This window comes from Porphyrobacter sp. THAI-01a (assembly GCF_056868655.1).
In genome coordinates this window covers 3261057-3315959 of record NZ_CP180579.1, presented here as the reverse complement: position 1 = coordinate 3315959, position 54903 = coordinate 3261057, and the positions used below count along the sequence as shown (strand labels likewise).

General features: G+C 68.5%; 51 protein-coding genes, 1 tRNA gene and 2 pseudogenes (2 of these 54 running past the window's edge). 25 read left to right on the top strand and 29 right to left on the bottom strand.

Annotated elements, in window-relative coordinates; all coding sequences use genetic code 11:
* The 3 genes in view from ACMX37_RS16075 to ACMX37_RS16065 are tightly spaced (at most 44 nt apart) and all read left to right on the top strand, a layout consistent with a single transcriptional unit that may run on beyond the window.
* A protein-coding gene (locus tag ACMX37_RS16075; RefSeq protein ID WP_483146884.1) for a M28 family metallopeptidase crosses the window boundary here: on the top strand, window positions 1-1187 show its 3' portion. The gene continues 517 nt to the left of window position 1, outside the view; 1187 of the gene's 1704 nt are visible here — the last part of the coding sequence; its start codon lies beyond the left edge, outside the window; it ends in the stop codon at window positions 1185-1187.
* A gap of 7 nt (window positions 1188-1194) precedes the next feature.
* Window positions 1195-2178 carry an agmatine deiminase family protein gene (locus ACMX37_RS16070; protein WP_483146883.1) on the top strand — a complete coding sequence of 328 codons (984 nt, stop codon included), beginning with the start codon at window positions 1195-1197 and terminating at the stop codon, window positions 2176-2178.
* A gap of 44 nt (window positions 2179-2222) precedes the next feature.
* Complete coding sequence (locus tag ACMX37_RS16065) at window positions 2223-2357, top strand: hypothetical protein (RefSeq protein ID WP_483146882.1); 135 nt, start codon at window positions 2223-2225, stop codon at window positions 2355-2357.
* Window positions 2358-2505: 148 nt separating this feature from the next.
* Here ACMX37_RS16065 and ACMX37_RS16060 read toward each other — a convergent pair whose 3' ends face one another.
* The 4 genes from ACMX37_RS16060 to ACMX37_RS16045 all read right to left on the bottom strand — a co-directional run bounded on the left by ACMX37_RS16060 (window position 2506) and on the right by ACMX37_RS16045 (window position 8022).
* Window positions 2506-3261: a TSUP family transporter gene (locus ACMX37_RS16060; protein WP_483146881.1), complete on the bottom strand. Its 756-nt coding sequence runs from the start codon at window positions 3259-3261 to the stop codon at window positions 2506-2508.
* 67 nt (window positions 3262-3328) lie between these two features.
* Window positions 3329-5323 (bottom strand): threonine--tRNA ligase, encoded by a 1995-nt coding sequence (gene thrS / locus ACMX37_RS16055; RefSeq protein WP_483146880.1) that lies wholly within the window; start codon window positions 5321-5323, stop codon window positions 3329-3331.
* Window positions 5324-5616: 293 nt separating this feature from the next.
* Window positions 5617-6273: a hypothetical protein gene (locus ACMX37_RS16050; protein WP_483146879.1), complete on the bottom strand. Its 657-nt coding sequence runs from the start codon at window positions 6271-6273 to the stop codon at window positions 5617-5619.
* A gap of 75 nt (window positions 6274-6348) precedes the next feature.
* Window positions 6349-8022, bottom strand: coding sequence for an alkaline phosphatase D family protein (locus ACMX37_RS16045; RefSeq protein WP_483146878.1), 1674 nt, complete (start codon window positions 8020-8022; stop codon window positions 6349-6351).
* Between the two features lie 80 nt (window positions 8023-8102).
* On the opposite strand from ACMX37_RS16045, the gene ACMX37_RS16040 reads away from it, so the two are divergent.
* The 5 genes from ACMX37_RS16040 to ACMX37_RS16020 all read left to right on the top strand — a co-directional run bounded on the left by ACMX37_RS16040 (window position 8103) and on the right by ACMX37_RS16020 (window position 16897).
* Window positions 8103-8837, top strand: a complete 735-nt coding sequence (locus tag ACMX37_RS16040) for an alpha/beta hydrolase family protein (protein ID WP_483146877.1) — start codon at window positions 8103-8105, stop codon at window positions 8835-8837.
* Window positions 8838-8843: 6 nt separating this feature from the next.
* Entirely contained in the window at window positions 8844-9722 is an 879-nt protein-coding gene (locus ACMX37_RS16035; protein ID WP_483146876.1) for a tetratricopeptide repeat protein, read from the top strand.
* Window positions 9719-10714: an LLM class flavin-dependent oxidoreductase gene (locus ACMX37_RS16030; protein WP_483146875.1), complete on the top strand. Its 996-nt coding sequence runs from the start codon at window positions 9719-9721 to the stop codon at window positions 10712-10714. The genes ACMX37_RS16035 and ACMX37_RS16030 overlap by 4 nt, the downstream gene beginning before the upstream one ends.
* 125 nt (window positions 10715-10839) lie before the next feature.
* Window positions 10840-15537 carry an NAD-glutamate dehydrogenase gene (locus tag ACMX37_RS16025; protein WP_483146874.1) on the top strand — a complete coding sequence of 1566 codons (4698 nt, stop codon included), beginning with the start codon at window positions 10840-10842 and terminating at the stop codon, window positions 15535-15537.
* A 121-nt stretch (window positions 15538-15658) separates the two neighbouring features.
* Window positions 15659-16897 carry an NAD(P)/FAD-dependent oxidoreductase gene (locus ACMX37_RS16020; protein ID WP_483146873.1) on the top strand — a complete coding sequence of 413 codons (1239 nt, stop codon included), beginning with the start codon at window positions 15659-15661 and terminating at the stop codon, window positions 16895-16897.
* Here ACMX37_RS16020 and queG read toward each other — a convergent pair.
* The gene (gene queG / locus ACMX37_RS16015; RefSeq protein ID WP_483146872.1) at window positions 16890-17936 is read right to left on the bottom strand and encodes a tRNA epoxyqueuosine(34) reductase QueG; all 1047 of its coding nucleotides are present in this window, start codon (window positions 17934-17936) and stop codon (window positions 16890-16892) included. The two genes, ACMX37_RS16020 and queG, sit on opposite strands and share 8 nt — an antisense overlap.
* A 46-nt stretch (window positions 17937-17982) precedes the next feature.
* On the opposite strand from queG, the gene ACMX37_RS16010 reads away from it, so the two are divergent.
* The 4 genes from ACMX37_RS16010 (at window position 17983) to msrB (ending at window position 22273) form a co-directional block, all read left to right on the top strand.
* A complete protein-coding gene (locus ACMX37_RS16010; protein WP_483146871.1) occupies window positions 17983-18993 on the top strand; it encodes an ABC transporter ATP-binding protein in 1011 nt (336 codons plus the stop codon).
* On the top strand, window positions 18990-20240 hold the full coding sequence (locus ACMX37_RS16005) for an ABC transporter permease (protein ID WP_483146870.1): 1251 nt from the start codon (window positions 18990-18992) through the stop codon (window positions 20238-20240). Before ACMX37_RS16010 ends, ACMX37_RS16005 begins: the two co-directional genes overlap by 4 nt.
* 102 nt (window positions 20241-20342) lie before the next feature.
* Window positions 20343-21695, top strand: coding sequence for a cytochrome P450 (locus tag ACMX37_RS16000; protein WP_483146869.1), 1353 nt, complete (start codon window positions 20343-20345; stop codon window positions 21693-21695).
* Between the two features lie 77 nt (window positions 21696-21772).
* The gene (gene msrB, locus ACMX37_RS15995) at window positions 21773-22273 is read left to right on the top strand and encodes a peptide-methionine (R)-S-oxide reductase MsrB (protein WP_483146868.1); all 501 of its coding nucleotides are present in this window, start codon (window positions 21773-21775) and stop codon (window positions 22271-22273) included.
* On the opposite strand, the gene ACMX37_RS15990 is transcribed toward msrB, so the two are convergent.
* Window positions 22270-22914, bottom strand: coding sequence for a PilZ domain-containing protein (locus ACMX37_RS15990; RefSeq protein WP_483146867.1), 645 nt, complete (start codon window positions 22912-22914; stop codon window positions 22270-22272). The two genes, msrB and ACMX37_RS15990, sit on opposite strands and share 4 nt — an antisense overlap.
* A gap of 168 nt (window positions 22915-23082) precedes the next feature.
* Window positions 23083-23164, bottom strand: a tRNA-Leu gene (locus ACMX37_RS15985).
* A 115-nt stretch (window positions 23165-23279) separates the two neighbouring features.
* Here ACMX37_RS15985 and ACMX37_RS15980 point away from each other — a divergent pair.
* The gene (locus ACMX37_RS15980; protein ID WP_483146866.1) at window positions 23280-24962 is read left to right on the top strand and encodes a cation:proton antiporter domain-containing protein; all 1683 of its coding nucleotides are present in this window, start codon (window positions 23280-23282) and stop codon (window positions 24960-24962) included.
* 244 nt (window positions 24963-25206) lie between these two features.
* Here the strand turns inward: ACMX37_RS15980 and ACMX37_RS15975 are convergent, their stop codons facing one another.
* Both ACMX37_RS15975 and ACMX37_RS15970 read right to left on the bottom strand, forming a co-directional pair.
* Window positions 25207-25485, bottom strand: coding sequence for an integration host factor subunit beta (locus ACMX37_RS15975; RefSeq protein ID WP_073974563.1), 279 nt, complete (start codon window positions 25483-25485; stop codon window positions 25207-25209).
* Between the two features lie 212 nt (window positions 25486-25697).
* Window positions 25698-26036: a GntR family transcriptional regulator gene (locus tag ACMX37_RS15970; RefSeq protein WP_233996815.1), complete on the bottom strand. Its 339-nt coding sequence runs from the start codon at window positions 26034-26036 to the stop codon at window positions 25698-25700.
* A gap of 173 nt (window positions 26037-26209) precedes the next feature.
* On the opposite strand from ACMX37_RS15970, the gene ACMX37_RS15965 reads away from it, so the two are divergent.
* The 4 genes from ACMX37_RS15965 (at window position 26210) to ACMX37_RS15950 (ending at window position 31116) form a co-directional block, all read left to right on the top strand.
* A complete protein-coding gene (locus tag ACMX37_RS15965) occupies window positions 26210-27790 on the top strand; it encodes a peptide MFS transporter (protein WP_483146865.1) in 1581 nt (526 codons plus the stop codon).
* A gap of 88 nt (window positions 27791-27878) precedes the next feature.
* Entirely contained in the window at window positions 27879-29306 is a 1428-nt protein-coding gene (locus ACMX37_RS15960) for an amidohydrolase (RefSeq protein WP_483146864.1), read from the top strand.
* Window positions 29303-30613: an amidohydrolase family protein gene (locus tag ACMX37_RS15955; protein WP_483146863.1), complete on the top strand. Its 1311-nt coding sequence runs from the start codon at window positions 29303-29305 to the stop codon at window positions 30611-30613. The genes ACMX37_RS15960 and ACMX37_RS15955 overlap by 4 nt, the downstream gene beginning before the upstream one ends.
* A complete protein-coding gene (locus tag ACMX37_RS15950) occupies window positions 30613-31116 on the top strand; it encodes an FKBP-type peptidyl-prolyl cis-trans isomerase (protein ID WP_483146862.1) in 504 nt (167 codons plus the stop codon). Before ACMX37_RS15955 ends, ACMX37_RS15950 begins: the two co-directional genes overlap by 1 nt.
* On the opposite strand, the gene ACMX37_RS15945 is transcribed toward ACMX37_RS15950, so the two are convergent.
* On the bottom strand, window positions 31113-31478 hold the full coding sequence (locus tag ACMX37_RS15945) for a winged helix-turn-helix transcriptional regulator (RefSeq protein ID WP_483146861.1): 366 nt from the start codon (window positions 31476-31478) through the stop codon (window positions 31113-31115). The two genes, ACMX37_RS15950 and ACMX37_RS15945, sit on opposite strands and share 4 nt — an antisense overlap.
* A gap of 79 nt (window positions 31479-31557) precedes the next feature.
* Between ACMX37_RS15945 and ACMX37_RS15940 the strand changes: the two genes are divergently transcribed.
* Both ACMX37_RS15940 and ACMX37_RS15935 read left to right on the top strand, forming a co-directional pair.
* Window positions 31558-32025: a PaaI family thioesterase gene (locus ACMX37_RS15940; protein ID WP_483146860.1), complete on the top strand. Its 468-nt coding sequence runs from the start codon at window positions 31558-31560 to the stop codon at window positions 32023-32025.
* Between the two features lie 48 nt (window positions 32026-32073).
* Window positions 32074-32751 carry an NnrU family protein gene (locus tag ACMX37_RS15935; RefSeq protein ID WP_483146859.1) on the top strand — a complete coding sequence of 226 codons (678 nt, stop codon included), beginning with the start codon at window positions 32074-32076 and terminating at the stop codon, window positions 32749-32751.
* Between the two features lie 7 nt (window positions 32752-32758).
* Here the strand turns inward: ACMX37_RS15935 and ACMX37_RS15930 are convergent, their stop codons facing one another.
* Both ACMX37_RS15930 and ACMX37_RS15925 read right to left on the bottom strand, forming a co-directional pair.
* A complete protein-coding gene (locus ACMX37_RS15930) occupies window positions 32759-33082 on the bottom strand; it encodes a hypothetical protein (protein ID WP_483146858.1) in 324 nt (107 codons plus the stop codon).
* Window positions 33083-33116: 34 nt separating this feature from the next.
* On the bottom strand, window positions 33117-33914 hold the full coding sequence (locus ACMX37_RS15925) for a crotonase/enoyl-CoA hydratase family protein (RefSeq protein WP_483146857.1): 798 nt from the start codon (window positions 33912-33914) through the stop codon (window positions 33117-33119).
* 110 nt (window positions 33915-34024) lie between these two features.
* On the opposite strand from ACMX37_RS15925, the gene ACMX37_RS15920 reads away from it, so the two are divergent.
* On the top strand, window positions 34025-34990 hold the full coding sequence (locus ACMX37_RS15920) for an MlaA family lipoprotein (RefSeq protein WP_483146856.1): 966 nt from the start codon (window positions 34025-34027) through the stop codon (window positions 34988-34990).
* Between the two features lies 1 nt (window position 34991).
* Here ACMX37_RS15920 and dxs read toward each other — a convergent pair whose 3' ends face one another.
* The 7 genes from dxs to rpe form a co-directional block, all read right to left on the bottom strand.
* Window positions 34992-36926: a 1-deoxy-D-xylulose-5-phosphate synthase gene (gene dxs, locus ACMX37_RS15915; protein ID WP_483146855.1), complete on the bottom strand. Its 1935-nt coding sequence runs from the start codon at window positions 36924-36926 to the stop codon at window positions 34992-34994.
* 71 nt (window positions 36927-36997) lie between these two features.
* The gene (locus ACMX37_RS15910; RefSeq protein ID WP_483146854.1) at window positions 36998-37462 is read right to left on the bottom strand and encodes a Fur family transcriptional regulator; all 465 of its coding nucleotides are present in this window, start codon (window positions 37460-37462) and stop codon (window positions 36998-37000) included.
* Between the two features lie 53 nt (window positions 37463-37515).
* Window positions 37516-38196, bottom strand: a complete 681-nt coding sequence (msrA, locus tag ACMX37_RS15905; protein ID WP_483146853.1) for a peptide-methionine (S)-S-oxide reductase MsrA — start codon at window positions 38194-38196, stop codon at window positions 37516-37518.
* Window positions 38197-38201: 5 nt separating this feature from the next.
* Entirely contained in the window at window positions 38202-38387 is a 186-nt protein-coding gene (locus ACMX37_RS15900) for a hypothetical protein (protein ID WP_088912943.1), read from the bottom strand.
* Window positions 38388-38612: 225 nt separating this feature from the next.
* The gene (gene purH, locus ACMX37_RS15895; protein ID WP_483146852.1) at window positions 38613-40214 is read right to left on the bottom strand and encodes a bifunctional phosphoribosylaminoimidazolecarboxamide formyltransferase/IMP cyclohydrolase; all 1602 of its coding nucleotides are present in this window, start codon (window positions 40212-40214) and stop codon (window positions 38613-38615) included.
* Window positions 40215-40222: 8 nt separating this feature from the next.
* Window positions 40223-42091: a heparinase II/III family protein gene (locus tag ACMX37_RS15890; RefSeq protein WP_483146851.1), complete on the bottom strand. Its 1869-nt coding sequence runs from the start codon at window positions 42089-42091 to the stop codon at window positions 40223-40225.
* Window positions 42091-42753: a ribulose-phosphate 3-epimerase gene (rpe, locus tag ACMX37_RS15885; protein WP_483146850.1), complete on the bottom strand. Its 663-nt coding sequence runs from the start codon at window positions 42751-42753 to the stop codon at window positions 42091-42093. Before rpe ends, ACMX37_RS15890 begins: the two co-directional genes overlap by 1 nt.
* Before the next feature lie 244 nt (window positions 42754-42997).
* Between rpe and ACMX37_RS15880 the strand changes: the two genes are divergently transcribed.
* Window positions 42998-43534, top strand: coding sequence for a DUF2141 domain-containing protein (locus ACMX37_RS15880; RefSeq protein ID WP_483146849.1), 537 nt, complete (start codon window positions 42998-43000; stop codon window positions 43532-43534).
* A gap of 25 nt (window positions 43535-43559) precedes the next feature.
* Here ACMX37_RS15880 and ACMX37_RS15875 read toward each other — a convergent pair whose 3' ends face one another.
* The 3 genes from ACMX37_RS15875 to ACMX37_RS15865 form a co-directional block, all read right to left on the bottom strand.
* Window positions 43560-44462, bottom strand: coding sequence for a hypothetical protein (locus tag ACMX37_RS15875; RefSeq protein WP_483146848.1), 903 nt, complete (start codon window positions 44460-44462; stop codon window positions 43560-43562).
* A complete protein-coding gene (locus ACMX37_RS15870) occupies window positions 44459-45508 on the bottom strand; it encodes a diacylglycerol/lipid kinase family protein (protein ID WP_483146847.1) in 1050 nt (349 codons plus the stop codon). Before ACMX37_RS15870 ends, ACMX37_RS15875 begins: the two co-directional genes overlap by 4 nt.
* A 201-nt stretch (window positions 45509-45709) precedes the next feature.
* The gene (locus tag ACMX37_RS15865; protein WP_483146846.1) at window positions 45710-46150 is read right to left on the bottom strand and encodes an Lrp/AsnC family transcriptional regulator; all 441 of its coding nucleotides are present in this window, start codon (window positions 46148-46150) and stop codon (window positions 45710-45712) included.
* A gap of 137 nt (window positions 46151-46287) precedes the next feature.
* Here ACMX37_RS15865 and ald point away from each other — a divergent pair, with 137 nt between their 5' ends.
* A complete protein-coding gene (ald, locus tag ACMX37_RS15860; RefSeq protein ID WP_483146845.1) occupies window positions 46288-47382 on the top strand; it encodes an alanine dehydrogenase in 1095 nt (364 codons plus the stop codon).
* Window positions 47383-47478: 96 nt separating this feature from the next.
* The gene (locus ACMX37_RS15855) at window positions 47479-48519 is read left to right on the top strand and encodes a DUF885 domain-containing protein (RefSeq protein WP_483146844.1); all 1041 of its coding nucleotides are present in this window, start codon (window positions 47479-47481) and stop codon (window positions 48517-48519) included.
* Here the strand turns inward: ACMX37_RS15855 and ACMX37_RS15850 are convergent.
* The 3 genes from ACMX37_RS15850 to ACMX37_RS15840 all read right to left on the bottom strand — a co-directional run bounded on the left by ACMX37_RS15850 (window position 48516) and on the right by ACMX37_RS15840 (window position 49726).
* On the bottom strand, window positions 48516-48773 hold the full coding sequence (locus ACMX37_RS15850; RefSeq protein ID WP_483146843.1) for a hypothetical protein: 258 nt from the start codon (window positions 48771-48773) through the stop codon (window positions 48516-48518). The two genes, ACMX37_RS15855 and ACMX37_RS15850, sit on opposite strands and share 4 nt — an antisense overlap.
* A gap of 204 nt (window positions 48774-48977) precedes the next feature.
* Window positions 48978-49490, bottom strand: a complete 513-nt coding sequence (locus tag ACMX37_RS15845) for a hypothetical protein (RefSeq protein ID WP_483146842.1) — start codon at window positions 49488-49490, stop codon at window positions 48978-48980.
* 44 nt (window positions 49491-49534) lie between these two features.
* Window positions 49535-49726, bottom strand: a complete 192-nt coding sequence (locus tag ACMX37_RS15840; protein WP_483146841.1) for a helix-turn-helix transcriptional regulator — start codon at window positions 49724-49726, stop codon at window positions 49535-49537.
* Window positions 49727-50184: 458 nt separating this feature from the next.
* Here ACMX37_RS15840 and ACMX37_RS15835 point away from each other — a divergent pair, with 458 nt between their 5' ends.
* Complete coding sequence (locus ACMX37_RS15835; RefSeq protein WP_483146840.1) at window positions 50185-50454, top strand: excalibur calcium-binding domain-containing protein; 270 nt, start codon at window positions 50185-50187, stop codon at window positions 50452-50454.
* A 216-nt stretch (window positions 50455-50670) separates the two neighbouring features.
* Window positions 50671-50994, top strand: coding sequence for a YnfA family protein (locus ACMX37_RS15830; RefSeq protein ID WP_483146839.1), 324 nt, complete (start codon window positions 50671-50673; stop codon window positions 50992-50994).
* A gap of 22 nt (window positions 50995-51016) precedes the next feature.
* On the opposite strand, the pseudogene ACMX37_RS15825 reads toward ACMX37_RS15830, so the two are convergent.
* From ACMX37_RS15825 to ACMX37_RS15810, 4 genes and pseudogenes are all read right to left on the bottom strand, one after another.
* Window positions 51017-51145 (bottom strand): annotated as a pseudogene (locus ACMX37_RS15825) (cation transporter); the annotation flags it as partial.
* Window positions 51133-52926: pseudogene (locus ACMX37_RS15820) on the bottom strand (efflux RND transporter permease subunit); the annotation flags it as partial. The pseudogenes ACMX37_RS15825 and ACMX37_RS15820, both read right to left, overlap by 13 nt.
* Before the next feature lie 70 nt (window positions 52927-52996).
* Entirely contained in the window at window positions 52997-54160 is a 1164-nt protein-coding gene (locus tag ACMX37_RS15815; protein WP_483146838.1) for an efflux RND transporter periplasmic adaptor subunit, read from the bottom strand.
* On the bottom strand, window positions 54157-54903 hold the 3' portion of the coding sequence (locus tag ACMX37_RS15810) for a TolC family protein (protein ID WP_483146837.1). 417 nt of this gene lie beyond the right edge of the window; 747 of the gene's 1164 nt are visible here — the last part of the coding sequence; its start codon lies off the right edge, out of view; it ends in the stop codon at window positions 54157-54159. The genes ACMX37_RS15815 and ACMX37_RS15810 overlap by 4 nt, the downstream gene beginning before the upstream one ends.

The following is a 54903-nucleotide window of genomic DNA, read 5'->3' as shown; positions in this document are numbered from 1 at the left end:
CGGTGGTGATCCTCGTCAATGATCCCGACTGGCAGAGCGCGGGGCTCGAAGGGCCCTTCAACGGCAAGGCGATGACCTATTACGGGCGCTGGACCTACAAGTATGAAGAAGCCGCCCGTCAGGGCGCGGCGGGGGCGCTGATCGTTCACCAGACCGCGCCCGCCGCCTATGGCTGGAATGTCGTCGAAAGCTCGTGGACCGGCCCGCAGGCCTATGCCCAGCGGGGCGAGAATGCGCCCCCGCTCACGCAGATGAACGGCTGGCTGACCGAGGATGCCGCGCGCAAGCTGCTCACGGCGGCGGGGCAGGATCTCGATGCGCTGACCAAGGCGGCGCAGGCCAAGGGCTTCAAGCCCGTGCCGCTCGGCATGAAGCTTTCCACCCGCTTCGCCAGCGACGTGCGCAGCTTCACCTCGCACAACATCATCGGCATCCTGCCGGGCAGCGAGAAGCCCGACGAATACGTGCTCCACACCGCGCACTGGGACCACCTCGGGCGCTGCTCGCCCGCGCCCGACGGCGACGATATCTGCAACGGCGCGGTCGACAACGCCACCGGCACCGCCGCGCTGGTCGCGCTGGCCGAGGCCCACGCCAAGGCCGGGCCGGCGCGCCGCAGCCTCGTGTTCCTCGCGGTGACGGCGGAGGAATCCGGCCTGCTCGGCGCGACCTACTATGCCCAGAACCCGGTCTACCCGCTGGCGCAGACCGTGGGCGGGGTGAACATGGACGCCTTCCAGGTCGCCGGCCCGGCCCGCGACGTGACGGCGGTCGGCCTCGGCAAGTCGCAGCTCGACCTCTTCCTCGAAACCGCGCTCAAGGCCGACGGGCGGACCGCGACCCCCGATCCCAAGCCGGAGAACGGCTACTACTACCGCTCCGACCACTTCGCCTTCGCCAAGCTCGGCGTGCCGATGCTCTATATCGACGGCGGCGAGGACCTGATCGAGGGCGGGCGCGAGGCCGGGGCCAGGGTCGCGGCGGACTATACCGAGAACCGCTATCACGGCCCCAAGGACGAGTTCAACGAGACGTGGGACTGGTCGGGCGTGATGGCCGACCTGCAGCTCTACTACCGCCTGGGGCGGATGATGGCGACGAGCACCAGCTGGCCGACCTGGAACGAGGGCGACGAGTTCCGGGCGATCCGCGAGGAAAGCTGCAAGGCCAGCGACAAGGGCTGCTGATCCCCCCATGACCATGATCATGCCCCCCGAATGGGCGCCGCAGGACTGGATCTGGATCGGCTTCCCGCACCTCACCGAGGAGTGGCCGGGGTGGCTTGAGCCCGCGCAGGAGCAGATGGCGGCCTTTGCCTCCGCCGTGGCCGAGAGCGGGCAGGAGGTGCGGCTGCTGGTCCGGGACGAAGCCAATGCGGCCCGCGCGCGCCAACTGGTCAGCGGCAAGGTCACGCTCGAGACCCGCGTCTATGGCGACGTGTGGCTGCGCGACACCGGGCCGCTGGTCGTGTCGGACGGGAGGCAGCGCATCGCGCGCCGCTTCGGCTTCAACGGCTGGGGCGGGAAATACCTGATGCCGGGCGACATGGAGATCGGCGCGGACATCGCGCGCGATGCGGGGCTGGCGGTGACCACCACGGCGATGATCCTCGAGGGCGGTGCGGTCGACGGGGACGGCACGGGGCTGGTGGCGACGACCGAGGAATGCCTGCTCAACCCCAACCGCAACCCGCACCTCTCGCGCACCGACATCGAGGCGGAGCTGGCCGCGCAGCTCGGCTTCACCCGCGTGCTGTGGCTGGGCGATGGCCTCATCAACGACCACACCGACGGCCATGTCGACAACCTCGCGCGCTTCGTCGGCCCAAACCGGCTGGTGGTGCCCGAGCCGACCGGCAAGGACGATCCCAACGCCGCGATCTATGCCGATGCGGCGGCGCGGGCCGAGGCCTTCGGGGTCGAGGTGGTGCGCATCCCCTCCCCCGGCCGGATCGAGCGCGACGGGCGGGTGGAGCCGGCGAGCTACGTCAACTTCGCGATCACCTCTCACCTCGTGGTGGTGCCGACCTTCGGCAGCCCCCACGACGCGGACGGTGTTGCCGCGATCGCCGCGCTGTTCCCGGACCGCGACACCATCGGCCTGCCGGGCGAGGCGGTGCTGGCGGGCGGCGGGGGCTTCCACTGCGCCAGCCAGCAGATGCCCGCCCTGCCTGCATGAGCGGATTAACGCTTCGTTAGGACATTGGCGCGAGACTGCGGCGCATGACCCGCGCCCAAGCTCTCGCCCTGCCGCTCGCCGCCGCCAGCCGCCTCGATGCGCTGGAGCTCGCGCGCCAGGCGATCGTGCTCGGCTGCGCCTTCGCGCTGATCCTCGCGGGGACCGCCCTCCCTTTCTGACAACGCCTTTCTGACATCGCGCGCGTAACCGGCAACGGCTGGAGCGCGAAAGCATCCTCGACACCGCCATGCGAGCGGGCGCGGACCGCTATACGCTGGTGCTGCGCCAGCCCGGCCGCGGCCCGGTGCTCCCCGCGCGCTGGGTGGCCTAGACGAGGCGGATCAGCGCGGCGAGCGCCGCCCCGCCGAGCACCAGCCCGACGCTCGCGCGCCACAGCGGATCGCTGACCCGTCCTGAAACCCGCGCGCCCAGCCGGTTGCCGGCGATGATGACGGGCAGGATCAGCACGGCAAAGAGCAGCAGCTCCCACCGGAGCACCCCGAGCCACAGCGCGCTCGCAAGGCCGGTGCTTGCGGCGATGGTGAAGATCAGCTGCATCGAGGCCTTGGCCGTGCTGCGCGGCAGGTCGCGCCCGGCGTAATAGGGCACGACCGGCGGCCCCGGCATCCCGGCATAGCCCGTCATCAGCCCGCTCAGCACGCCCACCGCGCCGGTCACGCCCTGCCCCGGCCGGGCGTTTCCGCGGCGGGGGAGCAGGATGGCGATGAAGGCGCTGAGCGCGATCAGCGCGATCACCAGTCGCGCCACGTCCCTTCCGGTCAGCGACAGGGCGAGCATCCCCAGCGGTGTCGCCGCCACCACCAGCGCGCCGATCACCCAGGCGCTGCGCTCGGCATCGCGCACGAGGCTGCGGATCTCGGTCGCGCCGATCATCAGCGAGAGCGCGTTGGTCAGCACCACCGCCTCGATCGGGGGCAGGGCGAGGGCGAGCACCGGCACCAGCAGGATCGCCATGCCGAAGCCGGTGAGCCCGCGCACGAAGGCCGACCCCAGCGCCGCCGCCAGCGCGACGGCGATCTGGACTGCGGAAAAGCTGTCGAACATCCTGAACCCCGTTCGCATCGAGCGAAGTCGAGATGCCGTGCAACCGTGTCTCGACTTCGCTCGACACGAACGGATTTCGGGAGCCTTAGGTCAGATCAGGCGGGGTGCCCTCGCCCTTCAGCATCGCGATCGCCTCGGCGAGCGGCATCACCTTCTGGTGCTCGGCGCCCAGCGTGCGGACCGCGACGGTGCCCTCCTCGGCCTCGCGCTTGCCGACCACCAGCAGGTGCGGAACTTTCGCCAGCGAGTGTTCGCGCACCTTGTAGTTGATCTTCTCGTTGCGGGTGTCGGTCTCGACCCGGATGCCGGCGGCGCGCAGCTGGGCGGCGACGTCTTCGGCATAGGGATCGGCGTCCGAGACGATGGTCGCCACCACCGCCTGCACCGGGGCGAGCCATGCGGGGAGTTTCCCTGCGAAGTGCTCGATCAGGATGCCGATGAAGCGTTCATACGAACCGAAGATCGCGCGGTGGAGCATCACCGGGCGGTGCTTCTCGCCATCCTCGCCGATGTAGTGCGCATCGAGCCGCTCTGGCAGCACGCGGTCGGACTGGATCGTGCCGACCTGCCAGGTGCGCCCGATGGCGTCGGTGAGGTGCCATTCGAGCTTGGGGGCGTAGAACGCGCCCTCGCCCGGAAGTTCCTCCCATTCGAGGCCGTTGGCGGTGAGCGCGTCGCGCAGTTCCTGCTCGGCCTTGTCCCAATCGGCATCGCTGCCGAAGCGCTTCTCGGGGCGGAGGGCGAGCTTGATGTCGTAGGTGAAGCCGAAATCGCGGTAGACCGAATCCGCCAGCGCGATGAAGGCCTGCACTTCGCTCACCACCTGCCCCTCGGTGCAGAAGATATGCGCATCGTCCTGCGTGAACTGGCGCACGCGCATCAGCCCGTGAAGCGCGCCGTGGGGCTCGTTGCGGTGGCAGCAGCCCATCTCGCCGAGGCGGATGGGGAGATCGCGGTAGGAGGTGATGCCCTGCTTGAAGACCATCACGTGCGCCGGGCAGTTCATCGGCTTGATCGCCATCCACGCGGCATCGTCCGCCACCTTGGGCGAGGCGACGCCTGACTCTTCATCGACGTCCGGCACGATGTCGGGCACGGCGAACATGTTCTGCGCATACTTCCCCCAGTGGCCTGACTGGGTCCACTGGCGCACGTCCATCAGCTGCGGGGTCTTGATCTCGCGGTAGCCCGCCCCGTCCATCTTGCGGCGCATGTAGCTCTCGAGCTCGCGCCAGATGCGGTAGCCCTTGGGGTGCCAGAAGACGCTCCCGTGGGCCTCTTCCTGCAAGTGGAACAGGTCCATTTCGCGGCCGAGCTTGCGGTGGTCGCGCTTGGCGGCTTCCTCGAGCCGCGTGAGGTGGGCCTGCAACTGCTTCTTGTTGAGCCAGCCGGTGCCATAGATACGCGTCAGCTGCGCATTGTTCTGGTCGCCGCGCCAATAGGCCCCGGCCACGCGCATCAGCTTGAAGGCGTCGGGATCGAGCTTGCCGGTGCTCGGCAGGTGGGGCCCACGGCACATGTCGAGCCAGTCGTTGCCCGACCAGTAGACGGTCAGCTCCTCGCCCTCGGGCAGTTCCTTCGCCCATTCGGCCTTGAACACCTCGCCCTCGGCCGACCACTTCGCGATCAGGTCCTCGCGGCTCCACACCTCGCGGCGCAGCGGCTTGTCGGCGCGGATGATGCGGCGCATTTCCTCCTCGATGGCGGGCAGGTCGTCCATGCCGAAGGGCTCGCGGCTCTCGGGCGCCTTCACGTCATAGTAGAAGCCGTCGTCGGTCGCCGGGCCGAAGGTGATCTGCGTGCCGGGGAAGAGCGACTGCACCGCCTCGGCGAGGACGTGGGCGTAATCGTGGCGCGCGAGTTCGAGCGCATCGGCCTCGTCGCGCGCGGTGACGAGCGCCAGTTGGGCATCGCCCTCGAAGGGGCGGGCGAGGTCGCGCAGCTCGCCGTTGACCCGCGCCGCCAGCGCCGCCTTGGCGAGGCCCGGGCCGATCGCGGCGGCGACGTCCGCGGGGGTGCTCCCGGCGGGCATCTCGCGCACCGATCCGTCGGGGAGGCTGATCTTGAGCAATTCCGTCATCGTCGCACATCCGTCTCGTTTGGGCGCGCCCTGCCACAAGCGGGGCCGCACCGGAAGAGCGGTGTTGAACGCGTTGCCGGATCGGGGAGAACACCGCGCCGCCCCGAACCGGGCGGCGGGCTGCTTCGCTTAACGCACAGCCCTCCGCCCCCGGATGGTGGTCCGGGTGGTGGTGGTGCGGGTGGTGGTGAGCAGCTTGGCCATGGGGGTCAGATAGTGGCTTGGTGGCACCCTGTCACGTGCAACTTGATTCCATGACGATCTTCGCATGCGACGGGCGGGCCGTCCTTGCCCTAGTTCTTCCCCCAGCCGCCGTCGGCGTGGGTCTCGCTGAAGTCGGGACCATTGGTCGGCTTGGCGGTCGCGGTGGTGGGCGCGGAGCCGTAGCCCGGGCCGTATCCGTAGTCCGCTTCCGGGGCCATGCGGTCCATCTCGTTGGCGACGTTCTCGTTCAGCGATTGCTGCATGTTGACGACCGCACCCGGGTTGGCGGCGATCATCGCGGCCATCTTGGCCTGCACGCGGGTCGCGTCGAAGGCGCGGCCGTCGAGCACGGAATCGACCTTCTCCTCCATCGCGATCCGCGCGATGTCGTTAAGGAGGGGGTCTTCCTCCAGCCCCATCAGCGCGTCGCCCTTGGTGAACTGGAAGTCGACGCTCACCCGGGTGCCGGTCGATTCGGGCGCGAGGTGTGCGCGGACATCGCCGAGGCGGTCGGGGCCGGCCATGAGGTCCCAGCGCAGCAGCTTGGGCCCGCGGCTGCGCAGCACGAGCGCGATCGACGGCTGGCCCGTGGCCGTCCCGAGCTCGGGGCCGAAATCGAGCCCCGCCAGCCGCGCTTCCACTGCGGAGGGCGCCATCGCGTAATACTCGCCGCCGTCGAAGGCCCCCGCGAGATAAGCACCGCCACCCAGGAGGGACGCGCCACCGGCCAGCATCATCATCCGCATCTGCAACACCCCCGCAATCGAGCGGGCCGGTTCTATCGCGGGATCACTTAACAGATTGTCGTCGAAATCCGCCGCTCACACCGCCAGCTTGCCGCTGCCCTTCTCGGTGGTGATCCGCTTCGTCCCCGCCAGCCGGGTCGAGCGTTGCCTGATGCCCTCGACGAAGCGGTATTCGGTGGTCGCGCGCGCCGGGGTCAGCTCGACCACCATGTAGCCACGCTGCGCGGTGTCGGCCCACTTGAGCTGCGCGTTCTCCGCCACCAGCGCGGCGGCGAGATCCTGCGGCTTCACGAAGGAGAGATAGCTCTCGAAGCCCGGCGAGCTCACCGAGCAGACGCCCAGCTCGACGCCCACCGCCGCACCATCATGGGCGAGTTCGAAGCCCCAGGCGTTGTGGGTGTCGCCCGCCAGCACGAAGAGGTTCGCATCGGCCTTCAGCGCGGCCTCGAACACGCGGGCGCGGGCGGCGGGGTAGCCGTCCCATGCGTCCATGTTCGAGGGCAGCCCGGCCTGGCTCGCCGCGGCGGCCGCATCGAGCCGGCGGCGCACGAAATCGGGCAGCCCCGCGCCGATCTGGTCGGCAAAGGCCTTGGGCGTGCGCAGGTTGCCGATCAGCACCTGCTGCACCAGCACCTGCCAGTGCGTGCCCTTCGCGGTCGATGCCGCGAGCGCCTCGCCCAGCCATTTCTCCTGCCGCTCGCCGAGCAGCTGGCGGTCGGCAGCGGCCCATTCGCCGTCGCGGAATGTCGCCAGCGCCGCCATCAGCGCCTGAGGGTCCTTGTTCCCCGCCATGATCTTCTCGAGGCTGAGCTGCTGGTCACGGCCCTCGAGGCGGGTGTCGATCCGCAGCAGGGTGGCGAGCTGGCCGACCTGATAGGCGGCATAGGGCTCGTCTGAGACCGGCATCCATTCGCGATAGGCCTTCTTGGCGGCGGCCTTGCGCATCGCCCATTCGCCTTCGGTGTCGGCCTGATGGTTCTGCGCCCCGTCCTTCCACGAATCGTTGGCGGTCTCGTGGTCGTCCCAGACCGCCACCATCGGCATCACCTGATGGAGCCGCTGGAGATCGGGGTCGGCGCGGTAGGTCGCATAGCGCAGACGGTAATCGGTCAGCGCGACGATCTCGGTCGAGGGCTGGAGCACGCGTTCGGCCACGCCCTTGCCGGCATCGGGATAGGTGCCCGCGCCATATTCGTAGATGTAGTCGCCGAGGTGCACCGCGAGGTCGGCATCGTTCGCCTCGATCGCATGGCCATAGGCGTTGAACCAGCCGAAGCCGAAATTCGAGCACGAGAACACCGCCAGCCGGAACTGCGCCGCGGAGTCATCGGGCAGGGTCCGGGTGCGGCCCACGGGAGACCTGGTGCCGTCGGGGGCGATGAAGCGGTAGAAATACCAGCGGCCCGGCATCAGCCCGTCGGCCCAGGTCTTGACGCAGTAGTCGCTGTCGGGCCCGGCGGCATTGCCGGTGCTGCCCTCGGCGGCGAGCTTCGCGAAGTCCTCGGTCTCGCTCATTTCCCAGGCGAGGTAGGCCGGCTTGTCCGAGACATAGCGGGTCCACAGCATCACCTTGTCCGTCCCCGGCTCGCCGCTCGCGACATTGTGGGTGAAGCCGGTGCCGAAGCCCGTCGCAGCTGCGGGCGCGGCGGCAGCGGCGGCGCCCGCTCCGGCGAGAGTGAACAGGCTGCGGCGGGTGAGGGCCGTGGGCGAAGGCGCCGGCTGGGCGGCGGCGGTGTCGGTCTTGAACATGGGGCGGCGCGTAATCCTCTCCCGTTGCGCTCCCGTGACAATGCTTGCCCTTGGCGCCTTGCGCAAGGCATGGAGAGGGCATGACCGCCATCATGCACCACACCCTCTACGATGGGCGCCGCATCGCCTTCCGTTTCACGCCCGGGCGCGGCCCGTGCCTTGTGTTCCTGCCCGGCTACATGTCGGACATGAGCGGCGGCAAGGCGACCGCGCTGTTCGCCGAGGCCGAGGCGCGGGGGCGGGCCTGCCTGCTGCTCGACTATTCGGGCTGCGGGCAATCCGGCGGCGACTTCGCCGAGGGGATGCTCTCGAAATGGCGCGACGAGGTGCTGGCGCTGGTCGAAAGCTATGTGGCGGGGCCGGTGCTGCTGGTCGGCTCGTCAATGGGCGGCTGGCTGATGCTGCTGGTGGCCGAGCACCTCAAGCACCGCCTCGCCGGGATGATCGGCATCGCGCCCGCGCCCGATTTCACCCGCTGGGGCTATTCCGAGGCGCAGCGCGCCGCGCTTGCGGCGGGGGAGACGATCTACGAGGACAACCCCTACGGCCCCGAGCCGACGCCGACCCATCCCGGCTTCTTCGCCGATGCCGAATGCCACCTCAGGCTGGACGGCGCGATCGACATCGCCTGTCCGGTGCGGCTGCTCCACGGCAAGCAGGATACCGACGTGCCGTGGGAAATCTCGCTGCGGCTCAAGGATGCGCTCGTGTCGGCTGAGGTTCAGGTGACGCTGGTAGAAGACGGCGATCACCGCCTGTCGCGCCCCGGCGACATCGATCGTCTCAAGGCCATCGTGGCCGAATTCTACGGATAGCGCCCCTTGTCGATCCTCCTTGCCCTGCTCCTGCAAGTCGGCCCCAACCCGCTTGGCGGGGCGATGCCGGGAGACGAACTGGTGCGCGACCGGCCGCCCCGGCCCGACGCCCGTGCCCAGGCCGAGCCCGGCGCGACCAGCCTGTGGCTCGAAGGCTGCCTCTCCCAGCTCGACGAGGACCCGGCGCGCGCCCACGCGATGGCGCAGATCCGCCGCAGCGAGACCGACGGCACCGACCGCGTGCTCGCCAACCACTGCCTCGGCATGGCGGCGGCCGAACTCGCGCTGTGGGACGACGCCCGCGCCGCCTTCGCCGCCGCGCGGGGCGAGACGCCCGAGGACGACACCCGTGCCCGCGCCCGCTTCGCGGCGATGGCAGGCAACGCCGCGCTGGCGGGTGGCGATCCCGCCGGCGCGGTCGACCTGCTGCTGCTTGCCGAGCGCGATGCCCGCGCGGCGGGGGCCGTCCCGCTCGAGGCGATCGCCGCCACCGACCGCGCCCGCGCGCTGGTGCGGCTGGGCCGGGACGCGGAGGCTCTCGCCGCGCTCGATTCGGCTTCCGGTCTCGCGCCGAACAGTGCCGAGGTGTGGCTGCTCAAGGCGACCCTGCTGCGCCGGATGGACCGCCTGTCCGAAGCGCAGTCCGCGATCGAACAGGCCGCCGGGCTCGCCCCGGGCGCGGGAGGGATCGGGCCGCAGGTCGCGCTCGAGGCGGGGGTGGTGGCGATGCTCGCCGGACGCGAGGATGCCGCCCGCAGGAGCTGGCAGTCGGTGATCGACCTCGCCCCCGGCAGCGCCTTCGCCGCCACCGCGACGGACTATCTTGCGCAGCTCGGGCAAGCGGGCGAGAGTGCCCTCGAGACGGGAGAGGAGCCGCAGCCATGACCCGATTTTCCGTGCTCGATCTCGTGCCGGTGCGCGAGGGCGGGACGCTCAGCGAAGCCTTCGCCGCCACCGCCGATCTCGCGCGCGCCGCCGAAAGCCTCGGTTGCGACCGGTTCTGGGTCGCCGAACATCACGCGATGGACGGCATCGCGGGCGGCGCGACCTCGGTGGTGCTCGCCCATATCGGCAACGCCACCAGCCGCATCCGCATCGGATCGGGCGGGATCATGCTGCCGAACCACACCCCGTTCCAGATCGCCGAGCAGTTCGGCACACTCGACGCGCTGTTCCCGGGGCGCGTCGACCTCGGGCTGGGCCGCGCCCCGGGGGCAGGGCCGGAATTGCAGCGGGCGCTGCGGAAGAACCTGCACCAGGCCGCCGAATATTTCCCGCAGGACGTCGTGGAGCTGCGCGCGCTGCTGACGGGGGACTACGACCTGCCGATCACCGCCACCCCCGGTCTTGGCGCGAAGGTCGAGCTGTGGATGCTCGGGTCGAGCCTGTTCGGCGCGCAGCTCGCCGCCAAGCTTGGCCTGCCCTATGCCTTCGCCGCGCACTTCGCGCCCGATCACCTCGACGCGGCGCTCGCCGTCTACCGCCGCGACTTCCAGCCCTCCGAGGCGCTGGACCGCCCGCATGTGATGGTCGCGATGAATGTCTTTGCCGCCGGCACCGAAGCCGAGGCGCGGCTGATCGCCTCCTCGCAGCAGCAGAGTTTCGTGCGGCTGCGCTCGGGCAATCCGGGCCGGTTGCCGCCGCCGGTGCAGGGCTACGCCGAAACGCTGCCGGCCGCCGCGCAGGCGATGCTCGCCCATCTCGGACAGGCCGCCGCCGTCGGCACGCCGGCGCAGGTTCGCGAGGGCATCGCCGCCTTCGTGCAGCGCACCGGCGCGGACGAGATCATGCTCTGCGGCGCGACCTATGATCCGGAGGCACGCATCCGCAGTCTCGAACTGACGATGGAAGCCTGCCAGACCGTTCCCGCGGTCTGAGCGATCATCGCGCTTGCCTTGCCCCCGGGGAAAGGCGTATCGCGAGCAAACACGATAACAACAATCCGGCATAATAAAATTACCACGGGACGACGCCGGACACGCAGGACGAGCAGGAGCCGAAGATGGGGTCGAAAACCGCCGCCACCGCGCCGGTCAAGGGTGGAAACCGTTCTCTGATCAAGGGCTTGCGCACCGCGCTGGAAGCCTCGATGCTGCCCGGCGACGCGCCGGTCGACAAGTCCTCGCTCGACGAGGCCGCCGCCTGGCTGCTCTCCGCCGCCGCCATCCGCGCCCCGGGCGAGCCGCTCGTCCAGATCGAATCCGCCAGCGCCGGGCGCCGCCACCTGCGCATCGCCATCGTCAACGACGACCAGCCCTTCCTCGTCGATTCGCTCGCCGCCGCGATCGCGGCGCAGGGGCTGACGATCGACCGGCTGCTGCACCCCGTGGTCCCGGTCGAGCGCGATGCCGACGGCGCGATCGTCGCGCTCGGCAAGGGCGGGGCCCGCGAATCGCTGATCTATATCGAGACCCCGCGCGCCGACGCCCGCCAGCGCCGCGACCTGGTCGAGGCGCTGCGCACCACGCTCGGCGATGTCCATGCGGCGGTTGCCGACTGGCCGGCGATGCAGGCGGCGATGGCCGCCGATGCCGGGCAGGTCGCCGTGATCGATGCCGAGGCGGGCGCGCTGCTGGCGTGGCTGGGGGGCGGGATGCTGACCCAGCTCGGCCACATGACCCGCCGCCGCGACGGCTCCTCGACCGAACGGCTCGGCATCTGCCGCGCCTCGGCGCAGGAACTGCTCGCCGAGGTGTCCTACGAACGCGCCTTCGAATGGTTCGAACGGCAGGAGGCCGAGGGCACGCCCCGCGCCCTGCTGGCGATCAAGTCCAACGTCCAGGCCCGCGTCCACCGCGCCAGCCCGCTCGACCTGTTCATCGTGCCGGTGCGCGAGAAGGGGCGCATCGCCGCGCTGTCGATCCACGCCGGCCTGTGGACCAGCGCCGCGATGAACGCGCGCCCGGGCGAGGTGCCGGTGCTGCGCGCGATGGTGACCGACATCACGACGCGGCTCGGCTTCGATCCCGCGGGCCACAACGGCAAGGCGCTGGTGCACGCCTTCACCTCGCTGCCCAACGACCTTCTGACCGCCTTCGACCCGGCGCGCGTCGCCGATCTCGTGACCGCCAAGATGGCCCTGATCGATCGCCCGCGCCCGCGCCTCATCATGGTGCCCGCGATCCTCGAGCGGCACGTCTTCGCCTTCGTCTGGCTGCCGCGCGACCAGCTTTCGACCGATGTGCGCCTGCAGATCCAGGCCATGCTGCTGGCAACCCCCGGGGCGGCGCTGCTCGACTGGAGCCTCGAGGTCGAAAGCAGCACGCTCGCGCTGCTGCGCTTCCTCATCGACGTGCGCGGCTGCCCCGACCTGCCCGACGAGGCGGCGATCGAGGCGCAGCTGGTCGATCTGCTGCGCGGCTGGAACGAGGCGGTGGCGACCCACCTCGCCGCGCACGAGGACGAAGGGCGCGCCGCCGCACTGGCGAGCCGCTATGCCCCCGCCTTCCCGACCGGCTACCGCGTCACCTACGGCCCGCAGGAGGCCGCCCGCGACATCGCCAAGCTCCGCGGCCTGGCGATGGGCGAGGGCGAGGCCGCGCGCGCCGTGCGGCTCTACCGGATGAACGCCGACGGGCCCGACCGGCTGCGGCTCAAGGTCTATCTCACCCGCGGCACGCTGGCGCTGTCGGACGCGGTGCCGGCGCTCGAGAATTTCGGCTTCCGGGTGCTCGCCGAGGTGCCGACCTTCCTCACCGATGCCTCGCTCGGGTCGATCCACGATTTCCTGCTGACGCTGCCCGCCGGCCGTGATGCGTCGGCGCTGCTCGATCGCACCGCGCTGATCGAGGGGGCGATCGCCGACGTGCTCAACGCCGCGGCGGAGGACGATCCCTTCAACCGGCTGGTGCCTGCCGCGGGGCTGCTCCCGCGCGAGGCGAACTGGCTGCGCGCGATCTACCGCTACCTGCGCCAGACCGGGGTGAGCTACACCATCTACACCGTGGTTGACGCCCTCGCCGGTGCGCCGCAGGTGACGCGGGCGATGATCGCGCTGTTCGAGGCGCGCCACGATCCGGCCTTCGCAGGCGACCGCGATGCGGCGCTTGCCGAGGCGCAGGGCGCGTTCCGCCGCGGTCTCGCCAAGGTCACGGCGATCAACGACGACCGCCTGCTGCGCCTCTACCGCGCGGTGCTGGGCGCGGTGCTGCGCACCAACGCCTTCTCGCCCGCGGCCGCCGAGGCGCTTGCCTTCAAGCTCGATTCGGGCCTCGTCCCGGGCCTGCCCAAGCCCGTGCCGTGGCGCGAGATCTTCGTCTATTCGGCGCGCGTCGAGGGCATCCACCTGCGCTCGGGCGCGGTGGCGCGCGGGGGTCTCAGGTGGTCTGACCGGCGCGACGACTTCCGCACCGAGATCCTCGGCCTGATGAAGGCCCAGCGCGTCAAGAACGCGGTGATCGTGCCGACGGGCGCCAAGGGCGGGTTCTATCCCAAGCAGCTCCCCTCCCCCGCGATCGACCGCGAGGGCTGGGCCGCCGAGGGCCGAGCGGCCTACGAGATCTTCATCCGCACGCTGCTGTCGGTCACAGACAACATCGCCGGCGGGCGCGTGGTGCACCCCCAGAGCGTGCAGGTGCTCGACGGGGAGGACCCCTATTTCGTGGTCGCCGCCGACAAGGGCACCGCGACCTTCTCCGACATCGCCAACGGCATCGCGCAGGGCCGCGATTTCTGGCTCGACGACGCCTTCGCCAGCGGCGGCTCGAACGGCTACGACCACAAGGCGATGGGCATCACCGCGCGCGGCGCATGGGTCAGCGTCCAGCGCCACTTCCGCGAGATGGGCGTGGACGTCCAGAAGGACTCGATCACCGTCGCGGGCTGCGGCGACATGTCGGGCGACGTGTTCGGCAACGGGATGCTGCTGTCGAAGGCGCTGAAGCTCGTCGCCGCCTTCGATCACCGCCACATCTTCATCGACCCCTCGCCCGATCCGCTCGCCAGCTGGAAGGAGCGCAAGCGGATGTTCGAGCTGCCGCGCTCGAGCTGGGAGGACTACGACAAGGCGCTGATCTCCAAGGGCGGGGGCGTGTTCCCGCGCTCGGCCAAGGTGATCAAGCTGTCGAAGCAGGCGCGCGAGGTGCTCGGCCTCGACGTGAAGGAGATCGAGCCCGAGGCGCTGATCAGCGCGATCCTGCGCGCGCCGGTGGACCTGCTGTGGTTCGGCGGCATCGGCACCTATGTGAAGGCCGGCCACGAGAACCACCTTCAGGTCGGCGACCCCGCCAACGACACGCTGCGCGTCAATGCCGACGAGATCCGCGCGCGGGTGATCGGCGAGGGCGCCAACCTCGGCGTGACCCAGGCCGGGCGGATCGCCTTCTCGCTCGGGGGCGGGCGGATCAACACCGACTTCATCGACAACTCCGCCGGGGTCGACTGCTCGGACAACGAGGTCAACATCAAGATCGCGCTGGCCGCCGCTACGGCCTCGGGCAAGCTCACCGAGAAGAAGCGCAACACGCTGCTCGCCGCGATGACCGACGAGGTCGCCGCGCTGGTGCTCGAGGACAACCGGCTCCAGGCGCTCGCCCTGTCGGTCGCCGAGAGCGGCGGGCCGGGGGCGACCGCCTCCTATGTCCGCCTGATCGAGCGGCTCGAGGAGGTCAGCGATTTCGACCGCCGCACCGAGGGGCTGGCCGACGGGGAGACCCTCGCCCGCCGCGCCGCCGACGGGCAGGGGCTGACCCGCCCCGAACTCGCGGTGCTGCTGTCCTCGGCGAAGCTCGCGCTGCAGGACGCGATCGAGGCGAGCGGGCTGCCCGACGATCCGGTGCTCGAGCCGATGCTGCTCGCGCGCTTCCCCTCGGCGATGCGCAAGACCTACGCCGCCGAGATCAAGGGCCACCGGCTGCGGCGCGAGATGATCGCGACGAGCCTCTCCAACCGCATCGTCAACCGGCTCGGCATGGTCCATCCCTTCGAGCTCGCCGAGGAGGAAGGCGTGGGCCTCGCCGAGGTCGCCGCCGCCTTCGTGGTGGCCGACCGCCTGTTCGGGCTCGAACCGCTGTGGCGCGAGCTCGACGAGGCCGCGATCCCCGAGGCCGCGCGCCTCGCGCTGTTCGACCGGCTGGCGGCGGCGGTCGGCAACCTCATGAGCGACGTGCTGCGCACCGCCGCGGGCGCGATCGCGGCGGGTGCGATGATCGGCGATCTGGCTGAGGACGTCGCCGTGCTGGTCGGCGCGCGCGAGGAGCTGCTCACCGCGGAACCGCGCGCCCGCTCGCAGGCGCTCCAGCACGACTTCGTCGCTGCCGGCGCCTCCGAGGCGCTTGCGGCGCGGGTCGCGGGGCTGTTCGATTTCGACGGCGCGGTGGGCCTCGCCCAGGCCGCGCGCGCGACCGGGATCGATGCCAAGCTGCTCACCCATGCCTTCACCGACATCGGCACCCGGCTGGGGCTCGACTGGGCGCAGGGCACCGCGGCGCACATGAGCCCCTCCGACGTGTGGGAGCGGCTGCTGGTCTCGGGCCTCGCGCGCGATTTCCAGCACATGCGGATCGAGTTCCTGCGGCGGCTGATGCGCAGCAAGGAAGGCAAGGACGATCCCCGCGGCGCGGTCGACGCCTGGGCCGCGCGCAATGCCGCGGGCGTGGCGCAGTTCCGCGCGATGATCGCCCGGGCCCAGGCCCGCCCGCCGGTCGGCGCGGCGATGCTCGCCCAGATCGCCAGCCAGGCGAGGAACCTGCTGGAGCGGTGACACGCAAGCCGCCGGCCCCGGAGGCGGGGCGGGCGGCCCGCAACCACAAACGCTACCTTGACCCTCCGGCAATTTGCGCCACATCAAGGGCCGCATTGAGCCGGAGGGGCATAGGCAGAGCATGGCATCCAACCACCAGCACGCCGACGTGGTGATCGTCGGCACCGGGCACGGCGGGGCGCAGGCGGCCATCGCCCTGCGCCAGCACGGGCACGAAGGGACGATCCTGATGATCGGGCGCGACGATGCGCCGCCCTACGAACGCCCGCCGCTCTCCAAGGAATATCTCGCCGGGGACAAGGGCTTCGAGCGGATCATGATCCGGCCCGAGAAGTTCTGGGCCGAGAAGGACATCGGCCTCAGGCTCGGCGCGGCGGTGACCGCGATCGACCCGCAGGCGCACCGTCTGACCCTCTCGGACGGGGGGCAGGTGACCTATCGCAAGCTGATCTGGTCGGGCGGCGGCGATCCGCGCCGCCTGCCGGTGCCGGGTGCGGTGCTGCCGGGCGTCTTCTACGTGCGCGACAAGGCCGATGCCGATGCGATGATGCAGGCCCTTGCCGACGGGGCGAAACGCGCCGTGGTGATCGGTGGCGGCTATATCGGGCTCGAGGCGGCGGCGGTGCTGAGAAAGCTCGGCTGCGAGGTCGTGCTGGTCGAGATGCTCCCCCGCCTGCTCGCGCGGGTGGCGGGCGAGGAATTGTCCGCTTTCTACGCCGAGGAACACCGCCGGCAGGGCGTCGACGTGCGCCTCTCGACCGGGGTCAACGCGGTGCTGGGCGACGACCGCGTGACCGGCGTCCGGCTCGACAGCGGCGAGGAGGTGCCCTGCGACATGGTGGTGGTCGGTATCGGCATCGTGCCCGCCGTCGCCCCGCTGATCGCGGCCGGCGCAGCCGGGTCGAACGGGGTCGACGTGGACTTCTGCTGCCGCACCACCCTCGACGACATCTACGCCATCGGCGACTGCGCCGCCCACGCCAACCCCTTTGCGGACAATGCCGTGATCCGGCTCGAATCCGTGCAGAACGCGCATGACATGGCGAACACCGTGGCGAAGGCGATCATGGGCGAGAAGGAGCCCTATCACGCCCTGCCGTGGTTCTGGTCGAACCAGTACGATCTCAAGCTCCAGACGGCTGGCCTCAGCCTCGGCTTCGATGCGACCGTGCTGCGTGGCGATCCGGCGGACCGCAAGTTCACCGTCGTCTACCTCAAGGCGGGGGTGCCGATCGCCTTCGACTGCGTGGGGACGATGAAGGATTACGTGCAGGCAAGGAAGCTGCTCGAGAGCGGCGCCGGCAAGATCGATCCGGCGCTGCTGGCCGATCCCGAGGTCGCGCTCAAGGACCTTATCTGAGCCGCGCCAGCGCCCATTCCGCTGCCTCGGCCACCACCGGATCGGGGTCTTGCGTCAGCGCCGCCACCTGCCCTGCCAGCGCCGGATTCCCGCTGTTTCCCGCCGCATAGAGGCAGTTGCGGATGAAGCGGTCGCGCCCGATTCGCTTGATCGGCGATCCGGAGAACAGCGCCCTGAACCCCGCATCGTCGAGCCCCAGCAGCTCCGCAAGGCGCGGGGCAACCAGTTCGGCGCGGGGGAGGAACTCCTGCATCGCTTGCGCCGCGGAGGCGAACTTGTTCCACGGGCACACCGCGAGGCAATCGTCGCAGCCGTAGATGCGGTTGCCGAGCGCCTTGCGGAATTCCTCCGGGACCGGCCCCTTGTGCTCGATGGTGAGATAGGAAATACAGCGCCGCGCATCGAGCCGGTAGGGCGCGGGGAAGGCGTCGGTCGGGCAGGCGTCGAGGCACGCGCGGCACGATCCGCACTGGTCGCGGTGCGGCTCTGCCGGGGCGAGGTCGAGGGTCGTGTAGATCGCGCCGAGGAACAGCCAGCTCCCGTGGGTGGGGCTGACGAGGTTGGTGTGCTTGCCCTGCCAGCCGATCCCCGCCGCCTCGCCGAGCGGCTTCTCCATCACAGGCGCGGTATCGACGAAGACCTTGACTTGCGCGCCCGGCACTTCCTCCACTAGCCAGCGGGCGAGCGCCTTCAGCCGCTTCTTCACCACATCGTGATAGTCGCGGCCCTGCGCGTAAACCGAAATGCGGGCGTGCTCCGCCGACCCTTCCAGCGCCAGCGGATCGGCCGCCGGGGCATAGCTCATGCCCAATGCGATCACGCTCTTCGCCTCGGGCCACAGTCCCTGCGGCGAGCGGCGGTGCGCAAGGCGCGTCTCCATCCACTCCATCGAGGCGTGGTGCCCCTCGCCCAGCCATTCCTCCAGCCGGGCGGCGCGCAGCGGGTCCTCGCCCGCGCTCGCGATCCCGCAGGCCGCGAAGCCAGTGGCGAGCGCCCGCTCCTGCACCCGGAGGGCAAGGCTTGCCGGGGCGTTAACCATGTTCGGAAGGGCCTCCGTTTAATCCTGACGGCTAACCGCCTATGTCATGGACATGGCGGTAAGCGAACACACCCTTTCGGGCAATCACGCGGGTGGCTTCAGCGCCGTGCCCGCCGACGCGCGTCCCCTCGCGATCGAGGCACGCGGGCTGGTCAAGAGCTTCGACGGCACGCGCGCGGTCGACGGCGTGGACATCGCGGTGCCCGAGGGCGCGATCTACGGCATCCTCGGCCCCAACGGCGCAGGCAAGACCACGACCCTGCGGATGCTGCTCGGCATCATCGACCCGGACGAGGGCGTGCGCCGCGTCTTCGGCCATGACCGCCCCCACGATATCGGCCGCCTGATCGGCTATCTGCCCGAGGAGCGCGGGCTCTACCCCGCGATGAAGTGCATCGAGGCGATCGCCTTCATGGGTGCCCTGCGCGGGCTGCCGCTGAAGGAGGGCCGCGCGCGGGCGGTCGAACTGCTCGAACGCCACGGCCTCGCCCACGCTGCCGACCGCCAGATCCGCCAGCTCTCCAAGGGCATGGCCCAGACCGTCCAGCTGCTCGGCACGCTGGTGCACAAGCCCCGGCTGGTGGTGCTCGACGAGCCCTTCTCGGGCCTCGACGCGATCAACCAGGGCAAGCTCGAGATGATGATCCGCGCGCTGGCGGATGACGGGGTGACGGTGATCTTCTCCACCCACGTCATTCACCATGCCGAGCGCCTGTGCGAGGGCGTCGCGATCATCGCCGGGGGCAAGGTGCCCTATGCCGGTTCGGTCGAGGCGGCGCGCGACCGGATCCCGGCGCAGGTCCGGCTCGAGACCCGGGCGCGCGAGGGGGCGTGGATGGCCGCCCTGCCGCCGGAGACCCGCCGCAACGGCGATTTTTTCCACTTCCCCCTGCCCGAAAGCGGGATCGAGCCGCTGCTCAAGAGCCTGATCGAGGGCGAGGCGGGGATTCTCTCGCTGTCGATCGAGCGCGCAGGGCTGCACGACGCCTTCGTCGCCATCGCGGGCGAGGCCGCCGCGCGCCAGCTACAGGCCGACAACGAAGGGGACCGCGCATGAGCGAGCACACCCGTTCGCGCCTCTCGGCGCTCGAGGCCGCCTGGGTCATCGCCCGGCGCGATTTCGTCGCGGTGCTGTTCAGCCGCGCCTTCCTGTTCTTCCTGCTGGGCCCGCTGTTCCCGGTGATCGTCGGCGGGCTGGCAGGGAGCATCGGCGGCGAGGTGCAGCGCGAGGCGGTGAGCATCGAGGTCGGGCTCGCGATGGCCCCGGCGGACAACGCCGCGATGATCGCCACCGCAGAGCGGCTCTCCCCGCAGCTCGGCCGGGCGCTCCCCGTGCTGGAGCAGGTGCCCGAGGCGGCGCAGGGCGCTGCCTTCGACGCGCGCGGCTTCATGGAGGCGCGCCGCGGGAATTACGCGGCGATCGTCACCGGCACGCTCGCCGCGCCCCGGCTGGTCGGCACCGAGGGCCAGATCGCGCGGTGGGAAGGGCCTGTCGGCCTGATCGCCGGCCACGCCCTCGCCGCCGAGCCCGCCAGCTTCCCCGCGGTCGCCACCGAGGCGGTCGCCACCAGCGCCGCATCCGAACGCACCACCCGCATCCAGACCGCGCAGATCGCGCAGATGCTGCTGTTCCTGCTGACGATGCTGCTGGCGGGCATGGTGCTCTCCAACCTCGTCGAGGAGAAGGGCAACAAGATCATCGAGATCCTCGCCGCGGCGATCCCGATGGACGCGGTGTTCATGGGCAAGCTCTTCGCCATGCTGGCGGTGTCCTTCGTCGGCATCGCGGTGTGGGGCCTTGCCGCCTTCGGCCTGTGGACGGCCGGCGGCGACGCGATCACGCAGGTGACGGGCTTCGACCCCGCCAATCTCCCCGCCCCCGCCGTGGGCTGGCCGCTGTTCGTGATCCTGGGCGTCGTCTATTTCGCGATGGCCTATCTGCTGCTCGGCGCGCTGTTCCTCACCATCGGCTCGATGGCGACCTCGGTGCGCGAGGTGCAGACGCTGTCGATGCCGGTCACTATGCTCCAGCTGATGGTGTTCTTCCTCGCCGCCTACACGATCAAGCAGCCGGGATCGGCGCTGGAGATGGCGGCGATCGCCTTCCCGCTGTCCTCGCCTTTCGCGATGCTGGCGCGCGCGGCGATGGAGCCCGCCCTGTGGACCCACGCGCTGGCGCTCGCCTGGCAGGCCGTTGCCGTGCTGGTGCTGGTGAAGGGCGGATCGCTGCTGTTCCGCAAGCGGGTTATGAAATCGGGCGGGGCGGGCCGCGACAAGAGCCGCAAGGGGCGTCTGGCCGCGTGATCGGTTCCGAATCGAAACCGATATTGACATTGCTGTAAGTTGCGTCAGACTGCGACTCGTACGGAGCGGCCCCATCAAGAGGCCGCCTGACGGGAGACAGACATGGCCACGATTGCCCCCCCGACGCCCGGGATCCAGCGCCCGCAGGTGCGCCGCGAGCCTTCCTCCTACGAGGCGCTCAAGGCCCATTTCGCCGCCCATCCGGAAGAGCGCCTCAGGCACACCCACCCGTGGGACGTGAGCCGCTCGGACATCTATTTCGAGGACCGCTGGCAGCCCGTCTTCGCCGAGATGCGCGCCGCGGGCCAGCTCCACTGGATCCCCGACAGCCCCTTCGGCCCCTACTGGGCGGTGGTCGGCCACAAGGCGATCCAGCATATCGAGGCCCTGCCCGAGATCTTCTCGTCGAGCTGGGAGCATGGCGGCATCACCATCCTCAACCGCCTCAGCGAGGAGGAACTGGCCGCGCGTGACGGCGAGCGGCGCGAGCTGCCGATGTTCATCGCGATGGACCGCCCGCAGCACACCGGCCAGCGCCGCACCGTCGCGCCCAAGTTCACGCCCTCGGCGGTCACCGACATGGAAGCCGAAATCCGACAGCGCACCGGCGAACTGCTCGATTCGCTCCCGCGCGGCGAAGTGTTCGACTGGGTCGACACGGTCTCGATCGAGCTCACCACCGGGATGCTGGCGATCCTTTTCGGCTTCCCCTGGGAAGACCGCCGCCTGCTCACCTTCTGGTCGGACTGGTCGGGCGACACCGAACTCGGCTCGATCCGCGCGCTCGACGATCTGCGCTGGAGCATCCTCCAGGAGATGGCGGCCTATTTCCAGTCGCTGTGGATCGAGCGCACGATGGACAAGGAGCCGGGCAGCGATCTCATCTCGATGATGATCCACTCGCCGGCGATGAACCAGATGAGCCCCGAGGAGTTCATGGGCAATCTGGTGCTGCTGATCGTCGGCGGCAACGACACCACCCGCAACACCATGAGCGGGATCATCCATGCGCTCGACAAGTTCCCCGACCAGCGCAAGCTGTTCGAGGAGCAGCCCGAGCTCATCCCCAACGCGGTGCAGGAATGCCTGCGGATGCAGACCCCGCTCGCCCACATGCGCCGCACCTGCACCGAGGATACCGAGGTCTTCGGCCAGCAGATCAAGGCGGGCGACAAGGTGGTGCTGTGGTACATCAGCGCCAACCGCGACGAGGAGGTGTTCGAGAACCCCGACAAGCTCGACATCACCCGCGAGAACGCCCGCCGCCACCTCGCCTTCGGCTACGGCATCCACCGCTGCGTCGGCGCCCGCCTTGCCGAGCTGCAGCTGCGCGTTCTGCTCGAGGAGATGCACAAGCGCCGGATGCGGGTCCACGTCGCGGGCGACGTCGAGCGGGTGCGGGCGAACTTCGTCCACGGCTTCCGCAAGCTCGAGGTCGAGATCACGACTTTCTGAGGGGGTTGAAACCCGGGGCCGGATCTCGACGTAAATGGGGGGCGGGGGCATTTCGCCCCCCACCCACGGAGACACCCATGCCCCTGCCCCTTCTCAGCCGCCGCCGCCTGATGGCCACCAGCGCCGGACTTGCCGGGATGCTGCCCTTCGTCAGCGCCTGCGGGGCGGCGCCTGCCGAGGCCAAGACCTTCCCCAAGGGCCGGAGCGAAGCGGAGTGGAAGAAGGTCCTCACCCGCGAGCAGTTCTACGTGCTGCGCGAGGCCGGGACGGAACGCGCCTTCACCTCGCCGCTGAACAAGGAGAAGCGCAAGGGCACCTTCGTGTGCGCCGGATGCGCGAACCCGCTCTATTCCTCGGCCACCAAATACGACAGCGGCACCGGCTGGCCGAGCTTCTGGCAGGCGATCGACAAGGGCGCGGTCGGCACCTCGACCGACTATCTGATCGGCTATCCCCGCACCGAGGTCCACTGCGCCGATTGCGGCGGGCATCTCGGGCACATCTTCGGGGACGGGCCCAAGCCCACCGGCAAGCGCCACTGCATCAACGGCGTGGCGCTGAAATTCGTGCCGGCCTAGCCGTCCGCGAGCAGCGCCGGGGCCTGGAGCAGCGCCGCCAGCCGCGCGAAATCGCCGAGGGTGAAGGTGTCGTCGAACACCACGCCGTAATGCTGCTCGCGCCGCCAGCGCACCTTGGCGCGCACCTCGCGCGGCTTGCCGGAGAGGTCGGGCATCGCGAGGCGCACGGTCTGGTCGATCGCCAGTAGGCGGTCGCAGGTCAGGCGGGCGCCCTGCTGGGAAAGGTTCTCCACCAGTGCCTCGAAGCTGCCGGCGAGCATGTTGACCGTCACGGGGAAGCACAGGCCGAGCCGCAGGCCCCGCTTGGGATAGTCGCTCGATTCGTTGACGAGCCTGTCCACCTCGACGGCCTCGGTGAAGGTGAATCCGGCCTCGTTGCCCTTTTCCCAGACGCGCGAGATCTCGTAGACCGCGCCGGCGGGCATGTGCAGCGCGAAGTCCTTGCAGCCCGGCAGGGAATGGAACAGGCGGACGCTCACCCCGGTTTCCGAAACGTCGCGGATCACGCAGACGAACTCGCCCTGCGCCGACACCAGCTTCGCCGCGCGGATCAGCAGCGTGAAGCGCGGCGCGGCGCGCTGTTCTGCGCCCGGCGTGTCGGGTGTCGGTTCGAGACGTGCGGTGTGCGTCGCTGAATCCATGCCAGTTGTCCCAACCCGTCAGCCCCTGGTCCTGGCACTGGCGAGACATGCACGGGGCGAGGCGGCCCCATGCTTCCTGTGCGAAATGAGGGACAACCCGTTAAGGCGAAGATAATGCCGCGCCTCGGCTCATCGAATTCCCGGGGAATGGCGCGGGTGCCGGACATGTACGGGCGGCGGGACTCGAACCCGCACGATCAAGGATCAGGGGATTTTAAGTCCCCGGCGTCTACCATTCCGCCACGCCCGCATGGGTCACGCCCTTGCCACAGATCATCGCGGTCTGGCCAGAGCCAGGGCCGGGTGCTTGCCAGTGGGCCGCCCATGCCCCATCTCCATGCCATTGCTGCAAGACAGGGGCCGACATGGCGGGCGAAGCATCAGACGCGCATTCGGTGGTGGCGACGATCCAGCCGGCGATCACGCTGCTGGGTCTCGGCATCGGGGCGGCGCTCGCCAGCCGGGCGCTGCGGCTGAATCCGATCGTCGGCTATCTCGGCCTCGGCCTCGGGCTTGCGAGCCTCGGGATGGCGGACGAATTCAGCGGCCCCGTGGTCGCCGCGATGGCCGAGGCCGGGGTGATGTTCCTGCTGTTCAACCTCGGGCTGCACTTCTCGCTCGGCCGGATCCGGGCCGAGGCGGGCAACATCTTCGGCTTCGGCGCCCTGCAGATGCTAGTCGCGGGCGGGGGCTTTGCCGCGCTGTTCTGGGCGCTCGGCCTGCCGCCGGCCTTCGCGGTGATCGCGGGCTTCGGCATGGGGCTCTCCTCCACCGCCGTCGTCATCGGCCTGATCCGCGAGCGCGGGCAGGAGGATTGCCCGGTCGGGCGCGCGGCGCAATCGATCCTGATCTTCCAGGACATCGCCGCGATCCTGCTGCTGGTGACGGCAGGCGCGCTCGCGGGCGGCGGGGCGCTGGCCCCGGCGCTGGGAATGGCAGGGGCCAAGGCGCTCGCCGCCTTCGCCATTGCCGTGCTGTTCGCCCGCTACCTGACCGAACCGCTGTTCGGCCTGATCGCCCGGGCCGGCACCACCGAGGTCTACACCGCCACGGCCCTGTTCATCGCGCTGGCGGCGGGATGGGCGACGGGGATGGCGGGCCTGTCGCTGACCTTGGGCGCGTTCCTCGGCGGCATGGCGGTCGCCGATTCGCGCTATCGCATCCTCGTCCAGACCGAGATCGACGCCTTCCGCGGGCTGTTCCTCTCGTTCTTCTTCATCTCGGTCGGCCTGTCGATCGATCCGGCCCTGCTGGCGCAGGACTGGCTGCTGGTGGTCGGAATGACGGCGGGCATGATCGCGCTCAAATGCGCCTTCAACGTCGGTGCGGGCTTGCTCAACCGCTGGTCGGTGCCGGGGTCGATCCAGCTCGGCTTCCTGCTCGGGCAGGGGAGCGAGTTCACGCTGGTGCTGCTGGCCCTGCCGGCGGTGGCGGGACTGGCCGAGCCGCGGCTGGTCTCCGCGATGGTCACCGCGATCGCGATCAGTCTGGCGGTGACGCCGATGGTCTCGAACCTCGGGCGCAAGCTCGCCGGGCGGCTGCGGCGGGGGCCTGCCGACACGAAGCTGGCGGGCGACGATGCACCGGTGCTGATCATCGGCATGACATCGGCAGGTCGTGCGGTGGCCGATGCGCTGGCGTTCAACGATATCGGCTACCTCGCGCTCGAAGCCGAGCACGACCGGTTCCAGATGGCGCTGGCCGACGGCTACCAGGTCCTGCGCGCCAATCCCGGCGATCCGCGCAGCTGGGAGGCGATCGGGATCGACCGGCGGCGGGTGCTGGTGGTGGCGACCGGCGTGACCGACGTCTCGCGCGACCTCACCCCGCTGGCGGCGCAGCGGATGCCGGACGTGGCGCGGATCATCGCCGTGCCCGGCCCCGAGGAGCTCGACGAGATGGCGGCGCTCGGCATGGTGCCGGTCGACATGAGCCTGAGCGGCGGGACCGAGCGCCTGACGGAGCTGGTCTTCGCCGCGCTCGGAGCGGAACGCGCGCTGCCCGTGCCGGGCCTCGCACATGACGAACCGATGCCGCGGGCTGCGTAGTTTGTTTGCGAGGGCGCCTCCGCGCCCTCGTCCCCGGTGCTATTCCCTTCGCTGCGCTTCGGGGCACCTGCGGGCGCGCGTTCGCGCTTGCGGCCCGTCCGTTGGCGAGCCGAGGCAGCGCGGTTCTTGGTCTGATGCACTGATCTCGGTCGCAAAGTGGCCGCGAGCGCACGCGCGCGAGCCGCAGGTGCCCAAGCCCGCAGGGCTTGGAACAGCACCGAGGAGGGGGGCGCGGAGGCGCCCCCTACTTATTCAGGCGCTCGCGGATTTCCTTGCCGGCCTTGAAGTAAGGCACGCGCTTCGACGGCACGTCGACCGTCTCCCCGGTGCGGGGGTTGCGGCCGCTGCGCGCCTCGCGTTCGCGGGTCGAGAAGGCGCCGAAACCGCGCAGTTCGACCCGGCCCCCCTCGGCCAGGCGCTGTGCGATCTCGTCGAAAAAGATGTCAACGACCTGCTCGATCTCGTCGGCGCGAAGGTCTGGATTGTCCTTGTGCAGTTCCTGCAGCAATTCGGATCTGATCATGGCGATCTCCCGACGCCCGTGACGGTCGAGCCGCCACATCACGTCGCCAATGCGGGTTACCCCGTCGTTTTCCTCAACTCGCCTCCGACCCGTGAGGCGCCCCCTTTAATCGCAGCGCGGGCGCGGATGCAATCCCGACGACTACAATTGTATACAAAGCGTCGCATTACGGGATCCCTCCGCAAACGACACTGTTTTAAGTTGTATTCCGCTCAGGAGACGAGCGCAAGGTCTGCCGGATCAAGGCCGAGCCGCGCCATGCGGCTGCGGATCTCGGGCCATTCCTCGCGCAGGAAGGCTTCGCGCTCGGCGGCGCGCAGGCGCTCGGCGGCGCCGCGCACGACATACATGCCGACCCCGCGCTGCACCTCGACCAGCCCGTCGTTCTGGAACTGCTGGTAGGCCTTGGCGACCGTCAGCGGGTTTGCGCCCTGCTCCGCCGCGAGTGCCCGCACCGAGGGGAGCATGGCGCCTTCGGCATAGACCCCGTCGATGATCGCCGCGGCGATCTGGTCGCGCAGCTTCAGATAGACGGGGCGGTTGGGGTTCATGGCGGCAGTGTCCCTTGCAGGGTGCATCAGTGCCATAATACAGCCATGCGGTCAAGGCAGGGGGTAATCCGGTTACACCCGAAACAAAAGCTTCACACAGGCGACAGAGGCGCTAGGTTGCCCCGCCATGGGACCGCGCCCGGGAGGGGCGCACTTCAGGGATTCTATCTGACATGGCCACCGCCGATCTTCCGCACGGGGACAGCGCCGGGACTTTCCTCGGCCACCCCAAGGGTCTGTTCGTCCTGTTCTTCGCCGAGATGTGGGAGCGTTTCTCCTACTACGGCATGCGGGCGCTGCTGATCTTCTACCTTACCAAGCACTGGCTGTTCTCCGACAGCCAAGCGGGCGTGATCTACGGCGCCTATACCGCGCTGGTCTACATCACCCCGGTGCTAGGCGGCTATCTCGCCGACAAGTATCTCGGGCAGCGGAAGGCCGTGACCTACGGGGCGGTGCTGCTGACCTTCGGGCACTTCCTGATGGGCTTCGAAGGCAATGGCGGTCAGGATGCCGCCAGCCTCAGCATCTTCTGGCTGGCGCTGGCCTTCATCATCGTCGGCTCGGGCTTCCTCAAGGCGAACATCTCGGTGATCGTCGGCCAGCTCTACCCGCGCACCGACGTGCGGCGCGACGGGGCCTACACGATCTTCTATATGGGGATTAACCTCGGCGCGTTCCTCGGCTCGCTGCTGTGCGGCTATCTCGGCGAGACCTACGGCTGGGCCTACGGTTTCGGCGCGGCGGGCGTGGGGATGCTGCTGGGCCTGATCGTCTTCGTCGGCTTCAAGCCACTGCTGCTCGGCCGCGGCGAGCCGCCCGCTCCGCTTGCCAAGGGCACCGAATGGGGCCTCTACGCCGTCGGCGTGGCGGCGGTCGGCGCGTGCTGGTGGATGGTGCAGAACCAGGCCGTGGTCGGCTACCTGCTTGGCGGGTTCGGCCTGCTGCTCGTGGCCTATGTCCTGTTCACCGCGGTGGTGAAGCTCGAACCGCACGACCGCGACCGCATCTTCGCCGCCATGTTCCTGATCCTCGGCTCGATCCTGTTCTGGGCGCTGTTCGAACAGGCGGGTTCGTCGCTCAACCTCTACACCGACCGCCACGTCGACCGCACGATCTTCGGCTTCGAGGTTCCGGCCTCGGTGTTCCAGTCGGTCAACGCGGCCTACATCGTCCTGCTCGCCCCGGTCTTCGCGGCGGCGTGGACGTGGCTCGGCAAGAAGGGGCTGGAGCCCTCGGCCCCGGCCAAGTTCGGCCTCGCGCTGATGCAGCTGGGCGCGGGCTTCCTGGTCCTGGTGGCGGGCGCGGCGAACGGGGTTGCGACCCCGGTGCTGTTCATCTTCCTCATCTACCTGCTCCACACCACTGGCGAGCTGTGCCTCAGCCCCGTCGGCCTTTCGGCGATGAACCGTCTGGCCCCGGCGCACATGGCGTCGCTGATCATGGGCACGTGGTTCTTCGCTTCGGCCACCGGCAACTTCGCCGCCGGCCTCATCGCGGCGGCGACCGGTTCGGAGAAGGCCTCGGGCGAGGGCGCGGGCCAGCAGGTGGTGCTCGACGTCTATTCGCAGATCGGCTGGATCGCTGTGGCGGTCGGCATCGGCGTGCTGGTGATCAGCCCGCTGATCAAGAAGCTGATGCACCTCGACACGCTGCGCGACGACAATGTGGGCGATGATCTCGAGGGCCAGGCGGGCGTCGGCGTCGAGCCGCAGCAGGCCGGCATTCACCCCGCCACCCGTCCGGCGGGGTAAGCGAGGCCGGACGCAATAATCGTCCAACGGCATGGACAAGCCTCGCGTTTTCCGTTCCAAAGCGGGAATCGGAAAACGCGAGGTTTGAATGTTTGCAGACAAGACACGGCGGGCCCGGGCAGGCCTGCTTGCCACGCTTGCCGGCGCGCTGGCGCTGGGTGCCTGCGCCACCACCGGGAGCGCGGGCGACACCGCCAGCGCATCGGGCGCCGCCAAGCAGGAAGGCAAGCTCGCCGCCAAGCGCGAGAGCGAGGGCGTGTTCCCCTCGACCTACAAGCCCTTCCCCAACATCGCGACCGCGATCCGTGGCGCGACCGTCTATGACGGCAAGGGCGGCAAGATCGAGAACGGCGTGGTCTTCATGTCCGGCGGCAAGATCGTCGCGGTCGGCGGCCCCGACACCCCGATCCCGGCCGACATCGCGGTGTTCGACGGCACCGGAAAGTTCGTGACCCCCGGCATCATCGACATCCACTCGCACCTCGGCGACTATCCCTCGCCGGGGGTGGATGCCCATTCCGACGGCAACGAGGCGACCGCGCCGACCACCCCCGAGGTGTGGGCCGAACACTCCGTGTGGCCGCAGGACCCGGGCTTTGCCCGCGCGCTGGCCAATGGCGGCGTGACCGCCCTCCAGATCCTCCCCGGCTCGGCGAACCTGATGGGCGGGCGCTCGGTCACGCTCAAGAACGTGCCCTCGCGCACCATGCAGGGGATGAAGTTCCCGGGCGCACCCTATTCGATGAAGATGGCCTGCGGGGAGAACCCCAAGCGCGTCTACGGCGCCCGCGGGCGGATGCCCTCGACCCGCATGGGCAACCTCGCCGTGAACCGCGAGACCTGGCTCGCCGCGATCGACTACGCCAACGACGCGAATGCCAAGCGCGATCTCGGCAAGGAGACGCTGGTGGGCGTGCTCAAGGGCGAGATTCTGATCCAGAACCACTGCTACCGCGCCGACGAGATGGCGCTGGTGCTCGATATGGCCAAGGAGATGGGCTACAAGGTCGCCGCCTTCCACCACGCGGTCGAGGCCTACAAGATCGGCGATCTCCTTCGTCAGAACGACGTGTGCTCCGCGATCTGGGCCGACTGGTACGGCTTCAAGATGGAAAGCTACGACGGGATCCTCGAGAACGCCGCCTTCCTCCAGCGCGAGGGTGCCTGCGTGGTGATCCATTCGGACGACGCGAACGACATCCAGCGCCTCAATCAGGAAGCCGCCAAGGCGCAGGCGGCGGGATTGCGGCTCGGGATCGACATTCCCGATGCGACCGTGATCCAGTGGATTACATACAACGCCGCCAAGGCGATGGGCATCGCCGACATGACCGGCAGCCTAGAAAAGGGCAAGATGGCCGACGTGGTGCTGTGGAACGGCGATCCGCTGAGCGTCTATTCGCGCCCCGAGAAGGTGTGGATCGACGGCGCACTGATGTTCGATGCTATGAACCCCAAGATCCGTCCGGTGAGCGATTTCGAGCTCGGCCAGCCCGGTGAAGGAGATGTGAAATGAAGCGGCTCCTTCCCCTCGCCGCCAGCGCCCTCGCGCTCGCCGCCGCCCCTGCGATGGCGCAGGATGTGACGATCACCAACGCCCGGCTGGTGCTGGGTGACGGTTCCGCCCCGATCGAGGGCGGCACCGTGGTCGTTCAGGCGGGCAAGGTCGTCTATGCCGGACCCGCCAGCGGCGCACCGGCGGGCGGCAATGCCGTCGATGCCAATGGCTCCTGGGTCACCCCCGGCCTGTTCGCGACCGTCACCACGCTCGGCCTCGCCGACGTCTCGGCCGTTGACGAATCGAACGACATCACCGCGGGCGGCACGCCCTTCAGCGCGGCGCTCGATGCCTCCACTGCCATCAACCCGACCTCGCAGCACATCCTCGTCCACAAGGCCGCCGGGATCACCCGCGCCGCCACGACGACCCTGCCCTCGGGCTCGATCTTCGCAGGCCAGGGGGCGATCATCGATCTCGACGGGGATGCGCGGCCCGTGGTGCAGGCGCGCGCCTTCCAGATGATCAACCTCGGTGAGGGCGGGGCGGCCGAGGCCGGGGGCAGCCGCGCGGCGGCCCATGCCTTGCTGCGCGCCGCCCTGCGCGAGGCGCAGGCGTTGGTCGGCAAGAACGCGATCCCCGAGACCACCGCGATCGACAAAGGCGATGCGGTGCTGCTCTCGCGCTTCGATGCGGAGGCGCTGGTGCCGGTCGTGACGGGACGGCAGAAGCTCTATGTCGCGGTCGACCGCATGGCCGATATCCGCGCCGTTCTGGCGCTGAAGCAGGAATATCCGAAGCTCGATCTGGTGCTGGTCGGCGCGACCGAGGGCTGGCTCGTCGCGTCCGACATTGCCGCCGCCGGGGTGCCGGTGATCGCCAATGGCCTCGTCGACCTGCCCGAGACCTTCGAGCAGCTGGGCGCCACCCAGTCCAACGCCGGGCGCCTCGCGCAGGCGGGGGTCAAGGTCGCGATCAACGCTTCGACGATGCAGAACCCGCGCCGTTTGCAGCAGGTGGCGGGCAATCTCGTCGCGCTGACGAAGATGCCGGGTGCGGCTGGGATGGATTGGGGCAGGGCCTTCGCCGCGATCAGTTCCATTCCCGCCGAGATCAGCGGCATGGGCGGCAAGGCCGGGGTGCTCAAGCCCGGCGCGCTCGGCGACGTGGTGATCTGGACGGGCGATCCGCTCGAAGTCGGCAGCGTGCCGACCCGCGTGTTCATCGACGGGCGCGAGCAGGACCTCACCAACCACCAGACCCGCCTGCGCGATCGCTACATCGACCTTGACGAAAGCGACCGGCCCAAGGCTTACGACTGGTGATGACCGCATCCGCCAAGCCCTTGGCGGCGTTCGCCGCCGCGCTCCTGCTCGCGCTGCATCCGGTTCAGGCGCAGGACAGTGGGTCCGCGCCCGACCCCCGGGCGCAGAACCCCGCTTGGCACGCGCAGCAGCAGGCCTACCTGCTGGGCCTGACCGCGGCGGATGGCTGGCACTTCATCGACGGCGGGGTGCGCTGGCGCTGGGTGAAATATCTCGCCTCCGAGAAGAAGCCCGAGGTCTCCGACGTAGTCACCGTCCATTACGAGGGCAAGCTGATCGACGGGACGGTGTTCGACAGCTCCTATGCCCGCGGCCAACCGGCCACCTTCCCGCTCGCCCGGCTGGTCAAGGGCTGGCAGCTCGCCATCCCGCAGATGGGCGTCGGCGAGACGATCGAGATCGCGATCCCCGCGGACCTCGCCTATGGCCCGGTCGGGCGCGGGCCGATCCCGGGCAACGCGACGCTGGTGTTCAAGGTCGAGCTGATCGCGATCGCAGACTAGGGCCGCGCCTCGCCGAACGCCCGCGGCCACAGGCCCGGGCGCTCGTCCTCCGCATAGAGATGCCGGGCGCTCCAGTCACCGAGCTGTTCATAGAGCGGCACCAGCGCGCGCGCCTTGTCGGTGAGGATGTAGCGTGCCCGCTTGCCCTCGGGCGGCTCACGCACCATCAGCCCCGCCTCCTGCAGGATCGCCAGCCGCGAGGTCAGCGCCGCGCGGTTGATGCCGAGCCGCTCGACGAACTCCTCGAACCGCTCCGCCCCCAGAAAGGCGTCGCGCAGGATCAGCAGCACCCAGCGATCGCCGAGCAGGCGGGCGGCGCGGCCGATGGGGCAGGGCGCGCGGGAGGGGCGATAGGTCTTCATCCGTCTGATTATCAGACTTGCGCAGCCGCTTGGCAAGCGGCATAACGTCTGTATTGCAGACTTGAAGGAGCCCGCCGTGATGTCGACCAGACCCGTCACCCGTTTCGACAGCCCCGAAGCCTCGGTTGCCTACATGAGGAAGGTCGCGGTCGCGCGGTCGGGCTTTTCCGCCTGGCTCGATGTCGAGCCGGTGAAGGTATGGGAGGGAGAAAGCGAACTCACCCTGACCTTGCGTCCCGAGATGACCCAGCACCACGGCTTCGCGCATGGCGCGATCGTCGGGCTGATGGCGGACAATGCCTGCGCCTGGGCCGGAGCCTCGGTTGCGGGCGACGTGGTGACGGGGGGCTACACCATCGACTTCCTCCGCCCCGCAAAGGGCGAGCGGCTGCGGGCGAAGGGCACGGTGGTAAAGGCGGGCAAGCGGCAGGTGGTGGTGCGCGCCGATGTCTGGGCGGAGAGCGAAGGCGAAGCCCCCGTCCATGTCGCCGCTGCGCAAGCGACCATCGTGCCGACCGGTCTCGCCAGCGAAACCGTGGCCATGTGACGCAGCCCCGCTAGGCGCGCGGCCCCAACCCATGTTAGGCTGCCCGCCATGGACGGGAACATCATCGCACTCATCGCGGCGAACATCGCCTTTGTCGGCTCGCACTTCGCCATGTCTCACCCGCTGCGCACGCCTATGGTGAAGGCTCTGGGGGAGAAGGGCTTCAGCCTCGCCTACACGGCGGTGAGCTTCGCGACGCTGGCGTGGGTCTATTTCGCATTTCTCGCCGCCCCTGCCGCCGACCTGCCGGGCTCTGGCGAGGCGGGGTGGATCATCGCCACGATCCTGACCTGGCCCGCGATGGTGCTGCTGGCGGGCTCGTTCATCGGCAACCCCGCCCTGCCGACCCCGCAGGCCGAGGCCCAGACCCGCGCCGAGCCGCGCGGGGCGCTGCGCGTCACCCGCCATCCAATGATGTGGGGGATCGGCCTCTGGGCGATCTCGCACATGGTGCTGTTCTGGAGCACCCGCACGATGGTGACGGCGCTGGCGATGGGCATTCTCGCGCTGGTCGGCGCGAGGCTGCAGGACGCCAAGAAGGAGGCCCTGATGGGCGCTGCCTGGGCGGAGTGGGAAAGCAAGACGAGCTACTGGCCGCGCTGGGGCCGGCTGCTGTCGGTCGGCGCCGTGCCGCTGCTGGCAGGGACCGCGCTGTGGCTCGCGGGAAGCTGGGTCCACCTGTGGCGCGCCGGCATCCCGGCGGGCGTGTTCCGCTGGATCGGCTGACCGGGCCTTACCCCGGGTTCTGGTCCATGAACCGCTTCACCTCGCTGCGCGACATGGCGGGCCGGTAGCCAAGTTCGGCCTCGACCCGGTCACGCAGCTCGACCTTGAGCGACTGCCTCCCGAGAGGCTGTTCGTCGATGAAATAGTCGATCGTCTTCTCCTCGAGCACCACCCGCGCCATGATCTCGCGCAGGGCCCGGCCGAGCAGCTTGTCGCGCCGGTCCTGCTTCTTCTTTTCCTTCTGGAGCCGCCACGCGAAGACCCAGCCTCCTGCGGCGACCAGCAGGCTGGTGAGATTGGCCCCGAGGGCGATCCACAATTCGATGCTCACGGCCTTCCTCCTGTCAGGCCGCGCGCCGGCCCGCCTATTCGCCCTTGAACACCGCCGGGCGCTTCTCGATCAGGGAGGCGACGCCCTCCGCGTGATCGGCGGTGGTGTGCATCATAGCCTGCGTGTTGGCGGCAAGTTCCAGTGCGGTGTCGTAGCTGGTCTGCTGGCCCTGGCGGAGCAGGTTCTTGGTGTGGCGCAGGGCGTGCGGCGGGAGCGCCGCGATCTTCGCCGCCAACGCCCGCGCCTCGTCCATCAGCGCATCGGCCGGCACGACGCGGCTGACGAGGCCCCATTCCTTCGCCGTCGCGGCGTCGATCACGTCGCCGGTGTAGAACAGCTCCGCCGCACGGCTCATCCCGATCACGCGGGGGAGGATCCAGGTGCCCCCGTCGCCGGGGATGATCCCGAGCTTGAGGAAGGTCACCCCGAACTTCGCGGTTTCGGAAGCGATGCGGATGTCGGCAAGGCAGGCGACGTCGCAGCCGAGGCCGATCGCCGGCCCGTTGACCGCAGCGATCACCGGTACGCGCAGGCCATAGAGGGCCCGCAGCATCTGGTGGATGTTGTCACGGTAGCCGTCGGAAATGGCGGGGGTGGTGCCGCCGAAGGTCCCGGTCTTGTCACGCATCGCCTTGACGTCGCCGCCCGCGCTGAAGGCCCGCCCGGCGCCGGTCAGGATCACCACGCGGCACTCCATGTCGCGGTTGATCGCATTGGCGACACGCACGAACTCGTCCCCGTCGCCGGGCGCGCCGAGCGGGTTCATGCTCTCCGCGCGGTCGAGCGTGAGAATGGTGACGGGGCCTTCCTTGGCGATCTGGATCAGGGACATGGGGGTAACTTGCGCCTTTGTGTCTAACAATTCAGCTTGCGTATAGGGCGGGTGGTTAAAGGGCAAGAATTGCGCAGCAACGTGGAACCGCCTCAAGCGAAAGGAGTGTCATGCCGGGTCTTGGGCTGATTGCGACCTCGCCTTCGCTGCTGGGCGCCGCTCTCGCCGCCGCACCGCTGCCCTTGCCGGCGCAGGTGCCGGTGGCCAATGTCGTGCCGCTCGCATGGAGCCTCGCGGCGGCGCAGGAATCCGGTCCGCCCGCGCAGGAGGATGAACCGCCCGTCGGCGAGATCGTCGTGGAGGGCGAGATCGGCCCGCCCAAGAGCGACCCGATGGAGCGCGTCAACGAGGAGAGCTATCGCCTCACCCAGGCGGTTGACCAGGCGCTGGTCGAGCCGGTCGCCTATGCCTACCGCGACGGCCTGCCCGGGCCGGTGCGCGACGGGCTCGGCAACGTGGTGCGCAATCTGGGGGAGCCCAGCAACGCGCTCAATTTCCTGCTGCAGGGCAAGGTCGGCAAGGCCTTCGAGACGCTCGGGCGGATGGCGATCAACACCACTATCGGGGTGGGCGGCCTGTTCGACGTGGCGGGCAAGAAGGCGGATCTGCCCTATCGCCGCAACGGCTTTGCCAACACCATGGGCTATTACGGGGTGGGGCCGGGGCCCTATCTCTACCTGCCGGTGACGGGGGCGACCAGCGTGCGCGATCTCGCCGGGAGCACGCTCGACCAGCTGCTGCTGCCGCTGGCGGTGGGCAAGCCCTTCAACCGCCCTGCCTATGCGGCGACCTATTTCGTAGTGAACGGGCTCGACCAGCGGCTGGAATTCGACGAGGAGATTGCCAGCATCCGCAACGCCGACGATCCCTACCGCCTGCGCCGCGAAACCTACCTCGCCCAGCGGCGGCAGGACATCGCGGAGCTGAAAGGCGAGCCGATCTCGGAACGCGACCGGATGTGGCTGGAGGAACTGGAGGCAATGAAGGCGCAATCGGCAGCGCCTCCGGATGACAGAGCCACGCCTGTGGAACCGCCTGCCAATCCCGAGACCTTGCCGATCACCCGCCCGCGCTAGGTCAGGCGCGCGCTTCCTCGGCCTCCGCGTCGATCCCCGCGCTGTTGTGCTTCAGCGCCTTGAGCACGGTGTCGACGATGTGCGGCGCGTTGAGGCCGGCCTCGTCGTACTGCTTCACCGGGTCGTCGTGGTCGATGAAGGTGTCGGGCAAGCGCAGGGTGCGGACCTTCAACCCGTTGTCGGTCAGGCCCTCGTCGCTGGCGAAGGTCAGGACATGGGCGCCGAGGCCGCCGATGGCGCCTTCCTCGACCGTGACGATCACCTCGTGGGTGCGCATCAGGCGGGCGATCAGTTCCTCGTCGAGGGGCTTGGCGAAGCGCAGGTCGGCGACCGTGGTCGAAAGGCCCTTGGCCTCGAGCGTGTCGGCGGCCTTCAGCGCCTCGGCCAGACGCGCGCCCAGCGAGAGGATCGCGACCTTGCTGCCCTCGCGCACCAGACGGCCCTTGCCGATCTCCAGCTTCACCGGAACCTCGGGCAGGGGCACGCCGGTGCCGTTGCCGCGCGGGTAGCGGAAGGCGATCGGGCCCTCGTCATATTCGGCGGCGGTATAGGTCATGTGGACCAGCTCGGCCTCGTCGGCGGCGGCCATGACGACCATGTTCGGCAGGGTGGCGAGATAGGTGATGTCGAAGCTCCCCGCATGGGTCGCTCCGTCCGCGCCCACCAGCCCGGCGCGGTCGATCGCGAAGCGCACGGGCAGGTTCTGGATGCACACATCGTGCACCACCTGGTCATAGGCGCGCTGGAGGAAGGTCGAATAGATTGCCGCGAAGGGCCGCATCCCCTGTGCGGCCAGACCGGCCGCGAAGGTCACCGCGTGCTGTTCGGCGATACCGACGTCGAAGGTGCGCGCAGGATGCGCCTTGGCAAATTTGTCCACCCCGGTGCCCGAAGGCATGGCGGCGGTGATCGCGCAGATCCTGTCGTCGGTCTCGGCAAGCTTCGCCAGCGTCAGGCCGAAGACGTCCTGATAGGCAGGTGCCGTCGGATTGCTCTTGGCCTTCTCGCCGGTGACGACGTTGAACTTGGGGACGCCGTGATACTTGTCGGCGGAGTTCTCGGCGGGGGCATAGCCCTTGCCCTTCTCGGTCACGACATGGATCAGCACCGGGCCTTCGGAGGTGTCGCGCACGTTCTCCAGCACGGGAAGCAGGTGGTCGAGATTGTGCCCGTCGATCGGGCCGACATAGTAGAAGCCCAGTTCCTCGAACAGCGTGCCGCCCGTCACCATGCCGCGGGTGAACTCCTCGGCCTTGCCGAGCGTGTCGTGCAGGCGGCGGCTCATCTTCTGGATGGCGCGGCTGGCGAGGCTGCGGATGCCGAGATATTCGCTCGAGGACACCATCCGCGCGAGATAGGCCGAGAGGCCCCCCACCGGCGGTGCGATCGACATGTCGTTGTCGTTGAGGATCACGATCAGCCGGTTGCCGGCCTGCGCGGCATTGTTCATCGCCTCGTAGGCCATGCCGGCGCTCATCGAACCGTCGCCGATCACCGCGATCCCGCGCCCGGGCTCGCCTTTCAGCTTGTTGGCGATGGCAAAGCCCAGTGCGGCGCTGATCGAGGTCGAGGAGTGCGCCGCGCCGAAGGGGTCGTATTCGCTCTCGGAACGCTTGGTGAAGCCGGAAAGGCCCCCGCCCTGGCGCAGGGTACGGATGCGGTCGCGCCGGCCTGTGATGATCTTGTGCGGATAGCACTGGTGCCCCACGTCCCACACCAGCTTGTCCTCGGGCGTGTTGAAGACATAGTGGATCGCGACGGTCAGTTCGACCACGCCGAGGCCGGAACCGAGGTGCCCGCCCGAGACGCTGACCGCGTCGATCATCTCGGCGCGCAGTTCGTCTGCGAGTTGGCGGAGCTGTTCGGGCTTGAGGCGGCGCAGGTCGGCCGGAGTGTCAACCTGATCGAGCAAAGGCGTGTAAGGCGGTTGTGTCATAACCCCCAGCCTTACACCCGGAATAGCGGTGTGTCGACGCAAAGGCTTGCGTCAGATCAAACGCGCATCGCCTATGCACAGGCCTTGCACAGGCCGCGGATCTCCAGCACCGGACGTTCGGCCTTGAAGCCGCGTGTGGTGGCGATGGCGCGCACCGAGCGGCTCACCTCCTCGTCGTCGACATGGGCGGCCTCGCCGCATTCGTCGCACACGAGGAAGATGCAGTCATGCGCGCAGCCCGGGTGCGTGTTGGCGAGATAGGCGTTGGCGCTCTCGACGCGCATGGCGAGGTTGTTCGTCACGAAGACATCGAGGATGCGGTAGACCGAGTTCGGCGCGACCCGCTTGCCGCGCGCGGCCGAGAGGTTGTCGGCGATATCGTAGGCCGAGACCGGGCGTTCGTGCCGGGCGAGTTCGCTGAACACGGCCTCGCGCATCGAGGTCCATTGCTCGCCCCCCGCGACCAGCGCGCGGGCGGCCTCGGCGACGAGGTCTGCGCCCCGGTGTTCGTGGTGGGTATGTGCGTGCTGTCCCATGTCTGCCAATATAGGCGGACACGAGGAAAGCGCAAAGACGACTTGTGACAGTGTCAGGCGCCCTTGAGGAAGCTCGCGCGGTAGTGCTGCGGGAACATCTGCTTGAGCGCAGCCACCTTGGGCGCGTCCCACCGGACGATGTAGCCGTGCTTCGGGTTCTTCAGCATGAAGTCCTGATGGTAGCCCTCGGCCGGGTAGAAGGCCTTGTAGCTTTCGATCCGGGTAACGATCGGCTTCGACCACAGCCCCGACTTGCCGAGCTGGGCGAGGTAGGCCTTGGCGACGGCGGCCTGTTCGGCATTGGTCGGCACGATGGCGCTGCGGTAATGCGCGCCGACATCGGGGCCCTGGCGGTTCTTGAGGGTCGGATCGGCGACCACGGAGAAGAAGATGCGCAGCAGTTCGTCGTAGCGCACCACCGAAGGATCATAGGTGATCTTCACGGATTCGGCGTGGTCGGTCATGCCGGTGACGACGACGTCGTATCTCGCGCTCTCCTTGGTGCCGCCGTGAAAGCCCGAAACTGCGCCGGTCACGCCCTTGACGTGGCTGAAGACGCCCTCGACCCCCCAGAAGCAACCGCCTGCGAAGACCGCGGTCTTGAGGCCGGGCTTCTCCTTGGCGATGCGGGCGGCGGCGGGCGCGTCGACGGGTTCCTCGGCGGCCGTCGCGGGACCGGCGCACGCGCTCAGCGCCAGCGAACCGGCGGCGAGCATGACAGCGAGCTTGTGCATGAAGATCAGCCTTCGGAAGGCGCGATCACGAACTCCGCCGCGGGGGCCGGGGCCTTGACGATTTCGGCAGCCTGCGCGGGTGCGGCCACGGCGTCGCTCCAGCTTTCCGCGTTCGCGCCGACGATCAGCACTGCCCCGAGGACGAAGCCGATGCCGAAGTTGCGGAACAGGTCGGTGCTGAAGAGGCGCATTGGGTGCTCGTGATTCGCGTCGTTTCCGCCTGTTCCTTTGCCCGCTACCGGATTGCGGCGGGATGAACCGGCGGTCGGGCCGTATTGGGTATCGGCCCTATACTGGTTACGGATCGGCCGAAAAATAGTTGCGCGAGGGCGGGAGAAAGGTCCAGCCGTGCGCGCAGTGCGACAGGTTGCGCAAGCGCACCGATGACGAAGGGGCGTAGGCCCCTTTGCAACGCGTCAGTGCCGGAAGTGGCGCATCCCGGTGAACACCATCGCCAGCCCGGCCTCGTCGGCGGCGGCGATCACCTCGTCGTCGCGTATCGAGCCGCCCGGCTGGATCACCGCGGTCGCGCCCGCTTCCGCCGCCGCGAGCAATCCGTCGGCGAAGGGGAAGAAGGCATCCGAGGCGACCGCGCTGCCCACGGTGCGCGGCGCGTCCCAGCCATGGGTCTCGGCAGCTTCCTTCGCCTTGATCGCGGCGATCCGCGCCGAATCGCGGCGGTTCATCTGGCCTGCGCCGATTCCCGCGGTCGCGCCGTCCTTGGCGTAGACGATCGCGTTGGACTTGACGTGCCGTGCCACCGTCCAGGCGAAGAGGCAGTCCTTCAGTTCCTGCTCGGTCGGCGCGCGCTTCGTGACGACCTTGAGGTCGTCCGGCCCAATCGCCCCGTTGTCGTGCGACTGGATCAGCACGCCCCCGGCGATGGTCTTGAGCGCCAGCCCGCCCCGGCGCGGGTTCGGCAGGGCGCCGCATTCGAGCAGGCGCAGGTTCTTCTTTTTCGCGAAGATCTCGCGCGCCTCGGCGCTGACCGAAGGCGCAATCACCACCTCGGTGAAGATCGCGCTGATCGCCGCTGCGGTGGCCGCATCAAGCTCGGTGTTGACCGCGACGATCCCGCCGAAGGCCGACACGCTGTCACAGGCAAGGGCGGCTTCCCACGCCGACAGCAGCGAGCCGCCCTGCGCCACGCCGCAAGGGTTGGCGTGCTTGACGATGACGACCGCCGGTTCCTGCCCGGCGAACTCTGCCGCCAGTTCAAGCGCCGCGTCGGCATCGTTCAAGTTGTTGTAGGAGAGCTCCTTGCCCTGAAGCTGCGCCGCCTGCGGCACGCCCGCGGTGCCCGCGACCTGCGGGACATAGATCGCCGCCGACTGGTGCGGGTTCTCGCCGTAGCGCAGCGTGTCGGCGCGCTTGAAGGCGAGCGGGAGCGTTTCGGGGAACAGCGTCAGCTCGTCGCTGGCGGCAGGCGAGAAGGCGAACCAGCTGGCGATCGCGGCGTCATAGGCGGCGGTGCGGGCATAGGCCTTGCCAGCCATGCGGGTGCGGAAGGCCTGCGTGGTTGCGCCGCCATTGGCGTCCATTTCCTCGATCAGCGTCGCGTAATCGGCGGGGTCGGTGAGGATGGTCACGAAGCCGTGGTTCTTCGCGGCGGAACGCACCATCGAAGGTCCGCCGATGTCGATGTTCTCGATCACCTCTTCGCGGCTCGCACCCTTCGCCACCGTCGCCTCGAAGGGGTAGAGGTTGACCACCACCAGATCGATCGCGCCGATCCCGTGGGCCTCCATCGCGGCGACGTGTTCGGGATTGTCGCGCAGGGCAAGGAGGCCGCCGTGGACCGTGGGGTGGAGGGTCTTCACCCGCCCGTCCATCATCTCGGGAAAGCCGGTGAGTTCGGACACGTCCTTTACCGCAAGGCCGACATCGCGCAGGGCCTTGGCCGTGCCGCCGGTGCTGACCAGCTCCACGCCCCGCGCCGCCAGGGCCGCGCCCAGATCGGCCAAACCGCTCTTGTCGGACACTGACAGCAGCGCCCGCCGGATCACATTGTCGCTCATGGTGGATGCTACCCCGTTTTTCTCAGCAGCCAGGAGAATTGCCCCCCGCTGCGCAATGCCAGTCCCTCGATCACCAGCTGCTCGGTGGCATGGGGGCGGCCCTCGCCGTCGACCCACAGGCTGTCCTCGGCAGACAGGGTGATTGCGTCGGCGCCCGCCCTATCGCCGCCGAGCCGGAATTGCCAGAGCCGACCGTCGGGCAGCAGCAGGCTGGCACCCCGCTTGTCGCCGGAAAGCTGCACCTCCACCCCGCGCCCGAGGTGGAAGCGGATCGCGAAGCCGATCTTGCCGCGCTTTCCGTTCTTCGCGGTGGGCACGAGGATGTCCTCGCCGGCGAGCTCGGTTCCGTCGCCCGAGAGCGTCAGGATGCGCCGGTGGGTGAGGCCGAAGCGGCTCGCATAGCCATCATGCGCCGCCTCGATCCGGGTCGCCTCGCGCGCCCGACCGGGGACGGTGCGGCGGTCGAACTCCACGGTCTCCACCCCCTTGCCGAGCTTGCCGTGGAGCAGGACGGCAGTGGAATTGGCGTTGTCGAGCACCAGGGTCGAGAAGGCGGCCGTCGCGCGCAGACCCTGCCCGATGCGCGCAGGCACCTGCCCGCCGGCCAGTGCCGCGCCGCCGCAATTGACGATGATCCGCTGCGGCCCGTCCGAAAGCTCGAAGGCGAGCGTCGAGGCGCAGCCGGTGCGGGCGTGCTTGGCGCGCGGCGGCGGTGCCGTGTCGAACTGGACGAGGGTCTCGCCCGCCTTGATGCGCTGGTAGCCCCAGCCCCCGGCCTGCACCAGCGGGCGGGTGCGCACGCCGCTTGCCTCGATCACGGCGTTGACGCGGTCGGCCGGAATCGCGCCCTGCCCCTGCCAGCTGCCGAGCGAACCGTCGCCGTGACGCAGTCCGAGCAGCGGCGGGACGAGCAACTCGCGCATCACCGCGAGCGCGGGCGGGGGCGTGATCTTCACGGCATCGTAGCAGGCGAGCAGATCGGTCAGCAGGCGGATCGCCTCGAGCTGCGCGGCGGGGCAGCGCGACAGCACGCCGCCGTCCTCGCCGACCATGTCGCCCAGTGCCTTGACCAGCCCGGCCTCGCCGAACAGCCGCCGCGGCCTGCCGTGGGGGAGCAGCAGGCCCGCTGCGACCACGCCCGCATAAGCCGCGACCTGCCCGAAGCCCGCAGGCTCCTTCGGCGCGCGCTTGTCGAGCCAGCCCGCGGTCTCGCCGATGGCGGCGAGGAGGCGCGATTTCAGCGCCTTGTCGTTGCCGCCGAGCATCAGCGGGGCGTGCACCAGCCAAGCCACGAGCCGCAGGCCTGCCAGTTCCGTGTCCCATGCCGGACCCTTGCCGGGGACGCCGTGGGCGTGGAGCCACTGGGTCGCGATCCGCTCGGCGACGGCGGCACCGTCGGCGCGCAGCGCGCTGGCCGCGAGATCGGCGAGCCAGGCGAAGGAATGGACTATCCGCTCGACGCCGGGGGCGTGGTGCGCGGGCAGAGAGAAATCGAAGCTCGCGATTGGCAGGCGGACGCCGTGGATCAGGAAGTGCCCGGCGCGCAGGGCCGTGCCTGCCGCGCGATCGCCGCGGTTGGGGCTTTCCACCGTCGCCACCACCCGCAGCGGCTGGGGGCGGCGGAACGGAGCGGCGATGGCATGGCCGGGGATGCCGATACGGTAGGCGAAGCGGATCAGCGCCTCGCCGGGGCCGGAATGCACCGCGATCACATCCGACAGGGCGAGCGCGCGCGAGGGCTCCTCCGGGCGCGGCAGTGCTGGCGGTTCCGCACCGGGTTCGGCCCCGCCGCCGAGCGGCAACACCGGCGCCTCCGCCACCCGCTCCACCAGCGCGTCGGCCCGGGCCGCGGCAGGGGTGCGCAGCAGCGTCGCCATCACCTCTCGCCCTTCAGCGCGGCGATGTTGGCGGCGTAGGCGTCCGGCCCGCCCCTGAACGTCGCCGAGCCCGCGACCAGCACGTCGGCCCCCGCCTCGACGCACATCCGTGCGGTCTCGGCGTTCACCCCGCCGTCGACCTCGAGATGGATGGCGCGGCCCGAGCGCGTGATCATCGAGCGGATGCGGGCGATCTTGTCGAGCTGCGAGGGAATGAAGCTCTGCCCGCCGAAGCCCGGGTTGACGCTCATCACGAGGATGAGGTCGGCCATGTCCATGAGATTGTCGAGCACCTCAACCGGCGTGCCGGGATTGATCACCACCCCCGCCTTCTTGCCCAGCGCCTTGATCGCCTGGAGCGTGCGGTGGATGTGCGGTCCTGCCTCGGGGTGGACGGTGATGATGTCCGCCCCGGCATCGGCGAAGGCCTGGAGGTAGGGATCGACGGGCGCGATCATCAGGTGGACGTCGAATGGCTTCAACGTATGCGGGCGCAGCGCCTTCACGACATCGGGGCCAATGGTGATGTTCGGCACGAAATGGCCGTCCATCACGTCGATGTGGATCCAGTCCGCCCCGGCCGCGTCGACCGCGCGCACCTCATCGCCCAGCCGCGCGAAATCGGCGGAGAGGATCGAGGGGGAGATCAGGGGTGCAGGCATGACGGCGACGACAGATCCCGTGTGGCGCGATAGCCAGCCATACGGGAGCCGCGAATCCCGGGACAAGGCGCGCTGACGGCTTTTCCACCGCGGGTCCCGTCACGAGGGCACGAAAGCGGCAGATTAAGCCGCAATTCAGGCGCATCCTGCCACAGGGGGCGCCATGAGCCGATGAGCCCCTGCCCGCGCCTCCACCCTCTCCCGCTTGCGCGCCTGCGCTCCTCTCCTTACCTGTCCTCGCGAGATGTCCATGAACACTCTGCCGTCCCTCCCCAGCCTGTCCCGCCCTGTTCGCCGCGCCGCGGCAGGGGCGCTGCTGGCCGGCGCCCTCGCGCTGCCGGTGGCGGCGCAGGGCTTCACCTATGCCCGCACGATGACGAATGACCTTGCGCAATGCGCCGCGGACAAGGGTCCGGCGGTCCGGGTGACGTTGAACGGGCTGAAGTCCGCCGAGGGCAACCTCTTCGTGCGCGCCTATCCCGCCAACAGCCGCGACTGGCTGCAGAGCAAGCGCTACATCCTGCGCGTCGACGCGCGGCCGCAGCCCGGCAGCATGACGGTCTGCGTCCCTCTGCCGGCGGCGGGCGACTATGCCATTGCGGTCCACCACGACGTCAACGGCAACCGCAAGTCCGATCTGGCGGACGGCGCGGGGATGTCGAACAACCCCGGGATCAGGAAGATCCTCGGCCTCGTGCCCCGGCCGCCCTCGGTCGACAAGACCCGCTTCAGCGCGGACAGCGGGGTGAGCCGGATGTCGATCAACATGCAGTACATGTGACCGCTGGCCGCCGCGGGCGTGCGCGTCAGGCGCGGCGCCTGTGGTGCCACAGATCGAACAGCACCTGCGGCGCGGCGAGCAGCGGGTAGCGTTCTCGGAACGGCGTCACCTCGACCGGCATGCCCGTGTGCCGCTCGATCTTCCACGCGGCATAACGCGCCGCACCCTCGAAGGTGGTGCTGGCCTTGACGAGGCGCAGCAGGTTCAACGGCTTGCCGAGCCGGCGGCGGCGCTTCCACCAGCCGAGAATCCGAGCGCGCTCGGCCGGCGTCAGGCGCGGGGTGAGGATCGCCCCGTGCTGGCCCGGCGGGATGCCGGCCGCCTCCAGCGCCAGCGGCAGAAGCCCGGCGAAGTGATCGGCGTTGACCGCGAGAATATCGTTCTCGCGCCCGCCCTTCTCGACCCGGAACTCGGCGGCGTAGGTGGCGCGGAACAGGGCGCGCCAGTAATCCTCGGCGGTGCCGCTGGCCGGACCGAGCGCGGCAGCGAGGCGCGCGGCGGTGGCCGAGGCGGCGGCGACGGCGGCAATCACGTCGCTGCGGGCGGCCTCGTCCGCCTCCCACACCAGCGCGGAAGGCTGGACGAAGCGCGCCCAGATGGTGGTGTCCGTAAGTGTCCCCTCCGCCGCCCGGGCGAAGGTCGACAGCGCCATGGTGGCGACCTTGGCGCGCAGGGCCAGGCCCTCATGCTCGCGCTCGTGATAGGACACGCGCGGCCAGATCGCGCTGGTCTCCCGCCCCGGCAGCAGCACGTAGAAATCGAGCACCCCTTCGAGCGACCCGGTGCGCAGGTTCGAACCGTAGAACAGCACGGCGCGCGCGCCCGCTTCCTCGGCCAGCGCTCTCGCGAAGGCGGCGACGGCGGGATCGACCGGAGCGGCAAGGCGCGCGGCGATCCGCGCGGCGAGCCCGTCGGGCGCGCCGCTCATGGTGCGACGAAGGCGAGCTCCGGCCCCTGCTCGATGCGATAGTCGCCCGCGGGGAAGGCCTCGCCGTCGAGGATGAACTGATCGTCGATCGACAGGCTGAACTGGGTCGCGGCGAGCTGGTGGATGCCGCGCTGGCGCAGCGGACCCCTGATCTTGCCGAGCAGGATCAGCGGGATCAGCGCCGTGGTGCGGCGCGAGATCTGGTCGATCGCCACCAGCTTCAGTCCGCTCCTGATCGCGCCGAAGGGCTTGATCCCAGCAGGGAGCCGCTCGAGCGTCGAGGCAAAGAGCAGCTGGCGCATGGCGGGATCGCCGTGGCCGCTATGGACCATCGGCGCATCCGCGCTGCCCAGCCCGATGCGCATCCGCGCGCCCTTGCGCCACGCATTGCCGCGGGTCGCGAACAGCGACTGGAGCAGCGCCCAGATGCCGGTCACGGCGACCACCATCGAGTTGAAGGCGCCGAGCTTGTGCGCGCTCTGCCCCGCCTGGGTCGCCTTGGTGAAGGCGCCCGCACCGAGGATGAAGCCGGCCACCCGCGAAACCGCGCCGGGCTTCGCGTCGGTGCCGAGCGCCGAGACGTTCATCGGGCGGCGGTAGATGCGGCTGCCGTGATCGAAGGCCTCGATCGCGTCCTGCAAGGTCCAGTCGTCCGGCACGCCGAGATCGACGGTGAGCGCGTTGGTCTTGCCCTTGGGCAGCACCGCGATCGCCGGCCATTCATCGCCGAACACCGTCTGCCCGCAGGTCAGCACGTCGCGCACGGTGCCGTCGCCGCCGTTGATCACGAGGAGGTCGATCCCCTTCTCGGCGAATTCGGCGAGCGCAAGCGGCAGCTGACCGCGCTCGCGCGGCTGGGCGATGTGGACGTGGGGGCAGATTCCGCAGTCGAAATCGGCACCGAGATTGCGGTGGCTGCGCGGGTTGTAGATCACGCCGACCGTGGGCGCCTGCCCGGCATCGCGCATCCGCCGGACGCGCGCACGGGCGCGGCTGGCGGCGTCGACCCGCGGGATTTGCGCAAATTCGTAGATCGGCGTCGCCATGTCGGTCCTATACTGGTCGGAAAACTAACTTTCCACTGCAATAATGACCCTGAACGGTAACAGAACGTGGCCCCGCGACATCGGTGCTCCGCCGCGAAAAACAAGGGCTGTGGGGACGAAACCTGGCGTTTCTGGAAAGGGGCATCTTTCAACCGATTGCCACATTTGTCGCATACTTGCCGCAAGGCGGCGACAATTGGCTCAGTCGTCGCTTTCGAGCGTGCGGATCGTGAACTGGCTGACGAGCCGCTGCACCCCCGGGAGCGCCGACAGGATCTCGCGGTGGATTCGCTCGTAACTATCGTCGTCGCGCACCAGCACCTTCACGAGATAGTCCGAAGGGCCGCTCATCAGATAGGCCTCGGCCACTTGTTCGGTGCGCGCCAGCGCCTCCTCGAAGGCGAGCATGGTTGCCTGGCGCTGGTCCGTGAGCGTGACCTGCACGAAGACTGTCGAGGGATTGCCGCGCGCCGCGCGCGAGAGGCGCGCCCGGTAGCCGAGAATCGCGCCGGCCTCCTCGAGCGCCTTGACGCGGCGGTGCGCGGCGGACGGGCTGAGGCCGACGCGCTCGCCGATCTGTTCGCCGGTGAGCTGCGCGTCAGCCGCCAGCAGATCGAGAATCTTCCGGTCGATCCGGTCCATATGCTGAATTCCTGCATCGAGAGCGCCCCGAGTGCAAGAAAATCCCGCAGGGTCGCAGGGCGGCGCCGATGATTGCGAAGAACCCGCATTCACCTTCTGCTACATGCCGCGCCAGAGAGACATCAGGAGAGACCTCCATGCGCGTCGGCGTCCCCACCGAGATCAAGAACAACGAATATCGCGTCGGCCTCACTCCGGGTGCCGTCGCCGAGCTTACCGGTGCGGGCCATGCCGTGGTGGTGCAGAGCGGCGCGGGCCTCGGCGTCGACTTCACCGATGCCGCCTACGAGGCTGCGGGCGCGACGATCCTGCCCGATGCCGCCGCCGTGTTCGCGGGCGCCGACATGATCGTGAAGGTCAAGGAGCCGCAGCCCGGCGAAGTCGCGATGCTGCGCGAGGATCACCTGCTCTTCACCTATCTCCACCTCGCCGCCGACAAGCCGCAAGCCGAAGGGCTGATGGCATCGGGCGCGACCTGCATCGCGTACGAGACTGTCACCGCGCCCGACGGCTCGCTGCCGCTCCTGAAGCCCATGTCCGAAGTCGCCGGACGGATGAGCGTGCAATGCGGCGCGCATTATCTCGAAAAGCATCAGGGCGGTCGCGGCGTGCTGCTCGGCGGGGTGCCGGGGGTTGAGCCGGGCAAGGTGGTGATCCTCGGCGGCGGGGTCGCCGGGGTGAACGCGGCGCAGATGGCCGTGGGCCTGCGCGCCGACGTGACGATCTTCGACATCTCGCACCGCCGTCTGGCCGAGCTCGACATGATGTTCGGCAACACCATCCGCACCGCATTCTCCTCCTCGGTCGCGATTGCCGAGGCAGTGGCCGGGGCCGACCTCGTGATCGGCGCGGTGCTGGTCCCGGGGGCGGCTGCGCCCAGGCTGGTGACGCGCGCGATGATCGCTTCGATGCGCCCGGGCGCGGTGGTGGTCGACATCGCCATCGACCAGGGCGGCTGTTTCGAGACGAGCCATGCCACCACGCACGAGGACCCGGTGTTCCTCGTCGACGGGGTGATCCATTACTGCGTCGCCAACATGCCCGGCGCCGTGGCGCGGACCTCGACCATGGCGCTCGGCAATGCGACGCTGCCCTATGTGATGAAGCTTGCCAACCTGGGTGCGGAAGAGGCGATGGCCGCCGATCCGCACCTTGCCGCAGGGCTCAACGTCGCGGGCGGCCGGATCACCCACCGCGCGGTCGCCGAGGCGCTCGACCTGCCCTTCGGCTGAACGGGCGACGCGGCTCGACGAACGGGGCTTCATCCGGATTCCGTTGCCCGCTAGGCCCCCTTCAGGCGCCGCAACGGGCGCGACAAGGGACCCGAGATGATGCACAAGCTTTCGACCAGCCTCGCCGTGGCGCTCGCCGCGGTGACGCTCCCCGCACTGCCCGCAGCGGCGCAGACCGCAACCGCCGACACCGCCACGCAGAGCGAGGATGCGCGCCTCACCGCCTTCCTCGATGCCGCGTTCGAGGAATATCTCGCGCGCCAGCCTCAGCTTGCCACCCGGCTCGGGCTCAAGCAGGGCGGCGACCGCTGGAACGACACCAGCGAGGAGGCCACCCGCGCCGAGGTCGAGTGGCGCAAGGCCAGCGTCGCGAAGATGCGCGCCTCCTTCGACCGCGCGAAACTCTCGCCCGAGGCGCAGGTCAATTTCGACATCTGGGCGCTGGAGGCCGAACGGGCCGAGGTCGATTTCGCCAACCGGATCTATCGCCCGCCGTTCTATTCGCGCCTTTACTCGGCGCACAGCCAGCTGCCCGATTTCCTCGTCAACACCCACACCGTGGCGGACGCGACGGATCTCAGGAACTACATCGCCCGTCTGCGCGGGATGCCCGCGCTGCTCGACCGCGCGATCGAGCGCACCAGGGCGAGCCAGGAGGCCGGGATCAAGCCGCCGCGCTTCCAGATCGAGACGGTGATGACGGGCAGCCGCAAGCTGATCTCGGGTGCGCCCTATGGCGAAGGTCCGGACGCGGCGCTGTGGGCCGACGTCAAGGCCAAGACCGCCGCGCTGGTTGCCGCCGGCAAGCTCCCCCAGGCCGAGGCCGACACGCTGCTCGGCGAGGCGCGCGCGGCGATCCTCGCGCTTGCGCCCGCCTACGAACGCGTCGTCGCCTGGGCCGAGGCCAGCCTGCCCGACGCGCCGAGCGGCAAGGTCGGCGCGCTCACACTGCCGGGCGGCGACGCCTACTACGCCGCGCAGCTGAAGCTCGTCACCACCACCGACATGACCGCGCAGGAGATCCACGCCATCGGCCGCGCCGAAGTCGCCCGGATCGAAGCGGAACAGGACGCGCTGGCCCGTCAGGCGGGCCTTGCCGACCGCCACGCCTTCTATGCCGAGCGCGCGCGGCTCTAGGCGGCGCAGGCCGTGAACAGGGTGCGGTCAAGAACCCGTTCGGCATCGGCAAGGCGTTCCGATATCGACCCGATCACGCTCGCCATTTCGGCAAGATCGGTCTCCCGGTCGGCCCCGCGGATCAGGGCCAGAAGCCCCTCTTCGACGACCCGGCCAAGCATGGCGTACTGACTGAGCCCGCGCCGCTGCGCGAACTCGGCGAGCACCCGGTATTGCGACGGATTGAGGCGCACCGTCTGCACCCGCGCGCTCATCGGACTGCCTCCGGGGCGATGCGATCCGCCATCGCGAAAAATGGCAGAATTGCGTGGGTGCCGAGAGCGAGGCAGAGACGAGATGCTATCCGCATCCCGTCAAACCCGCAGAAATCCTCGCTGCACGCGTGCGTGGGGTGTGTATCCCTTTTCCGGGCCCGATGCATCGCATCGTGGCCCTTCATGGTTCCCGCTTTTCCGAGGTTACTGGTCATCGGCGGCTTGCTCCTCGTGACGGACGGGAGGCGTCGCAAGCCGGATCTGGGTCCTGGCGAGATGGTCATCGAAGAACCGCTCGCGCGGCTGCCGTGACGACGTCTGGCGGGCCACCATTGCGGGGTCCGTGAACCACCGCAGCAGCACCAGATCGATCGCAGCGCGCAGCTCATCGATGAGCTGACCGGTCTCCACAGGGGCAAGGGCGAGCCAGCCAAACTCGGTCTGCATCTGGCTTCCCAGAGGATAGCCAAAGCCGTCCTTGAGGTAGATCGGACCTTCGACAGTGAGGATGCAGGTCTCGCCCAGAAACCGCGCGATGACAGGGCGCTCAAAGGTCAGCCAGGGCGCAAGAGCGAAGCGCCGCGCGCGTCCGTCCGCGTTGTCCTCGGTAAGAAGGTCGACCAGCTCGGCCGCGTGCAGCTCGTCATCTTCAGGGACGCGGGCGAGGATCCAGCCTTGCGCGCGCAAGGCGGCTTTCACCATGGAATAAATGGACATAGGGAAGGTGCTTTCTGCGGGCCACCGCCCGCCAATAGAGGGGGTCAGTAGCGGCGCAGCGGAAGGGCGTTGATCCACTCCGCTATGTCGGCGGCGCGCCAGCGAATGCGGCCCCCGCCGATGTCGACGGGATGGGGGAAGCCCCCTTTTCGCATCTTTCTCCAGATGGTGGAGCGGCTGCGGATGCCGGTAAGGCGCAGTACCTCCTGGCAGGTGATCAGTTCGGTATTCGACATGACAGATTCCTCTTCATTCAAGGTTCTGTCACTGGCGCCGTCGTCCCCTTCCAGAGTGGCGGGTTGACCGTCGCACGGCGAGCCACACGACGATCATTCATTCAACCCGACACCCCTGCCTGAGCTTCAGTGACCATCAGAAGCTATGTGCGACGCCTGGCTGTTGGAAAGAACAAAACAGGATCAAATGCCGTTCCGTTTGGCGCGCGGACGGCGGTGGACGCACCGGGACGCATCGCGTTCGGCACAGTTCTTATGTGCGGGGAGCCAAAGCTCGGTTTTGTCGATGATCAGCAACATCAGCGTCGAGTTTTGTCAGCGCTTATGGCCGGAATCTGCGCGACTCGGTGCCTTGAGCACTTAACCGAGCCTTGAGGATTGAATTGTAATTCAATTCTATGGCGCGTTCCCAACCTCAGTGGCGGCCCAGCAGACGTCCTCATCGGCGTCCATCGCCCGTGCCCGAAACGACCCTGCAAACCGCCGGGCGCTACGGCCTGATCGCCGTGGCTTCGGGGCTTGGCTTGGCCTTTGGAGCGAATGCTTTGGAGGCTGCACAGGAGCGGCAAGCTATCCTCGATGCGCTTCCCGTCGGTTACACTTATTCGAGTTGCAATGAAGTCCGCGCTGCGGGTGTTGCGCCCCTTTATCGACATGAGGCTGGCTTTTCGGAGCGGCTTGATGGCGACGGCGATGGGGTCGGGTGCGAGCCCTATCATCGACAATAGCGGCAGCCCTCAGGCGACGAGTTGGTGTATGTGGTAGTCCGATCAGACTGCGGCATCGGCAGACTTTGACTCAGAGCCCATCATTCACGATCAGCGGCTAAACGTCTGCTTTTGGGGTCGCGCGTCAGCCCCGCTCATGGCTGCAACTGGGTGGAAACCTGCCATGGGTTCCGAATGATTGCCACACCCGTCCGTGCCTGTCAGACAGGCGCCGCGATGACCTATTTGATATACATCGGTGCGGCACTGGCCGAGATCGCGGGTTGCTTCGCATTTTGGGCTTGGCTGCGCCTTGATCGCACACCGATCTGGCTGATCCCTGGCGTTCTGTCGCTGTGCCTTTTTGCCTACCTGCTCACGCTCGTCGAGGCTGAGCATGCCGGTCGCACCTACGCGGCTTACGGTGGGATCTATATTCTTTCAGCGCTGGGTTGGCTTTGGATGGCTGAGGGAATCGAACCTGATCGTTGGGACATCATCGGAGTGGCCATCTGCTTATTAGGGGCGTCGATTATTCTGTGGGGGCCGCGCCCAGCTTGAACGAGGGAAGACGGATCGTCGATCACAGTTTGAACTGATCACCCTTCTCATGCTCTGTGCCATCCTCATCATGGACGTCCATGTGGGCGTCCCGCAGGATATCGATACCGCCATACAGCGCTATTCCGGCGACAGCGATATGCGCAACGATTGAACCGCCAGATCGCGTTCGTCGAGCTGCGGGGTGAACTCGCTGCCGAGGAAGGTGAACACCACTGCTGCAAGTGCAAAGGCTCCAGCGCCAGCTCCGATTACCGGCCAAGGCCGGGCAATCGCCTTGCGCAAGGCCGGACCATACCGCTCCTTTGCCCAGACAATCGGCTTTACTTCCTTCTCGGTCAGCTTCTTGTTGAGCAGCACTGCGATCATCGCCGGGACAAAGGTCAGCGACAGCACGAAGGCCGATGCCAGCGCCAGCATCATAGTGATCGCCATCGGCGAGAACGTCTTGCCCTCGACGCCGGTGAAGGTGAGCAGCGGGGCAAAAACAAGGAAGATGATCGCCTGGCCGTAAACGGTAGGTTTAATCATTTCCTGTGCCGCAAGGCGGGTTTCGGTCAGGCGTTCCCCGAGCGTTAGCAAGCGCCCTTCACGATGCTGCCGTGCAGCCAAGCGCGCGACGCTGTTCTCGACAATGATGACCGCGCCATCGACGATCAGCCCAAAGTCCAATGCGCCGAGGCTCATCAGATTGCCGGACACACCGAGCCGGTTCATCCCCACCGCTGCGAGCAGCATCGAGAACGGGATGACCAGCGCCGTGATGATTGCTGCCCGAATATTGCCAAGCAGCAGAAACAGCACAGCGATGACCAGCAAGGCCCCTTCGAGCAGGTTTTTCTCCACGGTTGCGATCGTGGCATCGACCAGTGACGAGCGGTTGTAGACGATCTCGGCCACCACACCTTCGGGCAGCGATGCGCGCACCTCCTCAAGCCGTGTCGCGGAGTTTGCGGCCACGGTCCGGCTGTTCTCGCCTGCGCGCATCAGAACCGTGCCGACGACTGCCTCTTCGCCGTTGAGCGATGCCGCTCCGGTGCGCAGATCGCCGCCAATGGCCACATCGGCCACATCACCGATGCGGATGGGAACGCCCTCGCGGGTCGCCACCACAGCCTCCTTGATCGCCTCGACACCGTCAAGCCGGGCATCGACGCGCACCAGCAATGCCTCACCCGCTCGGTCAACGAAGTTGGCTCCGGCCGCCAGATTGGCTGCTTCCAGCGCTTTAATCAGCGAATTGAATGACAGGCCGTAGCCGGTAAGCCGCGCCGGATCAGGCTGCACCAGATACTGCTTTTCGAAGCCACCGATGGAATCGACCCCGGCAACGCCATCGATGGACCGCATGAGTGGAGCCACGACCCAGTCCTGCACGGTGCGCAGATAGGCGGCCTTGGCCACCTCGCTGTCGAGCCGGTCGCCGCGCTCGGTAATGAAGCTGCCGTCGGACTGCCAGCCCGTTCGCCCACCTGTTGCCGCATCCTTGCCTCCGGGATGCTCATATTCGATCGTATACATAAGCACTTCGCCAAGGCCGGTCGAAATCGGCCCCATGGTGGGTTCCGCGCCTTCGGGCAGCGATGCACCAATCGGTGCAAGCCGCTCGTTCACCTGGCTGCGAGCAAAGTAGATGTCGGTCCCTTCCTCGAAGATCGCTGTAACCTGGCTGAAGCCGTTGCGCGAAATCGAGCGGGTCATTTCCAGCCCCTCGATCCCCGCAAGGCCGGTCTCGATCGGGAACGTCACCTGCGTTTCGACCTGCGAAGGCGAAAGCGCGGGCGCGCTGGTGTTGATCTGGACCTGCGTGTTGGTGATGTCGGGAACCGCATCGATCGGCAGCCGGACCAGATTGAATGCGCCATAGATCGCCGCAAGGATGGTCAGAACGATGATCCCCCAGCGAAACCGTACCGCAATGTCGAGAACCATGCCGATGACGCCGTGGCCACCATCATTGCCGTGGTTCGGACTATCCTCGTGTGAGGGAGCCGTGGTTTGATCAATGCCCATGTTCGGCTTCCCCCTTTTCGAGTTCAGCTTTCAGCAGAAAGGCGTTTTCAGTCGCGACGGCTTGTCCGGCGCTCAGACCGGAAAGGATCGTCACCATTCCGCCCGAGCGGTTGCCTGTCTCCACCTCACGCGCCTGGAACCCGCGGCGGGTTCGAACAAACACGACGTCTTTGCCGTCAACGACCTGGACGGCATCTTCAGGAACAGCGATGCTGCGCTGATCCACTTCGCCGGAAGGACGGATGCGGGCCTGCAGGAAAGATCCGGGCTGGAGGCCAGAAACGCTTCCCGGAAGATTGAGAATGGCAGTTGCACTGCGGCTTTCAGGGTCGAGCGACGGTGTCACCGAGCGCACGCGCGCTCCGATTTCCCGTCCATCGCCGACAATGAGAGCAGCTTCATCGCCGGGCTTGATCCGGACAGCATCGGCAGATGGCAAAGCGACCTCGATCTGCAAACCATCGGGATTGATGACCTGAAACAGTTCCTCACCGGCATCCACATATGAACCAAGCACGATGGGCGCAGTTGTCACACGGCCAGATATGGGGCTGGTAACAGCCAGTGAGCGGCCATCCCCGCTTACCCCCGCTGCCGAGACAGCGGCCTGTGCACGGGACAGTTCGGAACGGGCGACATCAAGATCGGCCCTGGCAGCTTCAAGATCCTGTCTCGCCGTGACGTTCCCCTCGAATAAGCGTCGCTCACGGTCATAGGCAGAAGAAAGCGCCGTCACCCGCGCGCGCGCTGCACTCAATTGCGAAGCGAGCGCAGCAGCATCAGCGCTTTCGATCCGGGCGACCGTCTCGCCCTGGCTGACATAGTCACCCAATGTCTTGCTGATACTGCGAACCACACCGGTAGCGCGTGCATCAATCCGTGCAGTGGCAGCCGGACTGGCCGCAACCGTCGCGGGAAAGACCAGTTCAACGGCGGCGCCGGACTGCACAGTCTCTATTCTGATCTTGGCAGCGCGCAGTTGTTCATCACCGATCAGGACAAGACCTTCCGGCAAGGCGATTTCGGCCACCTCATCGTCTTGCTGGACAGCAGCCTCGTTCGCGGGCCAGATAAAATACAGCAACGCTGCGGCGGCGATTACAATCGCGGCGACAATCGCCAGCGTTCTGCGGTTCATGACAATATTCCTCATTGTGCAGCTAGCCTGATAAGTTCGGCGGCGGCCTGTCCCCGGTCCTGCTGCGCAGCGATCAGCGCCTCACGGATTGCATCGCGGGCATCGGCGGCGGCCAGCACTTCGATCAGCGGAAAGCGGCCATTGCTGTAGCCGATGCGGACGAGCCTCAGAGCTTCTTCGGCCTGTGGCAGAGATGTTGCGGAAAGGGTTTCAACGCGCCCCTCAGCAGCAAGGTAGGCGGCGCGTGCGCGGGCAACGGCCTGTTCGTAATCCGCGAGCGCAACAGCTTCGCGGGCAGTTGCTGCGCGCAGATTGGCTTCGGCAGAAGCGATATTGCCCTGATTACGATTGCTGAATGGAAGCGGGATCGAGACGCCGACAATGAAGGCATTGGCGTTGCTCTCCTCGAACCGCCGCACGCCGGCCGAGATGGTTGGGTCCGGGATGCGCAAGCTGCGTTCCCGCGCTATTTCTGCGGATGCGGCAGCTGTGTTTGCCCGCGCAAATTCCAACTGCAATGGCGCACTGGCTGCCATTATCTGGTCTGGCGGTGCAATGGTGGGAAACTCACTCGGCACCACAGGCGGCGCTGCCTGCTCGCTCCACAAAGCGGCTAGGCCTGTTCGTGCAGCAAGGCTGGCCGCTTGCGCAGCTTGGAGCTCAGCCTGCGCTTCAGCGAGCGCGGCTTGCGCCCGCAAGGCTCGCAGCGGCGGCTCGCGGCCGACCTCCACCAGCAGGTTCGCAATGCGCGCCAGTTC

What these genes read in the sequence shown, in the direction of transcription:
- ACMX37_RS16030 (WP_483146875.1), top strand. Translation starts at nt 9,719, where the DNA reads ATGACCCGATTTTCCGTGCTCGATCTCGTGCCGGTGCGCGAGGGCGGG.
- msrB (WP_483146868.1), top strand. Translation starts at nt 21,773, where the DNA reads ATGCCCCTGCCCCTTCTCAGCCGCCGCCGCCTGATGGCCACCAGCGCC.
- ACMX37_RS16060 (WP_483146881.1), bottom strand. Translation starts at nt 3,261, where the DNA reads ATGCGAACGGGGTTCAGGATGTTCGACAGCTTTTCCGCAGTCCAGATC.
- ACMX37_RS15940 (WP_483146860.1), top strand. Translation starts at nt 31,558, where the DNA reads ATGTCGACCAGACCCGTCACCCGTTTCGACAGCCCCGAAGCCTCGGTT.
- ACMX37_RS15950 (WP_483146862.1), top strand. Translation starts at nt 30,613, where the DNA reads ATGACCGCATCCGCCAAGCCCTTGGCGGCGTTCGCCGCCGCGCTCCTG.
- ACMX37_RS15855 (WP_483146844.1), top strand. Translation starts at nt 47,479, where the DNA reads ATGATGCACAAGCTTTCGACCAGCCTCGCCGTGGCGCTCGCCGCGGTG.
- ACMX37_RS15960 (WP_483146864.1), top strand. Translation starts at nt 27,879, where the DNA reads ATGTTTGCAGACAAGACACGGCGGGCCCGGGCAGGCCTGCTTGCCACG.
- ACMX37_RS16025 (WP_483146874.1), top strand. Translation starts at nt 10,840, where the DNA reads ATGGGGTCGAAAACCGCCGCCACCGCGCCGGTCAAGGGTGGAAACCGT.
- ACMX37_RS15815 (WP_483146838.1), bottom strand. Translation starts at nt 54,160, where the DNA reads ATGAGGAATATTGTCATGAACCGCAGAACGCTGGCGATTGTCGCCGCG.
- ACMX37_RS15900 (WP_088912943.1), bottom strand. Translation starts at nt 38,387, where the DNA reads ATGCGCCTCTTCAGCACCGACCTGTTCCGCAACTTCGGCATCGGCTTC.
- ACMX37_RS15925 (WP_483146857.1), bottom strand. Translation starts at nt 33,914, where the DNA reads ATGTCCCTGATCCAGATCGCCAAGGAAGGCCCCGTCACCATTCTCACG.
- ACMX37_RS15850 (WP_483146843.1), bottom strand. Translation starts at nt 48,773, where the DNA reads ATGAGCGCGCGGGTGCAGACGGTGCGCCTCAATCCGTCGCAATACCGG.
- ACMX37_RS15880 (WP_483146849.1), top strand. Translation starts at nt 42,998, where the DNA reads ATGTCCATGAACACTCTGCCGTCCCTCCCCAGCCTGTCCCGCCCTGTT.
- ACMX37_RS16005 (WP_483146870.1), top strand. Translation starts at nt 18,990, where the DNA reads ATGAGCGAGCACACCCGTTCGCGCCTCTCGGCGCTCGAGGCCGCCTGG.
- ACMX37_RS15990 (WP_483146867.1), bottom strand. Translation starts at nt 22,914, where the DNA reads ATGGATTCAGCGACGCACACCGCACGTCTCGAACCGACACCCGACACG.
- dxs (WP_483146855.1), bottom strand. Translation starts at nt 36,926, where the DNA reads ATGACACAACCGCCTTACACGCCTTTGCTCGATCAGGTTGACACTCCG.
- ACMX37_RS16050 (WP_483146879.1), bottom strand. Translation starts at nt 6,273, where the DNA reads ATGCGGATGATGATGCTGGCCGGTGGCGCGTCCCTCCTGGGTGGCGGT.
- ACMX37_RS15840 (WP_483146841.1), bottom strand. Translation starts at nt 49,726, where the DNA reads ATGTCGAATACCGAACTGATCACCTGCCAGGAGGTACTGCGCCTTACC.
- ACMX37_RS15865 (WP_483146846.1), bottom strand. Translation starts at nt 46,150, where the DNA reads ATGGACCGGATCGACCGGAAGATTCTCGATCTGCTGGCGGCTGACGCG.
- ACMX37_RS16040 (WP_483146877.1), top strand. Translation starts at nt 8,103, where the DNA reads ATGACCGCCATCATGCACCACACCCTCTACGATGGGCGCCGCATCGCC.
- thrS (WP_483146880.1), bottom strand. Translation starts at nt 5,323, where the DNA reads ATGACGGAATTGCTCAAGATCAGCCTCCCCGACGGATCGGTGCGCGAG.
- ACMX37_RS16000 (WP_483146869.1), top strand. Translation starts at nt 20,343, where the DNA reads ATGGCCACGATTGCCCCCCCGACGCCCGGGATCCAGCGCCCGCAGGTG.
- ACMX37_RS15965 (WP_483146865.1), top strand. Translation starts at nt 26,210, where the DNA reads ATGGCCACCGCCGATCTTCCGCACGGGGACAGCGCCGGGACTTTCCTC.
- ACMX37_RS16065 (WP_483146882.1), top strand. Translation starts at nt 2,223, where the DNA reads ATGACCCGCGCCCAAGCTCTCGCCCTGCCGCTCGCCGCCGCCAGCCGC.
- ald (WP_483146845.1), top strand. Translation starts at nt 46,288, where the DNA reads ATGCGCGTCGGCGTCCCCACCGAGATCAAGAACAACGAATATCGCGTC.
- ACMX37_RS15845 (WP_483146842.1), bottom strand. Translation starts at nt 49,490, where the DNA reads ATGTCCATTTATTCCATGGTGAAAGCCGCCTTGCGCGCGCAAGGCTGG.
- ACMX37_RS15945 (WP_483146861.1), bottom strand. Translation starts at nt 31,478, where the DNA reads ATGAAGACCTATCGCCCCTCCCGCGCGCCCTGCCCCATCGGCCGCGCC.
- ACMX37_RS15875 (WP_483146848.1), bottom strand. Translation starts at nt 44,462, where the DNA reads ATGAGCGGCGCGCCCGACGGGCTCGCCGCGCGGATCGCCGCGCGCCTT.
- ACMX37_RS15955 (WP_483146863.1), top strand. Translation starts at nt 29,303, where the DNA reads ATGAAGCGGCTCCTTCCCCTCGCCGCCAGCGCCCTCGCGCTCGCCGCC.
- purH (WP_483146852.1), bottom strand. Translation starts at nt 40,214, where the DNA reads ATGAGCGACAATGTGATCCGGCGGGCGCTGCTGTCAGTGTCCGACAAG.
- ACMX37_RS15970 (WP_233996815.1), bottom strand. Translation starts at nt 26,036, where the DNA reads ATGAACCCCAACCGCCCCGTCTATCTGAAGCTGCGCGACCAGATCGCC.
- ACMX37_RS15935 (WP_483146859.1), top strand. Translation starts at nt 32,074, where the DNA reads ATGGACGGGAACATCATCGCACTCATCGCGGCGAACATCGCCTTTGTC.
- ACMX37_RS16010 (WP_483146871.1), top strand. Translation starts at nt 17,983, where the DNA reads ATGGACATGGCGGTAAGCGAACACACCCTTTCGGGCAATCACGCGGGT.
- rpe (WP_483146850.1), bottom strand. Translation starts at nt 42,753, where the DNA reads ATGCCTGCACCCCTGATCTCCCCCTCGATCCTCTCCGCCGATTTCGCG.
- ACMX37_RS15980 (WP_483146866.1), top strand. Translation starts at nt 23,280, where the DNA reads ATGGCGGGCGAAGCATCAGACGCGCATTCGGTGGTGGCGACGATCCAG.
- ACMX37_RS15830 (WP_483146839.1), top strand. Translation starts at nt 50,671, where the DNA reads ATGACCTATTTGATATACATCGGTGCGGCACTGGCCGAGATCGCGGGT.
- ACMX37_RS15975 (WP_073974563.1), bottom strand. Translation starts at nt 25,485, where the DNA reads ATGATCAGATCCGAATTGCTGCAGGAACTGCACAAGGACAATCCAGAC.
- ACMX37_RS16070 (WP_483146883.1), top strand. Translation starts at nt 1,195, where the DNA reads ATGACCATGATCATGCCCCCCGAATGGGCGCCGCAGGACTGGATCTGG.
- msrA (WP_483146853.1), bottom strand. Translation starts at nt 38,196, where the DNA reads ATGCACAAGCTCGCTGTCATGCTCGCCGCCGGTTCGCTGGCGCTGAGC.
- ACMX37_RS16020 (WP_483146873.1), top strand. Translation starts at nt 15,659, where the DNA reads ATGGCATCCAACCACCAGCACGCCGACGTGGTGATCGTCGGCACCGGG.
- queG (WP_483146872.1), bottom strand. Translation starts at nt 17,936, where the DNA reads ATGGTTAACGCCCCGGCAAGCCTTGCCCTCCGGGTGCAGGAGCGGGCG.
- ACMX37_RS15920 (WP_483146856.1), top strand. Translation starts at nt 34,025, where the DNA reads ATGCCGGGTCTTGGGCTGATTGCGACCTCGCCTTCGCTGCTGGGCGCC.
- ACMX37_RS15910 (WP_483146854.1), bottom strand. Translation starts at nt 37,462, where the DNA reads ATGGGACAGCACGCACATACCCACCACGAACACCGGGGCGCAGACCTC.
- ACMX37_RS16045 (WP_483146878.1), bottom strand. Translation starts at nt 8,022, where the DNA reads ATGTTCAAGACCGACACCGCCGCCGCCCAGCCGGCGCCTTCGCCCACG.
- ACMX37_RS15890 (WP_483146851.1), bottom strand. Translation starts at nt 42,091, where the DNA reads ATGGCGACGCTGCTGCGCACCCCTGCCGCGGCCCGGGCCGACGCGCTG.
- ACMX37_RS15870 (WP_483146847.1), bottom strand. Translation starts at nt 45,508, where the DNA reads ATGGCGACGCCGATCTACGAATTTGCGCAAATCCCGCGGGTCGACGCC.